This is a genomic window from Pseudomonas sp. GM_Psu_1, assembly GCF_026544185.1.
GTDB lineage: Bacteria > Pseudomonadota > Gammaproteobacteria > Pseudomonadales > Pseudomonadaceae > Chryseomonas > Chryseomonas oryzihabitans.
Genome location: NZ_JALNUX010000010.1, coordinates 112,552 through 167,404 on the forward strand (window position 1 = coordinate 112,552; position 54,853 = coordinate 167,404).

The window sequence follows — 54,853 nt, forward strand, 5'->3', positions numbered from 1 at the left end:
TGCTGGTGATAGGTGCGCTCTGTGTCGTCGCTGGGTTGATCGGCTACGGTCAGGGCGGTGGCGACAAGCAGGGCAGTGCCCAGGAAGGCTTCGTCAACAAGGTCTGGCAGATCAAGACCAGCAACAGCATCGAGCCGGGAATGCTCTACGTCTTTCTCAGCGATGGCACCCTGGTGATGGCCTCGCCGAGCAGCCAGCCCTCCCTGGGCCGCTGGACGCGCACCGAGAAGGGCCTGAACCTGATCGAGGAAGGCATCACCTATCCCACGGAAATCCTCAGCCTCTCGCGCGACGAATTCCGTATCCGCAGCCTCAATCCCGGCGATCCGGTGGAGCTGCAGCTGGCTCCGGCGGCGCGTTGAGACGCCCTCAGGCGTCGTCGGCGTAGCGCTGTTCCTGCCAGGGGTCGCCGCGGTCGTGATAGCCGCGCATTTCCCAGAAGCCCGGCGTGTCGCCGACCCGGAAGTCGATGCGCCTGAGCCATTTGGCGCTCTTCCACAGATAGAGGTGCGGGATCATTGCCCGTACCGGCCCGCCGTGCTCGGCGGTCAGCGGCTGACCCTCCCAGCTGTGGACCAGCATGGCACCCGGTACGGCGAAATCCGTAAGAGGCAGGTTGGTGATGTAGCCGTCGTAGCTGTGCAGGAGCACATGGGTCGCCTCGTCCCGCGGCTGCACCTCGTCGAGCAATTCGCTTACCGGCAGGCCGATCCAGTGATTGTCATAGCGTGACCAGGTGGTGACGCAGTGCATGTCGCTGACGGCCTGGCTGGTCGCCCGCGCCGCGAAGGTCTCCCAGTTCCAGCGCAGCGTCCTGCGCACTGCGCCGGTCACCGCCAGTTGCCAGCGCTCCCGGCTGACCTCCGGCCGCACCCCCAGATCCAGGACCGGCCAGTTGCTGACGCGATGCTGGCCGGGCGGCAGCCGCTCGCTTTCCGGACGGGCACTCTGGCCGGTGAGGAAACGGCCCTCCTGGGCCCAGCGTTCCTTGGAACGGGTCAGCTTGCTTGGCTCATCGCTCATCGAGGGATCCTCTTCACGGGTCGTGGGTTTTTGACCGCCATGATGGCCTTTCGTCGGCACAGGCCGAACCCAGACGGCTTCTTGCGCCTCCTATCCTGCAGGCACTCAGAGAGGCGCCTCCTTTTTCTTAACCTGCCGGAGAACGACCATGGTAGATGCAACCCAGATCAAAGAGCATGCGGAAGTCGTCGGTTCGGACGGCCAGCACGTAGGCACCGTCGACCATATGGAAGGCGCCGATCGCATCAAGCTGACCAAGCGCGATCAGGATGCCCAGGGCAAGCACCACTACATCCCGCTGAGCTGGGTCCAGTCCGTGGAAGGCAGCCAGGTGCGCCTGGTCAAGACCCGTGACGAAGCCGAGCGCGAGTGGCAGGCCGCCTGAGGCACCTGGCACAGCAACAAAAAGCCCCGCACTGGCGGGGCTTTTTGTTGGCCGGCGAATAGCGATCAGTTGATGTATTCGAACAGCTTGACGATGCGCTGCACGCCCGAGACGCTCTGGATCAGCTGCACGGCGTGGGCGGCTTCCTGCTGGGTCACCAGGCCCAGGAGGTAGACGATGCCGTTTTCGGTGACCACCTTGATGCGCGAACCGGGGATGTCCTCGTCGGCGAACATCTGGGTCTTGATGCGGGTGGTCAGCCAGGAATCGTTGCTGCGCGCCAGCAGCGAGGAGTTGCCGGTCACCTGCAGTTCGTTGTGCACGGTCTTGACCCGCTGCACGCTGCGCACGGCCTGTTCGGCCTGCGCCTTGAGATCGGCCCGCGGCGTCTGGCCAGCGATCAGCACCACGCCGTTGTAGCTCACCACCACGATGTGCGAGCTGGCGAGATCGGCATTGGCCTTGGAGATGTTGACCGACGCCTTGGTCTCGATCAGGGCATCGTCCACGGTGCTGCCCAGGGTACGGGTGCCGCGGTTGTCGTCGATGGGCTTGTCGCGGCTGGCGGTGACCACGTTGCTGCAGCCGGCGACCGCAAAGGACAGCGCCAGGATGGCGAGCAGAGGAGCCTTCTTCATTCTTCGCTTCCAAACAGTTGCTGATCGATCTGATCGCACAGGCAGTGGATCACCAGCAGGTGCACTTCCTGGATGCGGGCGGTGACCTTGGCCGGCACGCGGATCTCGACGTCTTCGGGCAGCAGCAGGGAGGCCATGCCACCGCCGTCGCGGCCGGTGAGGGCGACCACGGTCATCTCGCGGTCGTGGGCGGCCTGGATCGCCTGGATCACGTTGGCCGAGTTGCCGCTGGTGGAGATGGCCAGGAGGATGTCGCCCGGCTGACCCAGAGCCCGGATCTGCTTGGAGAACACCTCGTTGTAGCTGTAGTCGTTGGCGATGGAGGTCAGCGTCGAGGTGTCGGTGGTCAGGGCCAGGGCCGGCAGGCTGGGACGCTCGCGCTCGAAGCGATTCAGCAGCTCCGAGGAGAAGTGCTGGGCATCGCCGGCGGAACCGCCGTTGCCACAGGTGAGAATCTTGCCTTCGTTGAGCAGGGCCGCAACCATGACCTGGCTGGCCAGATCGATATGCGGAATCAGGACTTCCATGGCCTGACGCTTGGTTTCGATGCTGTCCCGGAAGAGTTTCTGGATGCGGGCGTGGGTGTCCATCGCGATATCTTTGACCTGTGCTGTAGAGGGCCTCAGGCGTCGAAGGCCTGTTTGATCCATTCGAGTGCCTGAGGGGATGCGTCGGCCCCGGGGCCGATCGCGATCACGTCGAAACGACAGGGCCGCTTGGCCCAGCGCGCTTCGGATTGCAGAAAGAGGGCGGCGCTGTTGACCAGTCGCTGCCGCTTGCGGGCATCTATGCTTTCCGCGGCGCCGCCCCAGGCGGTATGCCTGCGGGCGCGTACCTCGACGAATACTACTGTATCGCCGTCGAGCATGACCAGATCGAGCTCGCCACCCTGCCAGCGCCAGTTGCGGTCTAGCAGGCGCAGACCGCGCGTCTGCAGGAACTGCAGCGCGCGATCCTCGGCCTGCCGGCCGCGCTGGAGGTGCGGCGCCTGCTTCACGGGGTGCTGAGCGAGGCCGGCACGCTGGTGGTGGGCAGCGGCGCATTGCTGGCCGGCAGCGGCTGGGCCACGCCGTTGCGGAATTCCGCCCAGGGCAGGTGACGCACCACGCGCTGATCGGGCGCCACGCTCAGGTTGCCGGACAGGCCGGGCAGCTCGGAGTTGGGCAGGGCCTTGAGCTGCTGCAGATGCAGCGCCAGCAGGTAGGCGTCGGCGCCCATGGCGTAGAGGCGACCGATGCTGGTGCCGGCCTGCGGCCACTGGGCGGTGATCTTGGCGCGCAGCGGATTGCTCGGGTCGAGCAGCCAGGGGGTTTCGCAGAACAGGATGCCGTTGAGGTCCTGGTTCACGCCGGGTTCATTGACCCCGCTGTTGAGGTTGGAGGTGGCGTACACCGGCAGATCGCGGGCGTTCTGGTAGACCAGGATCGGCTTGATCTGGCGGGCCTGGGCCGGGGTCGAGGCGAGGAAGATGAAGTCCATGCCCTGGCGCATCTGCAGCAGGCTGCTGATGCGATTGGCGATCTCGACCGGCTGGCCGATGCGCTCGGCGGCGACCAGGCGACCGCCCAGTTGCTGCCACTCGTTCTGGAAGGCAGCCAGCACGCGGGCACCCCAGTCCCCCTGGGGCACCATGGCGCCGGCACTGCGCTTGCCGTCGGCCCAGGCGCGGCGCGCGGCTTCGCGGGCCTCGTCCTCGGCGGCCAGGCCGAACTGGAAGAGTTGCGGCGGCTGAGCGCCCTGGCTGTCGCCATAGTTCAGCGCCAGGGTGTTGATCGGCAGTTGCGGGCGATCGCCGAGCTGCTTGACGAAGTTCTTCTCCAGCGGACCCACCACCAGCTGGATACCGGCGGCCTGGGCCTGGCGGTAGAAGGCGTCCAGCGAGCCCATCTGGGTGCTGTCGTAGACGGTCACGGCCGGCGCACTCTGGCCGGCGGCCAGGGCTTCGTAGCGGGCGGCCATGAAGCCGTCCTGCAGCGCGCGGGAGACGCCGGCGAGCTGACCCTGCAGGGGCAGCAGCAGGGCGACGCGATTGAGCGGTTCCCGCGCCAGGGTCTTCAGGCGCTCCAGATCATCGGGCAGGTTGCGCGCGGCGGGATGGCCGGGGTGCTGCTTCTGCCAGTCCTCGATGGCGGCCAGCTGCTGATCCAGCGCCAGGTTGCCGCGGGTGATGGCGGCCAGCGCCAGCCAGCCATTGAGATCGGCGTCCTTCACGCTCTGGCGCAGTTGCGCATCCGGCAGGCTGGTGATCAGTTGCCAGATCTGCTCGCGATTGTCGTGGGCGGCATCGCCGTCCAGCAGCGGACCGAGAAAGATCCGCTCCTGGGCGGCGGCGAGCGGCTGGCCGTTGGCGGCCTGGGCATCGGCCTTGGTCAGGCCGCTGCGGATCTGCTGCTGGGCCGGCAATTCGCCCAGCTGGGCGAAACTCGGATGGTCGAAGCGCTTGACGGCTTGCGCCGGCTGCTTGTCGAGCAGGTCGAGCTGGGCCAGCAGGGTCTGGGCGAACATCTGCTGGGCCGGCTTGAGGCCTTCGAGATTGATGGAGCCCAGGATCTGCCGCGCTTCGCGGGCGTTCTGCTGGGCATAGGCCTTGTCGGCGGCGGTCAGGCGCAGCAGATTGGCCTGCTCGGACTGACTGGAGCCGGCCTGGTTCAGCAGTTGCTCGATGCTGGCCTGGCTGGGCTGGGGCAGGTCGCCGAGGGAGTTGTTGACGGGCGAGCTGCTGCAGGCGGCGAGCAGGGCGAAGGCGGTGGCGCAGAGCAGCGGACGCAGGCGGAACTTCATGCTGTGGTTCCTGAGCAAATGTCTGGAAAGGGGGCGATTGTCTCACAGCACCCAAGCGCTGCGAACGCCGAGGGCGAGAGCGGCGTACACTGTTGGGCTATTTCCAGTCCGTCAGGTTTCATCATGATTTCGCCGGGTACTCTTTATGTGGTTGCCACGCCCATCGGCAACCTGGACGACATCACCGCCCGCGCGCTCAAGGTGCTGCGCGACGTGGCCCTGATCGCCGCCGAAGACACCCGTCATTCGGCGCGCCTGCTGCGCCATTTCGGCATCGAGACGCCCCTCGCGGCCTGCCACGACCACAACGAGCGCGATGCCGGTGGCCGCTTCATCACCCGGCTGCTGGCGGGGGACGATGTCGCCCTGATCTCCGATGCGGGCACGCCGCTGATTTCCGATCCGGGTTTCCATCTGGTGCGGGCAGCGCGCGCCCAGGCCATCAAGGTCTCGCCGATACCGGGCGCCTGCGCGCTGATCGCGGCGCTGTCGGCAGCCGGGCTGCCCTCGGATCGCTTCAGCTTCGAAGGCTTCCTGCCCGCCAAGGCGGTGGGCCGGCAGGGGCGACTGGCGGCCCTGCGCGAAGACCCGCGCACCCTGATCTTCTACGAGGCGCCTCATCGGCTCGACGATTGCGTGGCCGACATGGTGAGCACCTTCGGGCCTGAACGGCACATCGTGCTGGGTCGCGAATTGACCAAGACCTTCGAGACCCTGCGCGGCCTGCCCGCCGGCGAGCTGCTGGCCTGGATCCGCGCGGATCTGGATCAGCAGCGCGGCGAGTGCGTGCTGCTGGTGGCCGGTTGGGCGGCGCCCGAGGACGCCGAGGTCGATGCCGAGACCCTGCGCATCCTCGATCTGCTGCTGGCCGAGCTGCCGATCAAGCGCGCCGCCGCCCTGGCCGCCCAGATCACCGGCGCGCGCAAGAATCTGCTCTATCAGCTGGCGCTGGAGCGCAAGGGCGAGTAGGGCGAATTAGTGGGCATCTTTCCTTGTTATCCGCCCCCAGTCTCTATACCCTTGCGCCGCGAGAGCCGACCGGGCAGTCGCTGTCGTGATCCGCAAGGGTTGCGAGGGAGGAAAGTCCGGGCTCCATAGGGCGAGGTGCCAGGTAACGCCTGGGAGGCGTGAGCCTACGGAAAGTGCCACAGAAAATAACCGCCTAAGCGCGCAAGCGCCGGTAAGGGTGAAAAGGTGCGGTAAGAGCGCACCGCACGGCTGGCAACAGTTCGTGGCTAGGTAAACCCCACCTGGAGCAAGACCAAATAGGAATCCATAGGCGTGGCCCGCGCTGGATTCGGGTAGGTCGCTAGAGGCAATCAGCGATGGTTGTCCCAGAGGAATGACTGTCCTCGACAGAACCCGGCTTACAGGTCGGCTCTCGCACCCCCTCCCTCCTGGGCCCCTGCGCCCGGGCTTGTGACCTCTTCTTGAGACATCACTTTAATCAATTGAGCCAATCAATTGACTTCATTTCCGTTTGTCGGAAATCGATGTCGTTCGTCCTGGTCGTGAACTCGTGCAATTTGCTCGAAATCCCCGTCCCACGCGGCCTGGGAACCCCCTCGCTTACCTTGACTGAAAGCGGCCCTCCTCAATATAGTGGCGGCCGGTGGTACGAAGTGGGGCGAAGTGGGATTTAATGGCAAGGACAGCCTATTAGAGGACGCGAAATTGTTCCGGGGAGCGAACGCCATCAGTCTCGACGCCAAGGGGCGCGCCGCGATGCCGAGCCGGTATCGTGACGAGCTGCTGGAGCGTTGTGCCGGCCAGCTCATCGTGACGATCGATGCCGTCGACCCCTGCCTTTGCGTCTATCCACTCCCGGAATGGGAAATCATCGAAAGCAAGCTGCGGCAGTTGCCCTCGCTACGCGAGGAGACTCGCCGCTTGCAGCGCTTGCTGATCGGCAATGCGGTGGATCTGGAGCTCGACGGCAGTGGCCGCTTCCTGGTTCCGCCGCGCCTGCGTGAATACGCCAAGCTGGACCGGCGCGTGATGCTGGTCGGGCAGCTCAACAAGTTCCAGTTATGGGATGAGGATGCCTGGAGTGCCGTGTGCGACGCGGATCTCCTGGCGATTAAGGAACCCGGCGGTATGCCGGATGAAATGCGCGATTTGATCCTGTGACCATGAACCCAGTCTTCCACCACGTCTCCGTTCTCCTGGACGAGGCCGTACAGGCATTGGCGATCCAGCCTGCCGGCCGTTATCTGGACGGCACCTTCGGCCGCGGCGGACACAGCCGGGCAGTGCTGCGCCTGCTGGGTGGAGAAGGGCGGCTGCTGGGTTTCGACAAGGATCCCCAGGCGATCGCCGCCGGCCAGGCCCTGGCCACGGAAGACCCGCGATTCGAGATCGTCCAGCGCAGCTTCGCCGAGCTGGGCGATGAACTCGTCGGCCGGGGCTGGTCCGGTCAGGTCGATGGCGTGCTGCTGGATCTGGGCGTGTCCTCGCCCCAGCTCGACGATCCCGAGCGCGGTTTCAGCTTCATGCAGGACGGTCCCCTGGACATGCGCATGGATCCGAGTCGGGGGCAGAGCGCCGCCGCCTGGATCGCCACCGCGCCCGAGGCCGACATCGCCCAGGTATTCAAGGAATTCGGCGAAGAGCGTTTCGCCAAGCGCATGGCGCGTGCCGTGGTGCAGCGCCGTGAGGTCCAGCCCTTCGAGCGCACCGGCGACCTGGCCAAGGTGCTCACCGAGGCCAATCCGGCCTGGGAAAAGGGCAAGCATCCCGCGACGCGCGCCTTCCAGGGTCTGCGCATCTACATCAACCGCGAGCTGAGCGATCTGGAGCAGGGCCTGCAGGCCGCTTACGAGCAGCTGGCCGTGGGTGGCCGGCTGGTGGTGATCAGCTTCCACTCGCTGGAAGATCGCATCGTCAAACAGTTCATGCGCCGCCTGGCCAAGGGCGAGGCCGACCAGCTGCCGCGCGACCTGCCGATCCGCGCCACGGTCTTCGAGCCCTCGCTGCGCCTGTTGGGCAAGCCGGTTTATGCCAGCGACGCCGAACTGGCTGCCAATCCCCGCGCGCGCAGCGCCGTGATGCGCGTTGCCGAGAAGCTGAAATGAGCCGGCTCTTCGTCAAGAAACTGCCCCTGGGCAGCAGCGTCATGCTGGTGCTGTTCGCCGGTGTGCTGCTGTCGGCGGTGGCCGTGGCCTATAGCGCCCACTGGAATCGCCAGCTGCTCAACACCCTCTATGGCGAGATGGCCATCCGCGACAAGGCCCAGGCCGAATACGGCCGGCTGCTGCTGGAACAGAGCACCTGGACCGCCCACAGTCGCGTCGAGGCCCTGGCCAGCGGCCAGCTGCAGATGCGCATCCCCGATCCGGCCGAAATTCGGATGGTCAATCCGTGAAAGGCCTGATCGCGCGCCTGCCATGGCGCTTCAGCCTCATCATCGGGCTGTTGCTGGTCATGGTCGGCACCATCATCTGGCGCATCGTCGATCTGCACGTGATCGACCGGGCCTTTCTGAAGGGGCAGGGCGATGCGCGCAGCGTGCGCACCATCCCCATTCCCGCGCACCGCGGCCTGATCACCGACCGCAACGGCGAACCCCTGGCCGTGAGTACGCCGGTCACCACCCTGTGGATCAATCCCAAGGAACTGCTGGGTGCCGAGGATCGCTGGGCGACCCTGGCCGATGCCGTCGGCCAGCCACGGGCGGAACTGGCCAAGCGCATCGAGCAGAACGCCAGCAAGGAATTTCTTTACCTGGCCCGCGGCCTGACGCCCGAGCAGGGCGATGCGGTGATGACCCAGGTCAAGGCGCACAAGATTCCCGGTGTCTACGACATCGAGGAATTTCGACGTTTCTATCCGGCGGGTGAGGTGGCGGCCCATGTGGTCGGCTTCACCGACATCGACGACCACGGGCGCGAAGGCATCGAACTGGCGTTCAACGAGTGGCTGTCCGGCGTGCCGGGTCGTCGCCAGGTGGTCAAGGACCGCCGCGGCCGGTTGATCCGCGATGTCCAGGTCGCCAAGAACGCCAAGCCGGGCAATACCCTGGCGCTGTCCATCGACCTGCGTCTGCAGTATCTCGCCGCGCGCGAACTGCGCAACGCCCTGACCCAGTTCGAAGCCGAGGCCGGCAGCCTGACCATCGTCGACGTCAAGACCGGCGAGGTCCTGGCGATGGTCAACATGCCCACCTACAACCCCAACAATCGCCGCAGTCTGGAACCGGCCGCCATGCGCAACCGGGCGATGATCGACGTCATGGAGCCCGGTTCGGTGATGAAGCCGATCTCCATGACCGCCGCGCTCGCCAGCGGCCGCTGGAAGCCCACCGACAAGGTCAACGTCTATCCCGGTTCGCTGCAGATCGGTCGCTACACCATCAAGGACGTCTCCCACAGCGACGGCGCCCTGGACCTGACCGGCATCCTCATCAAGTCCAGCAACGTCGGCATGAGCAAGATCGCCTTCGACGTCGGTGGCGAGAACATCTACAACGCCATGCGCGCCGTCGGCCTCGGCCAGGACACCGGTCTGGGCTTTCCCGGCGAGCGGGTCGGCAATCTGCCCAACCATCGCAACTGGCGTCCGGCCGAGACCGCGACCCTGTCCTATGGCTATGGCCTGGCGGTGACCGCCGTGCAACTGGCCCACGCCTATTCGGTGCTGGCCAACGACGGTCGCTCGGTGCCGCTGTCCATGGTGCGCCTGGACAAGGCCCCGCCCAGCGATCAGGCAGTGGAAGAACGCGTTGCCAAGACTCTGCAGGGCATGTTGCAACAGGTCGTGGAAGCCCCCGGCGGCGCCTTCCGCGCCCAGGTGCCGGGCTACCACGTCGCCGGCAAGAGTGGTACCGCGCGCAAGACCAGCACCGGTACCCGTGGCTATGCCGAGAATTCCTATCGCTCGCTGTTCGCCGGCTTCGGCCCCACCAGCAATCCGCGCCTGGCCGCGGTGGTGGTGATCGATCGTCCCAGCAAGGGCGGCTACTACGGCGGCGTGGTCTCGGCGCCGGTGTTCAGCCGCGTGATGTCCGGTGCCCTGCGCCTGATGAACATCCAGCCGGACAACCTGCAGCCGCTGCCCGTGCAGCAGGCCCAGGCCCAGGCTGCCGCCAAACCGCTGCTGGTCGGGGAGCGTGATCGATGAGCCGTCTGCTGACCGACCTCCTACCTGAAGCCACCGCCGCCGTCGATATCGGCGGTCTGGCGCTGGACAGCCGCGAAGTTCAGCCGGGTTTCCTGTTCCTCGCCATTCCCGGTCTGCACAGCGACGGCCGCGCCCATATCGCCGCTGCCGCCGAGCGCGGAGCCGCGGCCATCGCCTACGAAGCGAAGGACGCCCCCGCGCTGCCGACCCTGGACATTCCCCTGATTGCCGTCGAGGGTCTGGCCACCCAGCTTTCCGCCATCGCCGGGCGTTTTCACAACGAGCCCAGCCGACGCCTGGCGTTGGTCGGCGTCACCGGTACCAATGGCAAGACCAGTGTCAGCCAGCTGATCGCCCAGGCCTGCGACCTGCTCGGTCAGCGTTGCGGCATCGTCGGCACCCTGGGTAGCGGCTTCTATGGCGCCCTGGCCGAAGGTCGCCATACCACGCCGGATGCCCTCAAGCTGCAGGCGACCCTGGCCGAACTGGCCGAGGGTGGCGCCGCCACCGTGGCCATGGAAGTCTCTTCCCATGGCCTGGCCCAGGGCCGGGTGGCGGCGCTGGCCTTCAAGGTCGCGGTCTTCACCAATCTCTCCCGCGACCACCTCGATTATCACGGGACCATGGCCGCCTATGGCGAAGCCAAGGCCCAGCTGTTCGCCTGGCCCGGGCTCGGCACCCGCGTCCTCAATCTGGATGACGCCTTTGGCCGCGAGCTGGCGGCTCGCCCCAGCCCGGCCGCGACCCTGACCTACAGCCTGAGCGATCCGGCCGCCAGCCTCCATTGCCAGGCCGTCCAGTTCGACGACCACGGCGTGCGCGCCCAGCTGGTCACCGCCCAGGGCACCGGCGAGCTGCGCAGCCAGCTGATCGGGCGCTTCAACCTGAGCAATCTGCTGGCCGCCATCGGGGCCCTGCTGGGTCTCGGTCATGCACTGGCCGACATCCTCGCCATCCTCCCGCAGCTGCAGGGCCCGGCCGGGCGCATGCAGCGCCTGGGTGGCGCTGGGCGACCGCTGGTGGTGGTGGACTACGCCCACACCCCCGATGCCCTGGACAAGGTGCTCACCGCCCTGCGGCCCCATGTGGGTGTCGAGGGGCGTCTGGTCTGCGTATTCGGCTGTGGCGGCGATCGCGATCGCGGCAAGCGACCGGAGATGGCCGCGGTGGCCGAGCGCCTGGCCGATCAGGTGGTGGTGACCGACGACAACCCCCGTACCGAGGATCCGGCCGCCATCGTCGCCGACATCCGCGCCGGCTTCGCACAGCCCGAGCAGGTGAGCTTCGCCGGCCGGCGTGAGGTGGCCATTGCCCAGGCCGTGGCCGCGGCGACCGCCCAGGACATCGTGGTGCTGGCTGGCAAGGGCCATGAGCCCTACCAGGAGATCGCCGGTGTCCGCCATCCCTTTTCCGATCTCGACCAGGCCGAGCGGGCCCTGACCGCCTGGGAGCGACAGCATGCTTAGATCCTTCACCCTCACCGAAGTGGCCGAGGCCCTGACCGGCAACCTGCTGGGCGCCGATGCCCTGTTCGACGGCGTCGGCACCGACAGCCGCAAGGCCGTGGCCGGACAGCTCTTCGTCGCCCTGACCGGGCCGCGCTTCGATGGTCATGCCTATCTGGCCGACGTGGCTGCCCAGGGCGCCGCAGCGGCCCTGGTCGAGCGTGCCGTCCCCGAGGTGCACCTGCCCCAGCTGGTGGTGGCCGATACCCGCCTGGCGCTGGGTCGCCTGGGCGCCTTCAATCGTGACCTGTTCCAGGGCCGGCTCGCCGCCGTGACCGGCTCCAGTGGCAAGACCACGGTCAAGGAGCTGCTCGCCGCCATCCTGCGTCAGCAGGGCGCCACTCTGGCTACCCAGGGCAATCTGAACAACGACCTGGGCGCGCCCCTGACCCTGCTGCAACTGGCCGCCGAGCATGCCTATGGTGTCATCGAGCTGGGTGCTTCCCATGTCGGTGACATTGCCTACACCGTGAGCCTGACACGCCCGGATGTCGTTATCATTACCAACGCCGGCCAGGCCCATGTGGGCGAATTCGGCGGCGTCGATCGTATCGTCGAGGCCAAGGGCGAGATCATCGAAGGCGTGGGCGAGGGTGGCACCGTGGTCCTCAATCGCGACGACGTGGCCTTCGAGACCTGGCAGCGCCGCGCGGCCGGTCGCAAGGTCGTCGCCTTCGGCCTGGATGCCCGCGCCGACGTCCGCGCCAGCGCGGTCACCCTGGACGCCCAGGGCCGCCCGAGCTTCCTCTTGCACACCGCCCAGGGCGAGGCGCCGGTCACCCTGCAACTGCTGGGTGCCCACAACGTCGGCAACGCCCTGGCCGCGGCCGCCGCCGCCCTCAGCCTGGGCCTGGAGCTGGCCACCGTCGCCCGTGGCCTCGCCACCGCGGCACCGGTCCAGGGCCGCACCCTGACCCGCACCAGCCAGCGCGGTGCCCAGGTCATCGACGACAGCTACAACGCCAACCCTGCGTCGGTGAAAGCCGGGATCGACCTGCTGGCGGCCCTGCCGGGCCGTCGGGTGGTGGTACTGGGCGACATCGCCGAGCTGGGCGAGTGGACCGAAGAGGGCCATCGCGACGTGGGCGAGCATGCCCGCGGCAAGGTGGACGCCTTCTACAGCGTCGGTCCCGCCATGGCCCATGCGGCCCGCGCCTACGGCGCCGAGGCGCGGCATTTCACCGATCGCGAACAGCTGATCGAGGCCCTGGCGGACGAGGACCGGGCCGGAACCACCCTGCTGATCAAGGGATCCCGCAGCGCCGCGATGGACAAGGTCGTCGCCGCGCTCTGCGCCATTAATACCGAGGAGAAACACTGATGCTGCTGCTGTTGGCGGAGTTCCTGCAACAGTTCTACAAGGGCTTCGCCGTCTTCCAATACCTCAGCCTGCGCGGCATTCTGGGCGTCCTGACCGCCCTGTTGCTGTCGTTGTGGCTCGGCCCCTGGATGATCCGCACCCTGCAGATCCGCCAGATCGGCCAGGCCGTGCGCAACGATGGCCCCCAGTCGCACCTGTCCAAGTCCGGCACCCCCACCATGGGCGGCGCCCTGATCCTGACCACCATCGGCATCAGCACCCTGCTGTGGGCCGATCTGCACAATCGTTACGTCTGGACCGTGCTGGCGGTGACCTTCCTGTTCGGCGCCATCGGCTGGGTCGACGACTATCGCAAGGTGATCGAGAAGAACTCCCGGGGCCTGCCCAGTCGCTGGAAGTACTTCTGGCAATCGGTATTCGGCCTGGGGGCGGCGATCTTCCTCTATGTCACGGCCAAGGCGCCCATCGAAACCACGCTGATCCTGCCGCTGCTGAAGAACATCGAAATCCCGCTGGGGATTTTCTTCGTTGTGCTGACCTACTTCGTCATCGTCGGCTCCAGCAACGCGGTCAACCTCACCGACGGCCTCGACGGCCTGGCGATCATGCCCACCGTGATGGTCGGTGGCGCCCTAGGCATCTTCTGCTACCTGTCGGGCAATGTGAAATTCGCCGACTACCTGCTGATTCCCTATGTGGAGGGTTCCGGCGAGCTGATCGTCTTCTGCGGCGCCCTGATCGGCGCGGGCCTGGGTTTCCTCTGGTTCAATACCTATCCAGCCATGGTCTTCATGGGTGATGTCGGCGCCCTGGCGCTGGGCGCCGCCCTGGGCACCATCGCCGTGATCGTCCGTCAGGAAGTGGTGCTGTTCATCATGGGTGGCGTCTTCGTCATGGAGACCCTCTCGGTGGTCATCCAGGTCGCCTCCTTCAAGCTGACCGGCAAGCGCGTCTTCCGCATGGCGCCGATCCACCACCATTTCGAATTGAAGGGCTGGCCCGAACCGCGGGTCATCGTGCGCTTCTGGATCATCACCGTGATCCTGGTGCTGTTCGGTCTCGCCACCCTGAAGCTGAGGTAATCGCAGTGCTCATCGCTTCCGACCAGTTCCGTATCGTCGTCGGCCTCGGCAAGAGTGGCATGTCGCTGGTGCGCTTTCTCGCGCGCCGGGGCGTGCCCTTTGCCGTGGCCGACACGCGGGAACAGCCGCCGGAACTCGCGACCCTGAGAACCCAGTATCCCCAGGTCGAGGTGCGCTGCGGCGAGCTGGATGCCGACTTCCTGGCCCGCGCCGCCGAACTCTACGTGAGTCCCGGCCTGGCCCTGGAAACACCGGCGCTGCAGGAGGCCGCCGCCCGCGGCGTGCGGCTGTCCGGCGACATCGACCTGTTCGCGCGCCATGCCCAGGCACCCATCGTCGCCATCACCGGTTCCAACGCCAAGAGCACCGTCACCACCCTGGTGGGCGACATGGCGCGGCGCGCCGGCAAGCGCGTGGCCGTGGGGGGCAACCTGGGCACTCCGGCGCTGGATCTGCTGGCCGATGACGTCGAGCTCTATGTGCTGGAGCTGTCGAGCTTCCAGCTGGAAACCTGCGAGCGGCTCAACGCCGAGGTCGCCACGGTGCTCAACCTCAGCGAAGACCACATGGATCGCTACACCGGCATGCCGGCCTATCACCAGGCCAAGCACCGTATCTTCCGCGGCGCCCGCCAGGTGGTGGTCAATCGCGACGATGCGTTGTCGCGGCCGCTGATCGGCGAGGGCGTGCCCTGCCTGACCTTTGGCCTGGGACGTCCGGATTTCCGTGCCTTTGGCATTCGCGAGGAGGAGGGCCGCCGCTATCTGGCGCTGGCCTTCGACAACCTGCTGGATGTCGAGGAACTCAAGATCCGCGGTACCCACAACCACAGCAATGCCCTGGCTGCGCTGGCACTCGGCCAGGCCGCCGGTCTGCCCATGGCGCCCATGCTGGAGGCCCTGCGCGCCTTCCCGGGGCTGGAGCACCGCTGCCAGTGGGTGGGCGAGGTAGTGGGCGTCAACTACTACAACGATTCCAAGGCGACCAATGTCGGTGCGGCGCTGGCCGCCGTGGAAGGCCTGGGCGACGACATCGCCGGCCAACTGGTGCTGATCGCCGGCGGCGACGGCAAGGGTGCCGATTTCAGCGCCCTGCGCGAACCCGTCGCCCGTCACTGCCGCGCCGTGGTGCTGCTGGGGCGTGATGCCGCGCGGATCGCCGAGATCCTGCCGGCCACCGTGCAGCAGCTGCGCGTCGCCACCCTGGAAGAGGCCGTGGCCGAGAGCCGTCGGCTGGCCCAGCCGGGCGACGCCGTGCTGCTGTCTCCGGCTTGCGCCAGTCTCGACATGTTCCGCAATTTCGAAGAACGCGGACGGCTGTTCGCCCAGGCCGTGGAGGCATTGGCATGATCCTCAGCCTGCTGCGTCCCTATCCCTCGCCGCTGGCGAGCCGCCATGGCATCGACCTGGACTTCCCGCTGCTGGCCGGCTGCCTGTTGCTGCTCGGCCTCGGTCTGGTGATGGTGACCTCGGCGTCTTCCGAGGTGGCCGCCGCCCAGTCCGGCAATCCGCTGTACTTCATGTACCGCCACCTGATCTATCTGGCGATCGGCTTCGTCTCCTGCGGCGTGGTGATGCTGATCCCCATGGCCACCTGGCAGCGCTTCGGCTTTCCGCTGCTGATCATCGCCTTCCTGCTGCTGGTAGCGGTGCTGGTGCCCGGCATCGGTCGCGAGGTGAACGGCTCTCTGCGCTGGATCGGCTTCGGCATCTTCAACGTGCAGCCCTCGGAGATCGCCAAGGTCTTCGTGGTGCTCTATCTGGCCGGCTACCTGGTCCGTCGCCAGCATGAGGTGCGCCACACCTGGGCCGGCTTCTTCAAGCCCTTCATCGTGCTCCTGCCGATGGCCATGCTGCTGCTGCGCGAACCCGACTTCGGCGCCACCGTGGTGATGATGGGCGCTGCCGGCGCCATGCTGTTCCTCGGCGGCGTCGGTCTGTTCCGCTTCCTGCTGATGGTCGCCCTGGCGGTGCTGGCGGTGTTCGTGCTGGTGCAGACCCAGTCCTACCGGATGCAGCGTCTGATCACCTTCACCGATCCCTGGGCCGACCAGTTCGGTTCCGGCTACCAGCTGACCCAGGCGCTGATCGCCTTCGGTCGCGGCGGCTGGACCGGCCTCGGACTGGGCAACAGCATCCAGAAGCAGTTCTATCTGCCCGAAGCCCATACCGACTTCCTCTTTGCCGTACTGGCCGAAGAGCTGGGGCTGATCGGCGCCATGGCCACCGTCGGCCTGTTCCTCTTCGTCTGCGTGCGCGGCCTGTTCATCGGTCACTGGGCCGAGCAGTCCAAGCAGTTCTTCTCGGCCTACGTGGCCTATGGCCTGTCGATGCTGTGGATCGGCCAGTTCCTGATCAACATCGGCGTGAACGTCGGCCTGCTGCCGACCAAGGGCCTGACCCTGCCGTTCCTCAGCTATGGCGGCAGCTCCCTGGTGATCTGCTGCGTGAGCATGGGCCTGCTGCTGCGCATCGAATGGGAGAGACGCACCCTGGTGGATACCGAGGATGTGGAATTCACCGAAGAGGATTTCGCCGATGTCCGCTAACGTCCTCATCATGGCCGGCGGTACCGGCGGGCACGTCTTCCCGGCCCTGGCCTGCGCCCGTGAATTCGAAGCCCGCGGCTATACCGTGCACTGGCTGGGTACCCCTCGCGGCATCGAGAACGACGTGGTGCCCAAGGCCGGCATCACCCTGCACCACATTCCGGTCACCGGGTTGCGGGGCAAGGGTGTGCGCTCCCTGGTGAAGGCGCCGTTGCAGCTCAGTGGCGCGCTCATGCAGGCCATCGGCCTCATGCGCCGGCTCAAGCCGGTCTGCGTGCTGGGTCTGGGTGGCTTCGTCACCGGTCCGGGTGGCCTGGCCGCCAAGCTGTGCAACATCCCGCTGGTGATCCACGAACAGAACGCCCACGCCGGCACCGCCAATCGCCTGCTGGTGCCCATGGCCGCGCGCGTCTGCGAAGGCTTCGCCGATACCTTCCCGGCGTCCGCAAAGCGCCTGTCCACCGGCAATCCGGTACGCGCCGAACTCTTCGCCCCGGTGACCCGGGCACCGCTGGAAGAGCGCGCCGCCAACCTGCTGGTGCTGGGCGGCAGCCTGGGCGCCGAGCCGCTCAACAAGCTCTTGCCCGAGGCCCTGGCGCAACTGCCGGCCGGACTTCGCCCGCTGGTCCGCCACCAGGCCGGTCGCCAGCACGCCGAGGTCACCGCCGAGCGCTATGCCAACGTCGCCGTGGAGGCCGATGTCCAGCCCTTCATCGCCGACATGGCCGCCGCCTATGCCTGGGCCGACCTGGTGATCTGCCGGGCCGGTGCCCTGACCGTCGCCGAGCTGACCGCCACCGGTCTGCCGGCGCTGCTGATTCCCCTGCCGCACGCCATCGACGACCACCAGACCAGCAATGCGCGCTTCCTGGAGCGCGCCGGTGCCGGTGTGGTGCTGCCGCAACATTCCACCCGCCCGGCGGATCTCGCCGCGCAGCTTACCGAGGTCCTGATGCATCCCGAACGTCTTGCCGGCATGGCCGCTCGCAGCCGAGCCCTGGCCAAACCCGATGCCACCCGTGCAGTCGTCGACGCCTGTCTGGAGGTTGCCCGTGGTTAAGTCGCAAAGTGCCATTCAGGCCGAAGTTCGGCGCATGCGCAGCATTCGACGCATCCACTTCGTCGGGATCGGCGGCGTCGGCATGTGCGGCATCGCCGAGGTGCTGCTGAACCTGGGTTACGAAGTCTCGGGTTCGGACCTCAAGGAGTCCGCGGTGACCGCGCGCCTGCAGCAATTCGGCGCGCGCATCTACATCGGCCATCGCGCCGAGAACCTGGATCAGGTCGATGTGCTGGTGGTGTCCAGCGCCATCAACAGATCCAACCCGGAGGTCTCCGCCGCCCTCGAGCAGCGCATTCCCGTGGTGCCCCGCGCCGAGATGCTCTCCGAGCTGATGCGCTATCGCCACGGCATCGCCGTCGCCGGTACCCATGGCAAGACCACCACCACCAGCCTGATCGCCTCGGTGTTCGCGGCCGAAGGCCTGGACCCGACCTTCGTCATCGGTGGCCGCCTCAATGCCGCCGGCACCAATGCCCAGCTCGGCACCAGCCGCTACCTGATCGCCGAGGCCGACGAGAGCGACGCCAGCTTCCTGCACCTGCAGCCCATGGTCGCCGTGGTCACCAACATCGACGCCGACCACATGAGCACCTACGAGGGTGACTTCAACCGGCTCAAGCGCACCTTCGTCGACTTCCTGCACAACCTGCCGTTCTATGGCCTGGCCGTGCTCTGCGTCGACGATCCGGTGGTGCGCGAGATCATTCCCCAGGTCGCCCGGCCCACCGTCACCTACGGCACCGCCGAAGACGCCGACGTGCGCGCCGTGGACATCCGCCAGGAAGGCATGCGTACCCATTTCACCGTGCTGCGCGAGGGCCGCGCGCCCCTGGCGGTCTCGGTCAACATGCCGGGCGTGCACAACGTGCTCAACGCCCTGGCCACCATCGCCATCGCTACCGACGAAGGCGTCAGCGACGAGGCCATCCTCAATGGCCTGTCCGGCTTCCAGGGGGTAGGGCGGCGCTTCCAGGTGTACGGCGAACTGCCGGTCGCCGGTGGCAGCGTCATGCTGGTGGACGACTACGGCCATCATCCGCGCGAGGTCGCCGCGGTGATCAAGGCCGTGCGCGGCGGCTGGCCCGAGCGCCGACTGGTGATGGTCTATCAGCCGCACCGTTTCAGCCGTACCCGCGATCTCTACGAAGACTTCGTCCAGGTGCTGGCCGATGCCAACGTCCTGCTGCTGATGGAAGTCTATCCGGCCGGCGAAGAGCCCATTCCCGGAGCCGACAGCCGTCAGCTCTGCCACAGCATCCGCCAGCGCGGCCAGCTCGATCCCATCTACGTGGAGCGCGGCAGCAACATCGCCCCGCTGGTCAAGCCGCTGCTGCGCCCGGGCGACATCCTGCTCTGCCAGGGCGCGGGCGACATCGGCGCCCTGGCGCCGCAACTGCTCAAGCACCCGCTGTTCGCCGCTGCCGCGACCGCCGAGAGTTCGGCATGAGCCTTCATCCGTACAACCCCTTGCCGGCAACCGCTGTTGCCAGCGCGCACGTGGAGGGCTGAACCTTGGTCGCCACCCTACGTCACAACCAGCCCGGCTTCGGCCGGTCGCGCAACGCCGAGCAGCGGGGCGCCAGTCGCCTGGTCGCCGAAGAGCCGCTGTCGACACGCCTGCCACGCCCGAGCCTGGGGCTGCTCAAGCGCATCCTCTGGCCGTTCCTGCTGCTGGGGCTGGGCTTCGGTACCTACGAAGGTGCCCAGCGCCTGCTGCCCTATGCCGACCGGCCGATCGCCAAGGTCAGCGTCAAGGGCGACCTGTCCTACATCAGCCAGGGGGCGGTGCAGCAGCGCATCGCGCCCTTCGTCGGCACCACCTTCTTCCAGGTCGACCTGGCCGACATGCGCCACGAACTGGAAACCATGCCGTGGATCGCCCACGCCGAAGTGCGCCGCGTCTGGCCGGACGAGATCAGCATCCGCCTGGAAGAGCAGATGCCCATCGCCCGCTGGGGCGACGAGGCGCTGCTGAATAACCAGGGTGAGGCTTTTGCCCCGCAGGATCTGGCCAACTATGACAATCTACCGCGGCTGTACGGCCCCAAGCGGGCCCAGCAGCAGGTAATGCAGCAGTACCAGATGTTCAGCCAGATGCTTCGGCCGCTCGGTTACACCGTGTCGCGCCTGGAAATGCACGAGCGCGGCAGCTGGTACCTCACCACCGGTCAGGGGCTGGAACTGGTGTTCGGCCGCGACCAGCTGGTGGAAAAGATGCGGCGCTTCATGCGCCTGTACGATCAGGTGCTCAAGGCACAGATGGACAATATCGCGCGGATCGATCTGCGTTATCCGAACGGTCTGGCCGTGGCCTGGCGTGATCCCGCTGTCGCCGCCACCCCCGTGACCGAACCGGCCAAGCATTGAGGAGAAGTTTTTTACTATGGCAAGCGTGCAAAGCGGCAAGATGATCGTCGGCCTCGACATCGGCACTTCCAAGGTCGTGGCTCTGGTCGGCGAGGTGTCTTCCGATGGTCAGATCGAGATCGTCGGGATCGGCACCCATCCGTCGCGCGGGCTCAAGAAGGGCGTGGTGGTCAACATCGAATCCACCGTCGCCTCCATCCAGCGGGCCATCGAAGAAGCCCAGCTGATGGCCGGTTGCCGGATCCATTCGGCCTTCGTCGGCATTGCCGGCAATCACATTCGCAGCCTGAATTCCCACGGCATCGTGGCGATCCGCGATCGTGAAGTGAGCCCTGCGGACATCGAGCGGGTGCTCGATGCCGCCCAGGCGGTGGCCATCCCCGCCGACCAGCGCGTGCTGCACACCCTGGCCCAGGACTATGTGATCGATAACCAGGAAGGGGTGCGCGAACCCCTGGGCATGTCCGGCGTCCGCCTGGAAGCCAAGGTTCACGTCGTGACCTGCGCCGTCAACGCCGCGCAGAACATCGAGAAATGTGTTCGTCGTTGCGGCCTGGAAGTCGACGACATCATCCTTGAACAACTGGCGTCGGCCTATTCGGTGCTGACCGACGATGAAAAGGAACTGGGCGTCTGCCTGGTCGACATCGGCGGCGGCACCACCGATATAGCCATCTTTACCGAAGGCGCCATCCGCCATACGGCGGTGATACCTATTGCTGGCGACCAAGTCACAAATGACATTGCCATGGCCTTGAGAACCCCAACGCAATATGCCGAAGAAATCAAGATTCGGTATGCTTGTGCCTTGGCGAAACTGGCTGGACCGGGCGAAACCATCAAGGTGCCCAGCGTGGGTGACCGTCCGCCGCGAGAATTGTCGCGTCAGGCCCTCGCGGAAGTGGTCGAGCCCCGTTACGATGAGCTATTCACACTGGTGCAAGCGGAACTGCGCCGCAGTGGTTACGAGGATCTGATCCCCGCTGGGATCGTACTCACCGGTGGTACCGCGAAGATGGAAGGCGCGGTCGAGCTGGCGGAAGAGATTTTCCATATGCCGGTACGCCTGGGGGTGCCCCAGACGGTCAAGGGTCTGACTGACGTGATCAGCAACCCGATCTATTCCACAGGCGTCGGCCTGTTGCTCTATGGCCTGCAAAAGCAGACCGATCCCTTGCCGGTTGTTTCTGGCGGATATAGCAGCGAAACCAAATCCACAGTCCTGGAACGCATGAAGCGTTGGGTCCAGGGCAACTTGTAATTCACAATTAAACCGCGGCAGTAGGCGAAGATCCGAAAGGAAGAGAGGGGACCATGTTCGAACTCGTAGACAACATTCCACAAAGCGCCGTGATCAAAGTCATCGGCGTGGGCGGTGGCGGTGGCAACGCCGTCAACCACATGGTCAAAAGCGGTGTTGAAGGCGTCGAATTCATCTGTGCAAATACCGACGCCCAGGCCCTGAAGAACGTCACATCCCGTACCGTGCTGCAACTCGGCCCGGGCGTCACCAAGGGTCTTGGTGCCGGCACCAACCCGGAAATCGGCCGCCAGGCGGCCATGGAAGATCGTGAGCGCATCGCCGAAGTCCTCGAAGGCGCCGACATGGTCTTCATCACCACCGGCATGGGCGGTGGCACCGGTACCGGTGCGGCGCCGATCATCGCTGAAGTGGCCAAGGAAATGGGTATCCTGACCGTTGCCGTGGTCACCCGTCCGTTCCCCTTCGAAGGCCGCAAGCGCATGCAGGTCGCCGACGAAGGCATTCGCTCCCTGTCCGAATGCGTCGACTCGCTGATCACCATCCCCAACGAGAAGCTGCTGACCATTCTGGGCAAGGACGCCAGCCTGCTGGCCGCCTTCGCCAAGGCTGACGACGTCCTCGCCGGCGCCGTCCGTGGTATCTCCGACATCATGCAGCGTCCCGGCCTGATGAACGTCGACTTCGCCGACGTCAAGACCGTGATGGGCGAGATGGGCATGGCCATGATGGGTACCGGCCACGCCAGCGGTCCGAACCGTGCGCGCGAAGCCACCGAAGCCGCCATCCGCAACCCGCTGCTGGAAGACGTCAACCTGCACGGCGCCCGCGGCATCCTGGTCAACATCACCGCCGGCCTGGATCTGTCCCTGGGCGAATACGCCGCCGTCGGCGAGATCATCGAGGACTTCGCGTCCGAGCACGCCACCGTCAAGGTCGGCGCCGTGATCGATCCGGAAATGCGCGACGAGCTGCACGTCACCGTGGTCGCCACCGGCCTGGGTGCGCGCATCGAGAAGCCGGTCAAGGTGGTGGACAACACTGCCCAGACCCTGGCCGCAGCCCGTCAGGAAACCGCTCCGGTCAACTACGACGACCTCAAGTACCCGACCTCGATGCGCTCCGGTCGTGGCAGCCAGAATCATGGCGGCTCGGCAGCGGCGACCAAGGTCAATCCCAACGACGACCTGGATTACCTGGACATCCCGGCCTTCCTGCGTCGTCAGGCTGATTGATCGGGTATATCACAAGCCAGGGTGTGATTAGTGGGCATCGATTTTCGCTTCTGCTATCATCGCGACTTCGTTGAACACCATTCGCACCCTGCGACCGAGCGGCCCTGGCATGATTAGACAACGCACCCTCAAGAACACCATTCGCGCCACTGGCGTTGGCCTGCATTCCGGGGAAAAGGTTTACCTGACCCTGAAGCCGGCGCCGGTCGACACGGGGATCGTGTTCCGTCGCACCGATCTCGATCCGGTCGTGGAAATCCCGGCCTGGGCCGAGAACGTGGGTGAAACCACCATGTCGACCAACCTGTTCAGCGACACCGGCGTCAAGGTCGGTACCGTTGAGCATCTGCTGTCTGCCATGGCCGGTCTGGGTATCGACAATGCCTACGTCGAGCTGTCCGCGGTCGAAGTGCCGATCATGGACGGCAGTGCCGGTCCCTTCGTGTTCCTGATCCAGTCCGCCGGTCTGCAGGAACAGGAAGCGGCCAAGCAGTTCATCCGTATCAAGCGTGAAGTGACTGTCGTCGACGGTGACAAGCGCGCCACCTTCGTGCCCTTCGACGGCTTCAAGGTGACCTTCGAAATAGATTTCGATCACCCGGTGGTCAACAACCGTACCCAGAAGGCCTCGGTGGACTTCTCGAGCACCTCCTTCCTCAAGGAAGTCAGCCGTGCCCGTACCTTCGGCTTCATGCGCGACCTGGAATTCCTGCGTTCGCACAACCTGGCCCTGGGCGGCAGCGTCGACAACGCCATCGTGGTGGACGAGAAGGGTGTGATCAACGAAGACGGTCTTCGTTACGAAGACGAATTCGTCAAGCACAAGATCCTCGACGCCATCGGCGACCTGTACCTGCTCGGCAAGAGCCTCATCGGCGAATTCCGTGGCTACAAGTCCGGTCATGCCATGAACAATCGCCTGCTGCGTGCGCTGCTGGCCGATCGTGATGCCTGGGAAGTGGTGACCTTCGAAGATTCCGGTCTGGCGCCGATTTCCTACATGAGACCTGCGGCTGCCGTCTGAGTCCGGTCCAAGAAAAAGCCCTGCATCCGCAGGGCTTTTTTTATGGCCGCTGAAAAGGCCTAGCGACGCGCCAGGGGCTCACCCTGGAAGCTCACTCCGGCCAGGCCGTGGGCGATAAGGGCGCGGATGTTGGCGTGGTCGCTGCCCTCGGGGGTCTGCAGCACGCTGCGATAGTGCTCGCCAAAGGCCAGCAGGGCTTCCTGATCGCTCAAACCTTCGAGCTTGGCCAGGCCCAGGGTCTTGCAGGAGCCTTCGTTCTGGCCCGCCGCATTGTCCACCGCGCCATTGCGAAAGGCTGTGGGCTGGTAGTGGTAGTGCTCGGCGACAAAGGCCAGGGTGTCGGCGAAGGCATGGTCGCCCTGGGCCAGGCGGGCGCGGAAGCTGGCGAGATCGCTCATTTGTTCTGCTGCTCCTGGAAGGCCGCGGCCTGGGCCGGCGAGGCCTCGGTCTGGTACTGGGCTTTCCAGTCGGCATAGGGCATGCCGTAGACGGCCTCGCGGGCATCGTCCAGGCTCAGCGCCAGGCCCTTGTCGTCGGCCGCGGCCTTGTACCACTTGGACAGGCAGTTGCGGCAGAAGCCGGACAGGTTCATCAGGTCGATGTTCTGCACGTCGGTGCGCTTGCGCAGGTGCTCGACCAGGGTGCGGAAGGCGGCGGCCTCCAGTTCCAGGCGGTCTTGTTCGGTCATGGCTGATTCCTCTTGCTAGCGGCGGCCGTGGCGCAGGTGGCGCCCGCCGTTGACGGTAAAGGTGCTGCCAGTGGCGTACTGGGTCGACAGCAGATAGAGCACGGTATCGACGATGGGATCGGCGCCGGGTTCGAAATCCAGCAGCGCCTTGTCCAGGGTCGCCTGGCGATAGGCCTCGTCGGCGCCTTCCTTGAAGATCAGCAGGCCCGGCGCGATGGTGTTGACCCGGACGGTGGGCGCCAGGGCCTCGGCAAAGGACAGGGTCAGGTTGTGCAGGGCGGCCTTGGTGGCGGCGTAGCCGATGTGGTTGCGGCTGCCGCGGGTGGCGCTGTCGTCGCCGATATGGATGATGTCGGCCCGGTGCGCGGCCAGCAGCAGGTCCTGCAGGCCCAGGTTGAGGTGGTAGGGCGCTTCCAGGTGCAGGCGATAGAGCAGCCGCAGATTGTCCAGGCCGTCTTCGGCCCAGACCGAGGCGTTGTGCACGATGCCGCGTAGCGCCGGATGGCGTTCATGCAGCTGCCGCAGCAGGATGTCGCGCTGCGCCTCTTCCGCCAGATCGACCTGATAGGCCTCGATTTCCAGCTCACGCAAGGGACCGGGATCGTCGCGATAGACGGCGATGACGGGTTGGCCCTCCGCCAGCAGCCGGCGGGTCAAGGCGAGACCGACACGGCGATTGGCGCCGGTGACCAGAAGGGGAAGGGTTGCGGACATGAGGGTACCCGATCCTGATGAACGAGGCGGCCAGAGGGCTGGCCGCCGCTATTGTACGCATTCGACGCGTCAGGATGCAGGCCGATCCGTGCGGGCCTAGCGGGCGCTGCCTCGCCAGTCGTTGGCCCGCGAGGCGTTGTGCAGCCAGCCCTTCAGCACCCGGGTGATCAGTGGGATGAAGACGCAGACCATCACCGGGGTAAGGATCAGGGTGCTCAGCAGGATGCGCGGCAGCAACGGCAGATGGGCCAGGTAATCGCCGAAGGCGGCATTGAACAGCAGCGAGATGGGAAAGAACGCCAGCCAGACCGCGATGCTCTGCTTCCAGCGCGGTGGCGGCTGCAGGCCGGCGCCGAACCAGTCGTCCATGCCTTGGGCGCGCCGTGCCAGGGGCGCTTCGAACAGGCCCTGGCCACGCTCCAGCCAGAGGCGCCGGGTGTCCGAGTGTTCCCAGGCGTCGAGGGTCTGGGGGCAGGCGAAGCGAAAGACGATCTGCACCAGGTTGTCGCCTGGAGGCGGGGTCAGAACCCCCGAACCGAGATAGCCGGGATGCCCGGTGGCCAGGGCTTCGCCTTCGCGCAGCCAGACCAGAAAGGCGTCGTATTGGCCGGCCGCGACGCGCCGCGCGACCATGAGGGTAACAGGCTGATTCATGCTCTAACTCCGGGCGATCGGGCCGGATAGGCCGGATGCCGTCACGCCGCCGGGTAGGCGGACAGGTGGCGAAGACGCCTGGGGTAGCAGGCGGCGCTAGCATAACAAGCCTTGAGACCCTTGGCTGCAGCCGGGGTTGCCAGCGGAGTCGTCTTGCTGACGGAGCGCCAAGCCGGGCCGCGCCAGGCATACTGGGCGGGATTCCACGCAAGAGGTCCGTATGAAAGTCGCACTGTTGAATGGCTCGGTCTATGGCACTGCCGAAGATATCGCCCGTCAGGTGAAGGCGCGCCTGAGCGCGGCAGGCCATGAGGTCTGGCACCAGCCCAATGCCGATCTCGCCAGCCTGGAGGCCTTCGCGCCCGAGGCCCTGCTGGCTATCACCTCCACCACCGGCATGGGCGAATTGCCGGCCAGCCTGGAATCCCTGTATTTCCAGCTGCGCGATCGGCTGCCGCCCTGGTCCGGACGACCCGGCGCCGTGCTGGCCCTGGGTGATTCCAGCTATGGCGACACCTATTGCGGCGGCGGCGAGCTGATGCAGGAATTGTTCGCCGAACTGGGGCTGCGCGAAGTGCTGCCCATGCTGCGCATCGATGCCAGTGAAACGGTCACGCCGGACGAAGACGCCGAGCGCTGGGTCGCCGAGGTCATCGCCGCCCTGGGCTGATCTTGCCCCGGCAGCAAAGCTGCTTTACCCGCGCGGAGCGCGCCGCCGGGCCCGGTTCGCTGTCCTCGCCCCCTCGGCCTCGGTATCCTTGGCGCCTGTCGAGGATTTGAGAAGGAGCCCTGGGTGAATAGATATCTGCGCCTGGCTCTGGAGCTGTGCGGATTGGGCGCGCTGTGGGGTGTGGGTACCTGGCTGGCCACCTATTTCGCCTTGCCGGTACCAGGCGGGGTGGTGGGGCTGGCCATGCTGCTGGTGCTGCTGGCCGCGCGCATCGTCGAGCCCGAGTGGTTGCAGGGCGGCGTGCGCCTGCTGCTGGGGGAAATGCTGCTGTTCTTCATTCCCGCGCTGCTGAGTCTGCTCGACTACGGTCCGTTGCTGCGGCAAGAGGGTGTGCGCATCCTGCTGGCCATCCTGCTCAGCACCGTGCTGACCATGGTCGCGACCGCCCTTACCGTGGACTGGATGTTTCGCCGGCGAGGGCGTCGCGATGCTTGATCTGCCCGGACTCTTCTGGCTGCTGCTGACGGTGGCGGGCTATGGGGTGAGTCGGCTGCTCTATGCCCGGCTGCGCTGGTATGTGGTCAGTCCGATCATCTTCGTCACGGTGCTGCTCTATGCCGCCACCCTCTGGCAGCAGGTGAGCTATGCCGAGTACGCCCACTACAGCCACTGGCTGATCACCCTGCTGGGGCCGGCGACGGTGGCCTTCGCCGTGCCGATCTGGCAGCAGAGACGCCTGCTGGCGCGCTACTGGCAGGCGTTGCTGGCCGGCCTCTGCGTCGGCAGTGGCGTGGCCATTGGCAGTTCCTGGTTGCTGGCCCGGCTGCTGCTGCTCGATGACCGGGTGCTGCTGTCCATGCTGCCGCGCTCCATCAGTACTCCCTTTGCCATGCCGATGTCCGCCACCGTGGGGGGCGTCCCCGAGCTGACCGCGGCTTTCGTGATGATCACCGGCCTGGGGGGCGCCATCCTCGGCAGTCTGCTGATCAAGCTGCTGCCGCTCAAGTCTGCCCTGGCCCGCGGTGCCCTGTTCGGCATGGGCGCCCACGGCGTAGGGACCAGCAAGGCCTACGAGGTCGGCCTGGAGGAGGGCACCGTGGCCGGCCTGGTCATGGTGCTGGCCGGCCTGAGCAATCTGCTCGGCGCCCAGCTGGTGCTCTGGCTGCTGCACCGCTAGTGCAGGGTGGCGGACGGCGCGCCCAGTTGCGCCAGCCGCCGCCGCACCTGCTCGCGTTCGGCATCGTCTTCGCTGATCAGCAGGGCGTGCTGCAGGTCGTAGCGCTCGGCCTGGGGGCAGTCGAGCTGGCGGTACAGATCGGCGCGCGCCAGGTGATCGATGACCCCGACCGTGCCCAGCTCGATGACCCGCTGGGCATCCTTGAGCGCGGCCAGCGGCTGGTCGCCCTGGCGATGCAGTTCCCGCAGATTGCGCGAGAGTCGCTGCATCATCTGCCGCGGACCGAGGGGCGCCAGATAGCTGGCCTGCAGTTGCGCGTTGGGCCCGAACTGATCCACCAGCAGTTGGCGGCAGTCGTTCATGTACAGGCGACGACCGCCGAAGGGTTCGAGCAGATGATCCGCGCCTGGCACGCGCAAGAGGAAATGTCCGGGAAAGCCGATACCCTGCAGGTCGATCTCCAGGCGCCGGGCCAGTTCCAGAGCCACCAGGGCGATCGACAGCGGCTGGCCGCGTCGCCGCGCCAGGACCTCGTCGAGCAGGGCAGCCGTAGGGTTCAGGGGCCACTCGGCCGCGCGAAAACCGGCATCGCACAGCTGCCGCAACAAGGCCTGGGCCCGCTCGGCGTGACTGGCATCGCCATCCAGGCTGGCGACCAGGCGCAGTGCCAGGTCGTCCAGCGAGTGCAACAGGGCCGGGGGATCGATCTGTTCGTGGTGTTCGGCCGCGATCCACAGGGCGGCTTCCAGCAGCCGGGGATCGGGCCGGTCCAGGCAGGCGAGGCAGGAAAGACGCGCGTCCACGGTAGACTCCAGAGCCCTCGCGGGCTTTTCCTCAGGTTTTAGCCTGCCAGCGCCGGGCCGTCCAGTCTGCGACAGTTGCGCACTGGCCGACGGTCCGGCTTCTCGCTATAAGAGCGACTGACGCCAGGGCAACCTCGAGAACGGGATTCCGGCATGGATCTATCTTCGAGTGGAGGTCTTCACTCTTGCGGAGGGAGCAGCACGCCATGAAATGGGCAGACAACGGTCGCAAACGCATGCACGACGGGGCGAACTCCCTCGGCAACCTGCTGGTGGAAGGCTTCCACTATTTCGGCCTGTTCGCCATAGGCGCGGCCACGGCCTGGGCCTCGGTGATGGCTTTCATCGGCATGCTCGACAAGGGCCAGGCGAGCATCGATGACATCCTGCTGCTCTTCATCTACCTGGAGCTGGGTGCCATGGTCGGCATCTACTTCAAGACCAACCACCTGCCGATCCGCTTCCTGCTCTATATCGCCATCACCGCCCTGACCCGCTACCTGATCGGTGACGTCTCTCATCATCGGCCGCCGGATGTCGGGCTGCTGTATCTCTGCGGCGGGATCTTCCTGCTGTCGCTTGCGGTGCTGGCGGTCCGCGTCGCCTCGAACAGGTTTCCTTCCAGCAGGGCGCTGGATGCGGCGGGTGATGTGGTGGGCGAGGGCGCGGGCGACAAGTAGCCCGCGGCACCGCTATCCGCTGCGTTCCCGGCAGTGCAACTGGCCAGGCCAGGCGCTGCCGGGATGACCCGCTGGCGGGTGCCTAGCGGTCCAGCGGCGCCAGCAACTGGGCCAGGTCGCTTTCGGTCAGGCGCCAGTCGCCGCTGTTCTCGCTGAGAATGCCGGCGCTCAGGCGCGCCTTTTCCTGCTGCAGCTGCTGGATGCGTTCTTCCAGGGTGCCGCGGGCGATCAGCTTGTAGACGAACACCGGACGATCCTGGCCGATGCGGTAGGCGCGGTCGCTGGCCTGCTGCTCGGCGGCCGGATTCCACCAGGGATCGAAGTGGATCACGGTGTCGGCCGCCGTCAGGTTGAGACCGCTGCCGCCGGCCTTGAGGCTGAGCAGGAATACCGGCACTTCGCCGTTCTGGAAGCGCTGCACCGGGGTGCGCCGATCCCGGGTTTCGCCGGTCAGGGTGACGTACGGGATGCCGCGCTGGTCGAGGTCGGCGGCGATGAGGTCGAGCATGCTGGTGAACTGGGAGAACACCAGGACCCGGCTGCCACCGGGGAGCAGGGCGTCGAGGCGCTCGTTCAGCGCCGCCAGTTTCGCCGAGGGCTTGGCCACGCTGGCGTCTTCGTTGGGCACCAGGCGCAGGTCGCAGCAGACCTGGCGCAGGCGCAGCAGGGCATCGAGGATCAGCAGCTGGCTGCGACCGATGCCCTGACGGGCGATCTCGGCGCGGACGCGCTCGTCCAGCAATAGGCGCAGGTCTTCGTAGCGTTCGCGTTGCGCCGCGCTGAGTTCGACCAGCTGGACGATCTCGGTCTTGGGCGGCAATTCGCTGGCGACCCGCTGCTTGGTGCGGCGCAGCATGAAGGGGCGGACCCTTGCCTTGAGCGCCGCCAGGCGCTGCACATCGCCTTCGCGCTCCACGGGGATGCGATAGGCCTGCTTGAAGCCTTTCTCGTCGCCCAGCCAGCCGGGCATCAGGAAGTGGAATTGCGACCAGAGTTCGCCCAGGTGATTTTCCAGCGGCGTGCCGGTCAGGCAGAGGCGATGGCGGGCGCGCAGGTGGCGCGCCGCCTGGGCGGCCTTGGTGGCGGCATTCTTGATCGACTGGGCTTCGTCGAGCACCTGCAGGTGGAAGTCGTAGCCGGCCAGGCGCTCGGCGTCACGAGGTAGCAGGGCATAGGTGGTGAGCACCACGTCGTGCTCCGGAATCCGCTCGAAGCGACTGCTGCGGGCGCTGCCCTGCAGGGTCAGCACGCGCAGGCCGGGGGCGAAGCGGGCGATCTCGTCCTGCCAGTTGGGGATCAGGCTGGTGGGCATGACGATCAGCGCCGGCGCGGTCAGGCGACCGGCCGCCTGCTCGACGAGGATGTGCGCCAGGGTCTGCAGCGTCTTGCCCAGGCCCATGTCGTCGGCCAGGATGCCGCCCACGTCCAGTTCCCGCAGCGCCTGCAGCCAGGCCACGCCGTCGCGCTGATAGGGCCGCAATTCGGCGTGCAGGGTGTCCGGCAGGACCACCGGCTCGGCGGCATAGCTGCGCAGGCGTTCGGCAAAGTTGCGTAGGCGCTCGCCGCCTTCCCACTCTAGCGGCAGGCGTTCGTCCAGCTCGGCCAGGCGCGCGGCGTCCAAGCGCGGCAGGCGCAGGGCACGGTCCTGGGTGAGGCGATCGGTGGCATAGAGTTCACCGAGGATCTGCAGGATCGGCTTGAGCCGCCCCAGGGGCACGGCGACCCGTTGCACCCGGCCCTGCTGGCCGGCCAGGCGCGGCGGCTCGATACGCAAGAGCACGGGTTCGTCGTCGGCGCGCTTGGCCAGCATCGCCGGTTCGTACTGGGAGGGCTCGCGCCGTATGGCATCGATCAGCAGCGGGATCAGGCTGACGCGGCGCTGGCCCAGGCGGATGCCCAGTTCGACGTCGAACTGGCCGCTCGCGGCGGTCGCGTCCTGCACCTCTTCGAGGTGACCGTACCAGCCTTCCACCGGTGTCAGGTCGAAGGTGAATTCGGGATGGGCCTCGATCTGCCAGCCGGCTTCGCGCAGACCTGGGATGACCTGCTGCACGAATCTGAGCCAGGCGGGGTCGTCCGGCAGTTCGAACATCTCGCCACTGTCGTCGGGCAGCGCGGCGCTGCGCCGGGTCGCCAGGCGCAGGCCGTGGTCGAGCAGCGTCTGCCGCCAGCGTTGTTCGGCCGGCAGCTGGCGCGCGGGATAGTCGGCTTCCGGGGTGCGCGGCGGCGCCCCGAACAGGCGCCGCGAGCCATAGGCGAAGGCCAGGGCGGCGCGATGGCGTACCGTGGGTCTCATCTTGCCGATGTGGCGGTCGTAATCGATCTGGGTATGGCTGCCAAGGGTCAGGACCGGGCGAGGCAGCTCCGGATGGGCGACCGGCGTGGCCGGCAGGGCGGCCTCGCTGCGTTGTAGCCGCTCGAGTTCGATGAGGGCGGCGGCGGCATGCTTGCAGTTGCGGCCGACCGGGCAGGTGCAGCGGGCGTCGACCCGCCAGGCGGTCTCGCCCGCGCGCAGGCTGATCGCCTGCCGATAGGCCGGTCCGGCCGGGCTGTGGCACTCGGCATAGAGCTGACCCTTGGCGGCCGAGCGCAGCTGCACCAGGCCGTCGAGCGCCAGCCGCCGGCCGCGCTCGTAGTTGCGCTCCGTGAAGGCGCCTTTCCAGTCCTGCCACTTGAGCCGTTCGAAACGTAACGCCATCGTTCACCCAGGCTGTTCGTACCAAACCGGCTATTCTGCCACAGTCCGCCAGGCGCCCGCCGGACTCCCTTGACCTATGTGAGAATGAGAATATAGTGCATTTAAATGGGTGGGGAGCGAGACGATGCGTGAACAGCCGTTGACCAGCGTAGCCCTGATCGATGCCAGTCGCCTGGAAGCACGGCGAGAAGGGCGCTTGCGCGCGCTGCAGCGCGGCATCCTCATCAGTTGCAGCCTGGGTGTCCTGGGCGCTGCGGCCCTGCACCTGGCCTACTTGGCCGCCGGCGGTCGCTAGGGCTGCCTGGCCCCGATCCGTCCAGAAAAAAGCCCCGCACAGGGACCTGTGCGGGGCTTTGTCTTCAGCACCGGTCGGAGACCGGCGGCGGGGTCAGACCAGCAGGTCGCCCACGCGGTACATCTTCATGGTGTTGGTGCCGTCACGCTTGGTGTAGCTGTCGCCCTTGGTCAGGATGACCCAGTCGCCGTGCTCGACGATACCGCGCTTGAGCAGTTCGTCCACCGCGGCCTGGCTCACCTTGTTCGCCGGCATGGTGGTCGGGTCGAAGGGGATGGTGTGCACGTTGCGGAACAGCGCGGTGCGGGCCTGGGTGGCGCGGCTGGACGCGAAGGAGAAGATCGGCACCGAGGAACGCAGGCGCGACATGATCAGCGGGGTGTAGCCGGTGTCGGTCAGGCTGATGATGGCCTTCACGCCGGGGAAGTGGTTGGCCACGTAGATGGAGGCCAGGGCGATGCTCTCGTCCCAACGGGTGAAGGTATGACCCAGGCGGTGGCTGGACAGCTTGCTGGTGGGCTGCTTCTCGGCACCGACGCAGACGCGCGCCATGGCCTTGACCGCTTCCACTGGATACTGGCCGGCGGCGCTCTCGGCGGAGAGCATCACGGCGTCGGTGTTGTCCAGCACGGCGTTGGCCACGTCGGAGACTTCCGCGCGGGTCGGCATGGGGCTGCTGATCATCGACTCCATCATCTGGGTCGCGGTGATCACCGCCTTGTTGAGGCGCCGGGCGTGGGAAATGATGCGCTTCTGGATGCCCACCAGCTCGGCGTCGCCGATTTCCACGCCCAGGTCGCCCCGGGCCACCATCACGGCGTCACTGGCATGGATCAGGCCGTCCAGGGCTTCGTCGTCCGCCACGGCTTCGGCGCGCTCGATCTTGGCCACCAGCCAGGACTTGCCACCGGCGGCTTCCATCAGGCGACGGGCTTCGTGCATGTCTTCGGCATCACGCGGGAAGGACACGGCCAGATAGTCGACCTCCATGGAGGCGGCCAGCTTGATGTCTTCGCGGTCCTTGTCGGTCAGCGCCGGAGCGGTGAGGCCACCGCCGCGACGGTTGATGCCCTTGTGGTCCGACAGCGGGCCGCCGATCAGGGTGGTGCAATGCAGTTCGGTGGCGGTCATGCCTTCCACGCGCAGGACCACGCGGCCATCGTCCAGCAGCAGTTCGTCACCCACGCGGCAGTCGGTGACCAGGCCCGGGTAGTCGATGCCGACCACTTCTTCGGTGCCTTCGGTGCGCGGATGAGCGATGGACAGGCGGAAGGGATCGCCGACCTTGAGTTCGATGCGCTTGTTGACGAACTTGGCGATGCGGATCTTCGGACCCTGGAGATCGCCGAGCAGGGCGACATGGCGACCGTGCTTGGCGGCGAGATCCCGTACCAGCTGACCACGAGCCCGGTGCTCGTCGGGCGTTCCATGCGAGAAGTTCAGGCGTGCGACGTCGATGCCGGCGATGATGAGCTGCTCGAGGACTTCCGGAGAATTGCTGGCCGGGCCCAGGGTGGCGACGATCTTGGTACGGCGATAAATCATGCAGTCTTTCCTTTAGCGGATTGCAACCATGAGTCGGCGCCTTAGCGCCGAGTCGACGTAGAACACGGAGCGCAGCTCATTGTAGCGCTGTCGCGTGGCCAGCACATGACGGCTTTTCGCAGCTTGGTCACACCAATGGTCGTTTGCCCTCAAGAAGCGGGCTCCGGCGCCGATCTAGCGAGCAGGAGGACTTTCCATGCGCCCTTATCTCTGCCTGTTCCTGCTGCTCGGCCTCACCGGCTGTACCAGCGTCTCGATGAATTCCTATCTGGATGCCGCCTATAAATCCTATAGCGAAGGCGACTGCAACAATGCCTTGCTGCAGATCTCCCAGGCTGAACGCAAGGGTCGGGCACGGCCCTGGCTGCAACCGGAATTTTCCATGCTGCGCGGCCAGTGTCTGGAGCAGCAGCAACTGTACGCCGACGCGGTCCAGACCTATCGTTTCATCCAGGTCCGGTTTCCGGCCAGCGAATACGCCTATCGGGCCCAGGCCCGACTGGACACCCTGCGCCAATTGGGGCTAGATGGCGGAACGGCCGTTGCGACGCCCCAACCGGTGCGGAAACTACCGCAGCGCTGAGCTTTCCAGGACGTTGTCGGTAAAGTGGCTTTACCGTGTGCAGGATGAATCGCACCATGACTCAGAATCGTCGTATCGAGCGCCACCAGCTGCCCTACTATCTGAAGGTGTTCAACCGCTTTACCGACAAGCCCATGGGCTACATCGGCAACATTTCCCGCGAGGGGCTGCTGATGATCAGCCAGCTGCCCATGCTGGTGAACGCGCGCTTCGAACTTCGGCTGAAGATTCCGGGGCAGGACGGTCAGCTGCATTTCGTCGATTTCGACGCCCGCTGCCAGTGGAGTCATGAAGACGTGACCCCGGGCAACTACGATTCGGGCTTCAGCGTCGCCGAGCCGCCGGCCGAATTCGCCGAATTGATCGACGTGCTGCAGCACTACTTCACCTTCGGCCGCCTCTCTCAGTCGGCGGCCTGATCCGGGTCACCGGCATTCCATAGCTGCAGCAGGCGGGTCTGCAGATCCGCCGTGGCGCCGGCCGCCAGCCAGCGGACGTGCCTTCGCTCCAGCCGCGCGGCCAGCCGCTCGCCCGGGATCCGGGCCTGCCAGGCGTCGGCATAGCGGCGCGCATCGCGCCAGCTGCGGATGTCGTCGGGTTCCGCCACCTGCCGCCGTGCGGTGTCGACCAGCCAGAGCTGCAGGCCGCGTCGGACCAGGTCCAGACGGCCGAGCCAGACCGCCAGCTCTTCATCCAGCGGTGCCGCCACCACCAGCACACTGCCCGGGCGCGCCTGACGGCAGAGCCGTGCCAGCGCTGCCCTGAGATCACTCGTCGCACCTGGCAGCCGCACCGGCAGTTCGGCTGGCGTCAGGCGGCAAGCAGCCGTGCCTGCCGCCAGCAGGCGCAGCTCGGGATCGAGACCATAGAGCCACAGCTCATTGCCGCTGGCCGCCAGGGCCTGCCCGAAACCCAGCATCTGCTGGTGGTCGCCTGACCGCTCGGCCTGTCCTCGTCCCTGCTCGGTCGGGCTGGCGATCAGCAGGTGCAGGGGGGTATCCGCGCGCAGGCATGCCCTGGAGGCCGGCGCGGCGAGCGGCGGATGCTCACCACTCGCTCGCCGGCGCCGGCGGGCGTTCAGCCGCCCCATAACGCTCAGTCCCAGCAGCAGCAGGGCACCCGCCGCCGGCAGGCCCTGCCAGCGCAGGGGCGCCAGTCCGCCCAGGATCAGGCTGAGCAGCGCCAGGGCGACCAGCGCCAGGGGCAGGCAGCGCTGGATCATGGGCGCGGTGCCGGACACTGTCCCAGCAGCTTGAGGATCTGGCCGTCCAGGCTGTCACCCTCGAATTCGCGTTCTGGCGTCAGCCGCAGCCGCGGCCGCAGCACGGCGGGCAGCAGGGTGCGCACATCCTCGGGCGTCACGCTGTCGCCACCCCGCAGAAAGGCCTGTGCCTGGGCCAGGCGCAGCAGGGCCTGACCGGCGCGCGGTCCGGCGCCCTGTTCGAAGGCCGGCCATTCCCGGGTGAGACGGATCAGGCGCACGGCATGCTCCAGGACCGGCTCCGCAACCGGCAGGCCGGCCACCAGTCGCTGCAGCGCCGGCAGATCCCGCGCCTGCAGCAGGGGGCGCAGCGCCGCCGCTTCCAGGGGGTCGCCCTGACCCTGCTGCACGGCCAGGCGCAGGGCGGCCAGTTCCTGGCCTTCTGCCGGCCACTCCAGACGCAGTTGCACCAGGAAGCGATCCCGCAGCGCCAGTGGCAGCTCGCTGCCCGGGGTGCGGGTGGCGATCACCATGAAGGGCGCCGGCAGGGGCAGCTGGCGACCGCCCAGGCTCAGCTGGCGGCCCTGCAGGGCGTCGTCCAGCAGCTGGAGGACCACCGGCGGCGCCCGATGCAGGTCTTCGAGCAGGACCAGGGAATTGAACAGCGGACCCCGGCGCAGACGGGCACTGTCGCTGCCGACGTCCGTGACGATTTCGCCGGCCACCTCGGCGGGGGTCAGGGCCGGATGGCAGTGCAGCCGGGCGAAACCGGCATCCAGGCTGGCCGCCAGGGCGCGTGTCAGCAGCGTCTTGCCGGAGCCGGTGGGACCTTCCAGCAGCAGGTGACCGCCGGCCAGCAGGGTGGCGAGCAGTCCGTCCACGGCGGCGTCCTGCTGTGGCAGCACCTTGAGCAGGGCCTGTCGCAGGGCCTGCAGGCGGGTCAGGGCGCGGGCCTTGACGCCGGTATCGCCAGCGTCCAGCGGGGTGGCGTCAGGAGGGGAACTGTCGGTCATCGGAAGTCCTCGGGAGCGGGGGACGCACGGCCAGGTGCAACAGGCGCAGCTGGACGATGCGGCGGGTGAAGTCGCGAGCGGAGAGGCGCGCCGGGCTTGGGCGCATCGCCTCGCCCACCGCGCGGGTGCTCAAGCCGCTCAGACGCGCAAGATATTGCCAGCGCTCGGCCACGCCTTGGTCGGCGAGTTCGGGGCGGCGGCGGTGCACCTCGCGCTGGATATCGCGCTGCAGCGTGGCGATCAATTCGGGCCAGCGTTGGGCATCACGCCGTGGCGCCGGATTCTGCCGACGACGTCTCAGCCAGATCCCTGCCGCCAGCGTCAGCAGCCCAAGGGCCAGGCCATAGCGTTGCAAGGCGTCCAGCCACAGGGGGAGCGGTGGCGCCGGGGCGATCAGGGTCACCGGCGCGCCCTGGGTGAGGTACCACAGCAGCCAGGCATTGTCGTACTGGGCGAGATGGGCGTTGCTCCAGAGATCGCTGTCCGACAGCAGGGTCACGCTGCCATCGCCCCAGGGCAGCATCAGCATATGGGTGGCGCTGGCGCTGCTGGCCCAGGCCACCGCCTGATCGCCGACATCGAACAGATGGCGACTGTCGTCGAAGCCGAGATAGGCGGGAGCATCGTCCTCGGCGAGATAGAGTTGGGTCAGGTTGGGCCACAGGGGCAGCGCCATGATCGGCGGGGCGGCGCCGCCCAGTTCGCGGGTTGCCATGGGACGCACGCCCAAGGTCGCGCTGAGCGCCAGGGTGCTGTCATCGGCGACGGCCACCAGCCGGCCGCCCGCCTCGACCCAGTCCAGCAGCGCCTGGGCCTGAGCCTCCGCCAGGGGCGGGTTGCCGGCCAGCCAGAACCTGACGTCCTGGGGCGGTAATTCGGCGAGCTGCTCAGGCTGGCCGCGTTGCACCCGGCTGCCGAAGTGCTGCAGGTAAGCCGCTGCCAGCGCCTGGGGATCGGTGCTGCGGGTGGTCGCGGCGAGTTGGGTGGCGAGTTGGCGCGCGGTCCGGCTGTCGAGTCCCTGATGGGTCAGGCGCAGGCTGGCCGGGCCGCTGTCGGTCTGCGGCGGCAGGGGGCAGGACAGCGGCTCCTGCTGCGCGAGGCACGCCAGCGACAGGGTCAGCGCCCAGACGGCGGCGCCCAGGCGTACGCCGATACCTCGGCACCTGGAACGAACGGAGAGCCGATCGACTGAACGCATGGTAAGGGAGGGTACGCGGTAGACGGACGCCAGAGCCTAGCGGGTGCGGGCGCCCGGGAGCAAGGCGCGCGACGATGCTAGACTGCGCCGATTCTAGGGGAGGGCGGTGTGACGCAAAGTATCTTCTGGTACGACTTCGAGACCACGGGCATCGATCCACGGCGGGATCGTCCGCTACAGGTGGCCGGGGTGCGTACCGATCTGGACCTCAACGAAATCGAAGCACCGCTCAATCTGCATTGCCAGCTGAGCGAGGACGTCCTGCCCCATCCGGCAGCCTGCCTGGTCACCGGTATCCTGCCCGCCACCCTGCAGCGCCTGGGGCTGCGCGAGCGGGACTTCGTCCAGCGTCTGCATGAGGAGCTGCGGCGTCCTAACACCTGCAGCGTCGGCTACAACAACCTCAGATTCGACGACGAAATGGTACGGCACAGCCTGTACCGCAACTTTCACGACCCCTATGCCCGCGAGTGGCAGCAGGGCAACAGTCGCTGGGATGTGCTTGGCCTGGTCCGGGCGCTCTATGCCTTTCGCCCGGAAAGCCTGGACTGGCCGCAGGACGAGCAGCGCGTTTCCCTGCGCCTGGATCGCCTGACCGTCGCCAATGGCATCGAACACGCCCAGGCCCATGACGCCCTGGCCGATGTCCGCGCGACCCTGGCCCTGGCGCGCCTGGTCAGGCAGCGGCAGCCAAGGCTCTATGACTATCTCTGGACGCAGCGCCAGAAGAAGGCGGCGCTGGCGCGCATTCGTCTGCTCGAACCCCTGCTGCATGTCTCGGGACGCTTCAGCGCCGAGCGGCACTTTCTCGCCCCTGTCCTGCCGCTGGCCTGGCATCCGGTCAATCGCAATGCGTTGATCGTCTGCGACCTCGGCCTGGCGCCGGAGCCGCTGCTGGACCTGGACGTCGAGACCCTGCGCGAACGCCTCTATACCCGGCGGGATGCGCTGGCCGAGGGTGACCTGCCGGTGCCGCTCAAGCTGGTACAGGTCAACAAATGTCCGATTCTGGCGCCCTTCAGCGTCTTGCGTCCGGCGGATACGGAACGGCTTAACTTCGATCTGGCCGCCGTCTGGCGCTGCGTCCGCCAATTGCTCGACCAGCGTGCGACCTGGCAACCCAAGGTGCAGGCCCTCTATGCCGAGGCATCCGGATTGGCCGCCCAGGAACAGGAGGCCGAAGCAAGACTGTACGACGGCTTCATTGCCGCCGAAGAACGGCAACTCTGCGACCAAGTTCATCAATGTCCGGCAGAGCAACTTGGCAGCCGCGCCTGGCCCTTTCGGGATGAGCGACATCCAGAGCTGTTCTTTCGCTATCGAGCGCGCAACTTTCCCGAGTTGCTGACGGCGGAAGAAGAGGCTCGTTGGCGACAATTCTGTCGGCAGCGTCTGCTGGGTGAAGAGCAACAAGGTCATATGACCTGCACGCAGTTCCTCACCCTGACCGAACAATTGCGGCGAGAAGTCCCGGTTGATCAGGTGCCGATTCTCGAGGCGTGGTCCGCTCATGTTCGAGCGGTGATGCAGCGATTGGATCGGGCGGTTGCCTGAAGTCGCAAAAGCCGGATACCGATCCGAGGCGTTTGTTAACCAAAAAAGAGTGGCAAGCAGCAAATTCGGACGGACGCTATCCGACCGCGGTTGAAGCAAGGGAAAAGTGAAAGGGAAGTACCGCGTCGGAGATGAAAGCGCTTCGGGCGCTGTGGTGCGGGATATCGATAACGGCGAGCGGTCACCAGGCCTAACCTGGGTCCGCGCCCGGCAGGCTGCGGTAAACGCCTGCCAGGCGGGCAAAAAGAACGCCGGCTGGCCGGCGTTCTTCTGATCAATCCAGCAGCGTTGCCCAGGATTCGACGTCGTCCGAACCCCATTTGGCTTTCCACTCTTTCAGCGTCTTGTGATTGCCACCCTTGGTTTCGATCACTTCGCCATTGTGCGGATTCTTGTATTGCTTAACTTTGCGCGCGCGCTTGGGCGTACTGCCACTGCTGGCCTTGGGAGTGCGCGCCTGGCGGGCAGGCTTGGCTTCGGTATCGAGAATGCCGATGATGTCGCGCAGGGACTTCTGATACTCACCCATCAACGCGCGGAGTTTCTTTTCGAATTCCAGTTCGCGCTGCAGTTTGTCGTCCTCTTGCAGCGACTTCAGGCGCTCCTGCAATTCCTTGATGGCTTCTTCGGTCTGGCGGTATTCATTGATGAGCGACATAAACGGCCTTTGTTCTGAGTGATGCAGAGATGAAAGTCTGCATTGATCATAGATTGGCTATCGGGATAAGTAAACTGTCCGCATGACAGGCCGATAATTGCAGCCCGTTTCGTCGCAACAGCGAAGTTGTCGAATACGCGTAACTTTCGACAGGGCATTGGCGGAACTTATCGGTTCTTACTTGTCCTTTGCAAAGTCTTTACCCTGGCCCTACAGTCGCGCGCTATGGTGCCCTGCGCCGCTCGACGCTGCCGGCGACTGCGCCTAGAATGCAGCCCCTTTTCGTTCGAGGTTGTGCTATGCAAACGTTTCGTCTGGTGATCGCCTGTCCGGACGGGGTAGGTATCGTGGCCAAGGTCAGCAACTTCCTGGCGACCTATAACGGCTGGATTACCGAAGCGAGTCACCATTCGGATACGGAGAGTGGCTGGTTCTTCATGCGCCATGAGATCCGCGCCGATTCACTGCCCTTCGATCTGGCCGGCTTCAGTCAGGCCTTCGCACCCATCGCACGGGAATTCTCCATGCAATGGCGGATCACCGATTCGGCCCAGCGCAAGCGCGTGGTGCTCATGGCCAGTCGCGAATCCCACTGCCTGGCCGACCTGTTGCACCGCTGGCACAGCGGCGAGCTGGATTGCGAGATCCCCTGCGTCATCTCCAACCACGACACCCTGCGCAGCATGGTCGAATGGCACGGCATTCCCTTCTTCCATGTGCCGGTCGATCCCGCCAACAAGCAGCCGGCCTTCGACGAGGTGTCGCGGCTGATCGATCTGCACCAGGCCGATACCGTGGTCCTGGCGCGCTACATGCAAATCCTGCCGCCGGATCTCTGCGCGCGCTATGCCCACCAGGTGATCAACATCCACCACAGTTTCCTGCCGTCCTTTGTCGGGGCCAAGCCCTATCACCAGGCGGCGCAGCGCGGCGTCAAGCTGATCGGCGCCACCTGCCACTACGTGACCGAAGAGCTGGATGCCGGGCCGATCATCGAGCAGGACGTGGAACGCGTCAGCCACCGGGACAACGTCGAAGACATGGTGCGCCTGGGCAAGGACGTCGAGAAGATGGTGCTGTCGCGCGGCCTGAGATACCACCTGCAAGAGCGGGTCATGGTTCATGGCAACAAGACCGTCATCTTCGACTGACCACGAACGGCCAGCGGCGGCGCCCGGTACCGCGGCGCCGCCACCGCGCCTGGGCGAGGGCTGCCTGGCGCGCTATGACCTGCAGGCCATGACTGAAGAGGGCGGCGCCGACTTCAGTGCCGCCGCCGCGCTCTGGCAGCAACTGCAGGCACGGCAAGAGCACGAGGACGCCCCGGACAGCAGGGATACGGACTCGACTCAGGCGTCCTGAGCGGTGGCCTCGGCGCTGGTCTTGGCCTTGAGATCGGCGATCTTGCGTACTTCGGAGGCGAACACCTCGTCCTGCACGGTCGGCCGTTTTTTCCAGGGCTTGCGGTCGGGCTTGGGTTGAGCGGCGTAGGTGACGATTTCGCCACCGTAGACATCCTGATAGCGCTGGGCCTGGCGTTCCAGTTCAGCGCGAAGTTGATCTTTGGTCACGGGTTCGATCTTGTTCGAGTGTCGCGAGAGGCGAGCGGTCGTCAGGACCGCTCGAAGCCGTTGCGCAAAGGGCGCGGCTGCGGAGTCTAGCCGCCGCGAGGTCCTTTGCCTATCCCACTCGATCCAGGACGCGCATGGACAGGTCGATGGCCTTGACGTCCTTGGTCAGGGTGCCGATGGAGATGTAGTCGACACCGGTCTGGGCGATGCCGAGCAGGGTGTCCTGATTGACGCCACCCGAGGCTTCCAGCTTGGCCCGGCCGGCGGTCAGGGCCACCGCCGTACGCATGTCGGCCAGGCTCAGCTCGTCCAGCATGACGATGTCCGCGCCGGCGCTCAGGGCCTGTTCCAGCTCCTGCAGATTTTCCACCTCGACCTCCACCGGACGCCCCGGCGCCAGTTGCCGGGCGGTGGCCACGGCCTGGGCGATACCGCCACAGGCGGCAATGTGGTTTTCCTTGATCAGGAAGGCGTCGAACAGGCCGATGCGGTGGTTGTAGCAGCCGCCGCAGGTGACCGCGTATTTCTGGGCGCGGCGCAGGCCGGGCAGGGTCTTGCGGGTGTCCAGCAAGCGGACGGCGGTGTCCTGCACCAGATCGGCATAGTGGCGGCAGCGGGTGGCGGTGCCGGACAGCAACTGCAGGAAATTCAGGGCGCTGCGCTCGCCGGTGAGCAGGGCGCGCGCGGGACCCTGGAGTTCGAACAGCACCTGGTCGGGCGCGACCCGCTCGCCGTCGGCGACCTGCCAGCGGACCTCGACTGCGGGATCCAGCACCCGGAACACCTCGTCGACCCAGGCCGTGCCCGCCACTACCGCGGCCTCGCGGGTGATGATCCGCGCCCGGGCCTGCTGGTGAGCGGGGATCAGACCCGCCGTGAGATCACCACTGCCGACGTCTTCGCGCAGTGCGGCGGCGACGTTTTCGGTGATGACCTGGGCGAGATCGGCAGAGGTGGCGCTGGACATGAACGGACTCCGGTAGGGATAGCGGCGGACGCGCGGGCAACTTTAGGGGAGGTTGACGATCTGAGATAGACAACGTTGAGTTATTCTAAGGGCAGGCGCTGACAGACAGGTGCCTTGTGAACCCTGTCATGTACTGTGCAGATGCCGATTGGTCGATGCCTTAGCAGAGCAAATAATGGCACATCGACAACGTTTCACCTCGCGGCCAGGGCGGCCAACGTTGTTCAATGCTCCTGTAGTGGAACGCGATTCAGCCGAACGCAAGAACGGTTGTGGGAGGCGGTGGTGCAGAACGACGTAAACGTAGTTCATTTCAAGGCGCTCGGGGAGTCCTCTTCCCGATTGCCTGCAGTGCTTTTACCGGTCAGGGATCGCGCCGCTCAGCGACTCAACGCCTCCTTGCAGCAGCTGTTCGACAACGCCGACGATGCGCTGTTTGAAATGGCCGATCGCGCCGGCAGCAACCAGGAACAGAGCCTCTATTTCGAAGCGATGCGCGACCTGCGTCTGCGCCGCAAGAGTATCGAGCGCAGCTTTCTCCAGCAGTATTTCGAGCGTTTCGCCGCGCTGAACAACCTGGTCGGTAGCAAGCCGGAGATGCGCCTGGACAGCGTCTCCTACGAAGACCTCAGCCTGGTGCAGAACGATGCGCTGGAAGAGAGCGTCGCCGTGGACACCATGGTGGCCAAGGCGCTCAGCAACAACGCCATGGCCATCAGCCACCTGACCATCAGATTCAATACCCAGCTGTCGAGCAAGCTGGACGACTCGACCCATCCGCTGGGCCCGCGCCGTCTGTGCGAGGCCTTCGTCGAAGCCTGTCGCGATCTCGACACCGACATCAAGGTCAAGCTGATCATCTACAAGCTGTTCGAGCGTTTCGTGCTCAATGGTCTGGGTCAGCTGTACGCGGAATCCAATCGGCAACTGGTCGACGCCGGCGTACTGCCCCAACTCAAGGCCATCCCCCAGCAGGTGCCGAGCCGCTCGGCCAAGGGCTACAGCGGGCGCACCCCGGCCCACGTCAACAGCGAAGACGACGGTCAGGAGCTCTTTGGTACCCTGCAGGGCCTCCTGGCCCAGCTGCGCACGCCCGGCAGCGCCACCCTGGGTGGCGGCATGGCGGTCGATGAGGGTGCCGCGAACGGTGATGGCCAGGCCATCACCAGCTACGACCTCATGCGGCTGCTGTCGCACCTGCAGCAGCAGATTTCCGGCCAGTCCCTGGAGGGCTATGACCTCAAGGCGCAACTGGGGGTGGCCCTGGGCCGCATCAGCGAGCGCTCGGGTCGAAAGCGCGTGGTGGGGCAGGTCGACGAAGACGTCATCAACCTGGTGGCGATGCTGTTCGAATTCATCCTCGACGACCTTACCCTGCCGGATTCGCTCAAGGCGCTGATCGCTCGCCTGCAGATTCCCATGCTCAAGGTCGCGGTCCTCGACAAGACCTTTTTCAGCCGTGGCAGCCATCCGGCCCGGCGGCTGCTCAACGAGATCGCCGCCGCCTCCCTGGGCTGGGGCGAGCAGAGCGATCTGCAGCGCGACGGCCTGTACCAGAAGATCGAGCAGATCGTGCAGCGCCTGCTGTCCGACTTCGTCGACGATCCGGAGATCTTCGCCGAGCTGCTGGCCGACTTCATGGCCTATGTCAGCGACGAACAGCGGCGCAGCGAATTGCTCGAGCAGCGCACCCGCGATGCCGAGGAAGGCCGGGCGCGCGCCGAGATCGCCCGCTTGCAGGTCGAGCACGTCCTGAGTCAGCGCCTGCAGGAGCACCAGTTGCCAGCCGCCGTGCAGCGGGTTCTGCGCGAGGCCTGGAGCCAGGTGCTGCTGCTGACCTGCCTGAAGCAGGGCTACGACTCCAGCGAATGGCGCGCAGCCCTCAAGACCATGGACGATCTGATCTGGAGCATCCAGCCGCACCACGACGTGGCGTCGCGCCAGCGTCTGCTGGAGATGGTGCCCGGCTTGCTCAAGGCGTTGCGGGAAGGCCTGGCCAGCGCGGCCTTCGATCCCTTTTCCACCTCCGAATTCTTCACCGAACTGGAATCCCTGCACGTCCAGACCTTTCAGCAGACCCGTCCCGAGCTGGCGGATGCGGCAGCGGACAACGCGAGCGTGGCACCTGCCTCGCCTCCCGCCGAGGAACCCTTCGAGCTGCCACGCGCAGGCGAACGGATCACCGGGCTGACCAGCGACTCCCTGGAGTGGGTGGATGCCCTTTCGGTAGGCGCCTGGCTGGAGATCCAGGACGTCGAGCAAAAGCTGCGCTGCAAGCTGGCCGCGGTCATCCGGCCCATGGGCCGCCTGGTGTTCGTCAATCGGACCGGCATGAAGGTGCTGGATCGCACCCGTGAGGAGCTGGCGCTGGATTACCAGGAAGACCGGGTACGGCTGCTGGACGATGCCTTGCTGTTCGACCGGGCCATGACCTCGGTGATCGGCAACCTGCGGGGCCAGTCGCCTTCCTGAGATCGCTGCGACACAAAAAAGCCGTCCCTCGGGACGGCTTTTTTCATGCCTGGGCCAGGGGCCTAGTGCAGTTTGAGGCGCGGCTCGGTCTTGCGTCTCAGGTGATCGCCGGCAAACAGCGCCAGGGCGCGCAGCGGGCCATAGAGGGCCACCTGGTGCATCCGGTAGAGCGAGACATAGAAGGTCCGCGCCAGCCAGCCTTCCAGGGTCAGACTGCCCAGGGCGCCGCCCATGAGATTACCGACCGCGCTGAAGCGCGACAGCGAGATCAGCGAGCCGTAGTCCTTGTAGACGTAGTCGGGTAGCGGCTTGCCTTCCAGGCGTGCCTTGAAGGTCTTGACCAGCAGGGAGGCCTGCTGGTGGGCGGACTGGGCGCGCGGCGGCACGGTACGGGTATCGCCGGGGGTCAGCGGGCAGGCCGCGCAGTCGCCCAGGGCGAAGACATTCGGGTCGCGGGTGGTCTGCAGCGTCGAGTTGACCACCAGCTGGTTGATGCGGTTGGTCTCGAGACCCGCCAGGTCCTTGAGAAAGGCCGGGGCGCGGATGCCGGCGGCCCAGACCTTGAGGCTGGCCGGGACGAATTCACCCGCGGTCTGCAGGCCGTCGGCGCGGACTTCCTTGACCGCCGAACCGGTCAGCACCCGCACGCCGAGTTTTTCCAGGGTGCGATGCGCCTGGCCGGCGATCCGCTCGGGCAGGGCCGGGAGGATGCGCGGACCGGCTTCGACCAGGGTGATGCGCAGGTCTTCGGGGCGGATGCGATCCATGCCGTAGGCCTGCAGCTCTTCGGCGGCGTTGCGCAATTCGGCCGCCAATTCCACGCCGGTGGCGCCGGCACCGACGATGGCCACTTCGATGAATTCACCCGGCTGCTCGCTGACATGGGCACGCAGGTAGTGGGTCAGCAGCTTGCGGTGGAAGCGCTCGGCCTGGGCCCGGGTGTCGAGGAAGATGCAGTTTTCCGCGGCGCCCGGCGTGCCGAAATCGTTGGTGGTGCTGCCGATGGCCAGTACCAGGGAGTCATAGCCGATCTCCCGTTCCGGGACCAGGACGGCGCCGTCGTCCTCGATGGCGGCCAGTTGCACCTTGCGGCGCTCGCGATCCAGGCCGGTCATGCGTCCGAGCTGGAATTCGAAGTGATTCCACTTGGCCTGGGCGACATAGCTCAGTTCGTCTTCGGTGGAGTTGAGCGAGCCGGCGGCCACCTCGTGCAGCAGCGGTTTCCACAGGTGGGTGGCATTGGCGTCGATCAGCACGATCTGCGCCTGGTCGCGCTTGCCCAGGCTACGGCCCAGGCGGGTAGCCAGTTCCAGGCCGCCGGCGCCGCCGCCGACGATAACGATGCGATGGGTCATGGAGAGCACTCATAGAGAAGGAAAGCGTGAGCCGGACCGGGCGCGTCGCCGCGTGCGGGCGCAGTCCCGGGCTGGTGAAAATCTGGGGTCGTCGAAGCGCGCGAATCGAGACATCTAGCAAGGAAGATGGGCGAAAAGTCGTGAAATTCAAGGGAAGCGGCCTGCATCTGCTCTGGCAGGGACGTCTGCGGCGACGAGAGGTAGCGCTAGTTTAACCGGGCTGGCCCGGCCGTTCGACCCTAGGGAAACTGGGGTCAATCCAGGACCTCCAGCCGATCGCCCAGGCGGATGATGCCGCTTTCCAGGACCCGGGCCGTGAGGCCGCCGTGGCCGCGCATGGCCTGGAAGGTCCCTGGCCCGAGACGTTCTTCCAGGCGCGCGCAGGGCTGGCACCAGCCGGTGGTCTCCAGCACCGCCTGGCCGATGCGAAAGCGCCGATTCTTCAGGCTGAACAGATTGATCCCGGCGATGGCCAGATTGCGGCGCAGGTCGGCGGGTGCGACCGCCTTGCCGATCAGCGCGGCCACCACCGGCAGGTGTTCCCACTGGATCAGGGTGACCTGGCGCTGGTTGCGCGGGGTGGGCCGGGCGTGATCGCCGGTCAGGCCGGCGTCACGCCGGGCCTCCACCGCGTCGATTTCGACCATGGGTGCGCGCGCGCTGGGTCGCACGCCGATCCAGCGCACCTCGCCGGACTGGGGAACCTGGGCCAGCAGTTCTTTGAGAGGGATCATGGGGCTCCTCGACGCGATGGTGGTGCCAATCCGAGCGGTAGGGCAGGATAGCGGCCTCGATAGACCGTTCAAGAGAGGATGCCATGCGCGCTGGAGTTCTGGCGTTGTTGCTGTCGTGTCTGCTGCTGCCCCTGACCGCTCTGGCGCTCGAACCGGGTGAGCGAGTGGCGCCCTTCACCCTGCTCGATCAGCGTGACCAGCCCTATACCTTCGACGACCAGCTGCAGGTCCTGCTGCTGGCGCGCAGCATGAGCGGCTCGGGGCTGGTCAAGGAAGCCATGCGCGATCAGCCGGCAAGCTATATCGACGGCACCCGGGTGGCCTACATCGCCGACATCAGCAGCATGCCGGCGGCCATCACCCGGATGTTCGCCGTGCCGGCCATGCGCAAGTACGGCTACCGGGTCCTGCTCGACCGCGAATCGCGCATCGTGCCGCGCTTTCCCGGCGCGGCCGACAAGGTGCTCTGGGTGACCCTCGACCATGGCCGTTTCGTCGGTCAGCGGGAATTCAGCGACGCCAGCGCGCTGCGCGACGCGCTCAAGGCCAAGGCCCGCTGATGGACGGGGTGTTCGTCGATGGCTGGTATCGCGAGGCGCGGCTGTGTCCTTCGCCCAACCACAACGAACGCCCGGCAGGGACCGAGGTGTCCCTGCTGGTGATCCACAACATCAGCTTGCCGCCCGGGCAATTCGGCACCGGCTGCGTCCAGGCCTTCTTCCAGAATTGCCTGGATCATTCGGCCCATCCCTTCTTCGCGGAGATCGCCGAGCTGAAGGTGGCGGCGCACTTTCTCATCGAGCGCGACGGGACGGTGACCCAGTTCGTCTCCTGCGCCCAGCGCGCCTGGCATGCCGGCGTCTCGTCCTTCGACGGACGCGAGAACTGCAACGACTTCTCGCTGGGCATCGAACTGGAAGGCACGGACGACCTGGCCTACACCGACGCCCAGTACCGTGCCCTGGGGCGGCTGACGCGGGCGCTGCAGCGCGCCTATCCGGCGATCACCGCGGAACGTATCCAGGGCCACAGCGACATCGCCCCGGGGCGCAAGACCGATCCCGGTCCGGCCTTCGACTGGGCGCGGCTGCAAGGCGAATTGGCGGTCGAGGAGAACTAGGCGAGGCCGGCGGCGTCCCAGCCGAACACTGCGCAGGCATTGCGGGTGGTGACGGTGGCCAGGGTCTCGGGCGAGACCTGCCAGAGCGGCGCCAGGGCGGCGCAGATGGCCGGCAGATGGGTGGGGCTGTTGCGCACGTCCGGATGCATGGCGGGCGGCATGTCGGGCGCATCGGTCTCCAGCACGATGCCCTCCAGCGGCAACTGTGGCAGTACCCGCTGCAGTCTCTTCGCCTGCGGCCAGGTGGGTGCGCCGCCCAGGCCGATCTTGAAACCCAGGCGCAGGTATTCGCGGGCTTCCTCGAAGCTGCCGGAAAAGGCATGGGCGATGCCGGCCCGGGGTGGCTTGAGACGCTTCAGGATCCTGACCACATCGGCATGGGCGCGGCGCACGTGCAGCAGCACCGGCAACTCCAGCTCCATGGCCAGGCGCACCTGCTGTTCGAAGAACCAGGCCTGGCGCGCCTTGTCCGGCGCCTCGATGAAATAGTCCAGACCGATCTCGCCCAGGGCGCAGAGGGGGGGATCGCTCCGGCGCTCCAGGCAGAAGGCCCGGAGCGCTTCGATATCGGCTTCCTGATGACGCTGCAGGTACAGGGGATGCAGGCCGGGCGCCGCATGGAGGCCGGCATTGGCCGTGGCGACCCGCCAGAGTTGCGGCCATTGGCTGCGCTCGACGCCGATCAGCACCTGGCGGACCACTCCGAGGCGCGCGCACTCGGCCAGTAGCGCCGGTCGCGCGGCGTCGAAGTCCGGATAGTCCAGGTGATTGTGGGTGTCGATCAGCAGGCTCATGACAGGCGGCGTTTGAGGACCCTCGGGATGGCTTGGACACCGGGCAGATAGTGGTCGTTTTCCAGGGCGTCCAGCATCAGTTCCAGGGCGCGCTCGGTGATGACCTCGTGCTGCTGGGAGATGGCGTTGACCTTGAACGGCAGATAGTCCAGCAACTGGGTATCGCCAAAGGTGGCCAGGCGCAGGGTATCGCCCTCGGCCAGCGGATGATCGCGCAGCACGTCCAGCACGCCCTGCAACAGGACGTAGGAGGTGGTCAGCAGCGCCTCGGGCCAGTGGCCGAGTTCCTCGATCATGGCCAGTGCCTGGGCGCGACCGCCTTCCCGGCTGTAGTGGGGCGCATGCCGCTCCCAGTGGCGCGCCGGGTGATCGGCGAGGGCGGCGGCGAAGCCGGCGGCGCGGGCGCGGCTGATGGCGAGGTCGGGGCGGGCGCCGATCAGGGCGATGCTGTGGGTGTCCGGCGTCAGCAGCGTGGCGGCCAGTTGCCGGCCGGCGGTGTGGTCGTCGCTGACCACCGAGCAGAATTGGGCCGGATCGAGCTGGCGATCGATGGCGATGATCGGGATGTTGTGTTCCTGCAGCTGGCGGTAGGGGGCGTCGTCCTCGGCCAGGCTGCTGGCGGTGAACAGGCCGTCGCAGCGGCGGGCGCGAAACAGCGCGATGAGCTGGCGTTCGCTGTCGGGATTGTCGTCAGTGCAGGCGATCAGCAACTGATAGCCACGCGCCCGTGCCCGGCGTTCCAGCTGCTTGGCCAGACGTGCGTAGCTGGGGTTTTCCAGATCCGGCAGCAGGAAGCCCAGGGTGTGGGTGGCCCCGCGGCGCAGGCCGGCGGCGCGCTGGTCGGGCTGGTAGCCGTGGGCTTCGACCACGGCCATGACCCGCGCCACGGTGGCCGCGCTGATGCGCCTTTGCGCCGCCTTGCCGTTGATGACGTAGCTGGCGGTGGTGAGGGATACGCCGGCCAATTGGGCGATGTCGCTGAGTTTCACGCCTGTTCCTCGTGGGACCTGAATGGCCTGGCGCTGTACGGCGCTGGCGAGACGGTCTTTATTGTGTGTTGTGCTTCAAGGATCGGCGATTATCGAGTAACGTTCCAGTCCCATTGGGTGAAACGTTTCAGCTTTCTGTTGTCCGAGGGCTGGCACGAATCTGCCAAGGGCCCTGTCACGCCTCTCCCGACGCGGTTGCAGGGCTGAGCGAGCCGGCAAGCATCTATTACAAGAAAGGCACGGCGCCAGGATCAGGCGCGCGGCGCCGGAGGTATCCTTCCATGTTCGAACTCAATGCCCAGCATATCCGCATGGCCCAGCAGGCGCCGGACAAGGCGACCGCCCTGGCCATGCTCGCCGAGTCCCTGGTGACCGATGGCCTGGTCGCCCCGGGTTATCTCGACGGGCTCAAGGCCCGCGAGGCCCAGGGCTCCACCTACCTCGGCCAGGGTATCGCCATTCCCCATGGTACGCCGCAGACCCGCGACCAGGTGTTCGTCACCGGCGTGCGGATGATGCAATTCCCGCATGGCGTGGACTGGGGCGACGGTCAGCTGACCTACCTGGCCATCGCCATCGCCGCCAAATCCGACGAACACCTGCGCATCCTGCAGCTGCTGACCCGCGCCCTGGGCGAGAGCGATCTGCAACAGGCGCTGCGCGACGCCCGCGAACCCCAGCAGATCCTCGACCTGCTGCAGGGGGCGCCCCAGGCCCTGGCGCTGGACGAAGAACTGGTGCAGCTGGCCATCGATGCCGAGGACCTGGAAGACCTGGCCTGGCAGGGTGCGCGTATGCTCAAGCACATGGAATGCGTGGGGGCCGGTTTCGCCGGTGCCCTGCAGGCCAGCCAGCCGCTGCCCCTGGGCGACGGCCTCTGGTGGCTGAACAGCGAGACCGCGGTGAAACGTCCCGGCCTGGCCTTCGTCACCCCACTGCAGACCCTGCAGGTGCAGGAGCAGCCGGTACGTGGCCTGTTCTGCCTGGCCAGCCTGGGCGAGGGCCATCGCGCCCTGCTCGAACGCCTCTGCGATCTGCTCGTCGCCGGCCGTGGCCAGGAGCTGGCCCAGGCTACCTCCCGCCGCGCCGTGCTCGAGGCCCTGGGCGGCGAAGTCGCCCCGGACTGGCCCAGTGCCCAGGTGGTGCTGGCCAACGCCCATGGCTTGCACGCGCGTCCGGCCAAGGAGCTGGCGCGGCTGGCCAAGGCCTATGACGGCGAGATCCGCGTGCGCGTCGACCACGGCGCCCCGGTCTCGGCCAAGAGTCTGTCGCGGCTGCTGGCGCTGGGCGCCCGGCGCGGCCAGACCCTGGAATTCCTGGTCGAGCCCGGCACCCCGGCCGAGGCGGCCTTGAACGATCTGATCGGCGCCGTACAGGCCGGTCTCGGCGAAGAGGTGGAGCCGGTCACCGCCAGCGCCCCGGCTCCGGCCGGTGCCGCGCGGGTCACCGCCATCAGCCTGGTGGACCCGTCCGAGCAACTGCCGCTGGCGCCGGGCGATCGCGCCCAGGCCGTGGCCGCCGCCCCCGGCCTGGCCGTGGGCCCGGCCCATGTGGTGGCGCTCCAGCACTTCGACTATCCCGCCACCGGTGAAGGCGCCGCCGCCGAGCGCCAGCGCCTGGACGCGGCCCTGGCCGCGGTACGCGCCGATATCGAGGCGCTCATCGCGCGCAGCGAGGCCAGCGCCCTGCGCGAGATCTTCCTGACTCACCTGGAGATGCTGGAAGACCCGGATCTGCAGCAGGGCATCGCCGCCCGGCTCAAGGCCAACGCCAGTGCCGCCGCGGCCTGGGCCGCCCAGATCGAGGAGGCGGCCAGCCAGCAGGAGGCCCTGCACGACCGGCTGCTCGCCGAGCGCGCCGCCGACCTACGCGACGTCGGTCGTCGGGTACTGGCCCAGCTGTGCGGCGTCGAATCCGCCCGCGAACCCGAAGAACCCTATGTGCTGGTGATGGACGAGGTCGGCCCGGGCGATGTGGCGCGGCTGGACCGCGAGCGCGTCTGCGGCATCCTGACCGCCCGTGGTGGCGCCAGCTCCCACAGCGCCATCGTCGCCCGCGCCCTGGGCATCCCGGCCATCGTCGGCGCCGGCCGCCGGGTGCTGGACCTGGCGCCGCGCAGCGTGCTGCTGCTGGATGGCGACAAGGGCACCCTGGAAATAGCCCCGGACGCCAGCCGTATCGAGGCCGTGCAGCGCGAGCGCGAGGTCCAGGCCGAGCGCCGCCGCGCTGCCGAGGCCCGGCGTTTCGAAAGCGCCACCACCCGCGATGGCCACCATGTCGAGATCGCCGTGAACCTGGGTGATACCGCCCAGGCCGCCGCCGCGGTGGAGCAGGGCGCCGAAGCCGTCGGCCTGCTGCGCACCGAACTGGTGTTCATGAGCCATGACAGCGCGCCCGACGAGGCCGCCCAGGAGCAGGAATACCGCCGTGCCCTCGATGGCCTGGCCGGCAAGCCGCTGGTGGTGCGGACCCTGGACGTCGGCGGCGACAAGCCGCTGCCCTATCTGCCGCTGCCACCGGAAGAGAATCCCTTCCTCGGCATCCGTGGCATCCGCCTGACCCTGCGCCGTCCGGAGCTGCTGGAAACCCAGCTGCGCGCCCTGCTCAAGGCCGCCGATGGGCGGCCGCTGCGGATCATGTTCCCCATGATCGGCCGGGTCGAGGAGTGGCGTCAGGCCCGTGACATCCTCGCGCGCCTGCGCCAGGAGATCCCCACCACCGATCTGCAGGTCGGCATCATGATCGAGGTCCCCTCGGCCGCGCTGCTGGCCCCGGTGCTGGCGTCGGAAGTGGACTTCTTCAGCGTCGGTACCAATGACCTGACGCAATACACCCTGGCCATCGACCGCGGGCATCCGCTGCTGTCGGGCGAGGCCGACGGCCTGCACCCCAGCGTGCTGCGCCTGATCGACATGACGGTGCGCGCCGCCCATGCCCACGGCAAGTGGGTCGGCGTCTGCGGCGAGCTGGCCGCCGATCCCCTGGCGGTGCCGGTGCTGGTCGGCCTGGGCGTGGACGAGCTGTCGGTTTCGGCGCGCAGCGTGCCCCTGGTCAAGGCCCGGGTCCGCGAGCTGGAGTTGCGCCAGGTGCAGTCCTGCGCCGCGCGCGCCCTGGAGCTGGGTACCGCTGCCGAGGTGCGGCAGAGCGTGGAGGCCCTGCGATGAGCCGAATCCTCACCCTGACCCTCAACCCGGCGCTGGACCTCACCGTCCAGTTGCCGGAGCTCAAGCCCGGCGCGGTGAATCGCAGCGAGGCGGTGATCGTCCATGCCGCCGGCAAGGGCATCAACGTCGCCCAGGTGCTGGCCGATCTCGGCCATGAACTGACGGTGAGCGGCTTTCTCGGGGCCGACAACGCGGCCGCCTTCGAAGCCCTGTTCGCCCGCCGCGGCTTTACCGACGCCTTCGTCCGGGTCGCCGGCGAGACCCGCAGCAACCTCAAGCTGGCCGAGGCCGCGGGCCGCATCACCGACATCAACGGGCCTGGCCCGGAGGTGTCCGCCGCCGCCCAGCAGGAATTGCTCGAGACCCTGGATCGCCTCGCGCCCGGCCATGACGCCGTGGTGGTGGCCGGCAGCCTGCCGCGAGGGGTAAGCCCCGAGTGGCTGGCCGCGCTGGTCGGCCGCCTCAAGTCGCTGGGCCTGCCGGTGGCGCTGGACACCAGTGGCGCCGCCCTGCGCGCCGCCCTGGCCGCCGGTCCGTGGCTGATCAAGCCCAATACCGAAGAACTTGCCGAAGCCTGCGGCGCACCGGCCGAGACTGCGACCGAGCAGGCGCTGCTGGTCGAACAGCTGCGGGCCCTGGGCATCGAGCACCTGGTGATCTCCCAGGGCGCCGATGGGGTGCGCTGGTATGGCGCCCAGACCCTGGAGGCGCAGCCGCCCAAGGTCACCGTGGCCAGCACCGTCGGCGCGGGGGATTCCCTGCTGGCCGGCATGCTGCACGGCTTGCTCACCGGCCAGGCGCCGGAGCGCACCCTGACCACGGCCACCGCCATCGCGGCCCTGGCCGTGACCCAGATCGGCTTCGGCATCAATGATCCCGCGCAACTCGCCGTCTTCGAAGACCAGGTGCAGGTGCGTGTCCTTCCCGACTTTCCGCTAGAACAAGAATCAGGGGTAAACCCATGAACATCGCCATCGTCACGACCTGCCCGACCGGCATGGTCACCAGCGTGCTCAGTGCGCGCCTGCTGGACGCCGCCGCCCAGCGCCGCGGCTGGACCACCAGCGTCGAGATCCACGACGGCCCCGAGGCCACCCTGCTGACCGACGACCAGGTGGCGCGTGCCGAACTGGTCGTGGTGGTCCACACCGGCGCGGTCGACCTGTCGCGCTTCGTCGGCAAGCGCGTCTACCGCGCCGCCCCGGCCGAAGCCCTGCGTGATGTCGATGCCTTCCTGCAGCGCGCTTCCAGCGAAGCCAAGGTGCTGGAACAGGCCCCGGCGGCGGGTGGCGCTGCCCCCAGCGCTCCCGCCAGTGCCAGCGAAACCCCGCGGCTGGTGGCCATCACCGCCTGCCCGACCGGGGTCGCCCACACCTTCATGGCCGCCGAGGCGCTGCAGAACGCGGCCAAGAAGCTCGGCTATCGCCTGCACTTGGAGACCCAGGGCTCGGTAGGGGCACGCAATCCGCTGCCGGCCGAGGCCATCCGCGATGCCGACGTGGTGCTGCTGGCCACCGACATCGAGGTCAATGTCGAGCGCTTCGCCGGCAAGCGCGTCTATCGCTGCGGCACCGGGGTCGCCCTCAAGCAACCCGAGGCGACGATCAAGAAGGCCCTGGCCGAGGGCGAGACCCTGGCCGGCAGCGCCGCGCCAGCGGCGGGCGAGGGCGCCAAGCCAGCCAAGAAGGAAGGCGCGGGCGTCTACAAGCACCTGCTCACCGGGGTGTCATACATGCTGCCGATGGTGGTGGCGGGCGGTCTGCTGATCGCCCTGTCCTTCGTCTTCGGCATCGAGGCCTTCAAGGAGCAGGGCACCCTGGCCGCGGCGCTGATGCAGATCGGTGGTGAATCTGCCTTCAAGCTGATGGTCCCGGTGCTGGCCGGCTACATCGCCTACTCCATCGCCGACCGTCCGGGTCTCGCCCCCGGCATGATCGGCGGCTGGCTGGCGGCCAGTCTGGGCAGCGGCTTCATCGGCGGCATCATCGCCGGCTTCCTGGCCGGCTACTTGGCCAAGGCCATCGCCCAGCACGTCAAGCTGCCGGCCAGCGTCGAGGCGCTCAAGCCGATCCTGATCATTCCGCTGTTCGCCAGCCTCATCGTCGGCCTGGTGATGATCTATCTGGTCGGCACCCCGGTGGCCGGCGCCCTGAGTCGACTCACCGACTTCCTCAACAACCTGGGCACCAGCAACGCCGTGCTGCT

At 66.9% G+C, this 54,853-nt stretch carries 56 protein-coding genes and 1 other RNA gene (2 of these 57 running past the window's edge); 35 read left to right on the top strand and 22 right to left on the bottom strand.

Annotated elements, in window-relative coordinates:
• Positions 1-362, top strand: the 3' portion of a protein-coding gene (locus OXS31_RS17265) for a hypothetical protein (RefSeq protein WP_007162071.1). It extends 43 nt beyond the left edge of the window; 362 of the gene's 405 nt are visible here — the last part of the coding sequence; the start codon falls outside the window, past its left edge; it ends in the stop codon at positions 360-362.
• A gap of 7 nt (positions 363-369) precedes the next feature.
• Here the strand turns inward: OXS31_RS17265 and OXS31_RS17270 are convergent, their stop codons facing one another.
• Complete coding sequence (locus tag OXS31_RS17270) at positions 370-1,023, bottom strand: sulfite oxidase-like oxidoreductase (RefSeq protein WP_074583912.1); 654 nt, start codon at positions 1,021-1,023, stop codon at positions 370-372.
• Positions 1,024-1,171: 148 nt separating this feature from the next.
• Here OXS31_RS17270 and OXS31_RS17275 point away from each other — a divergent pair, with 148 nt between their 5' ends.
• Positions 1,172-1,408: a DUF2171 domain-containing protein gene (locus OXS31_RS17275; protein WP_027600263.1), complete on the top strand. Its 237-nt coding sequence runs from the start codon at positions 1,172-1,174 to the stop codon at positions 1,406-1,408.
• A 65-nt stretch (positions 1,409-1,473) separates the two neighbouring features.
• Here OXS31_RS17275 and OXS31_RS17280 read toward each other — a convergent pair whose 3' ends face one another.
• From OXS31_RS17280 to OXS31_RS17295, 4 genes are read right to left on the bottom strand one after another with little or no spacing between them, the layout of a single operon-like run.
• Entirely contained in the window at positions 1,474-2,046 is a 573-nt protein-coding gene (locus OXS31_RS17280) for a BON domain-containing protein (protein ID WP_007162068.1), read from the bottom strand.
• Positions 2,043-2,636 (bottom strand): phosphoheptose isomerase, encoded by a 594-nt coding sequence (locus OXS31_RS17285; protein ID WP_007162067.1) that lies wholly within the window; start codon positions 2,634-2,636, stop codon positions 2,043-2,045. Before OXS31_RS17285 ends, OXS31_RS17280 begins: the two co-directional genes overlap by 4 nt.
• Before the next feature lie 32 nt (positions 2,637-2,668).
• The gene (locus OXS31_RS17290; protein ID WP_007162066.1) at positions 2,669-3,043 is read right to left on the bottom strand and encodes a YraN family protein; all 375 of its coding nucleotides are present in this window, start codon (positions 3,041-3,043) and stop codon (positions 2,669-2,671) included.
• A complete protein-coding gene (locus OXS31_RS17295; RefSeq protein ID WP_074583911.1) occupies positions 3,040-4,827 on the bottom strand; it encodes a penicillin-binding protein activator in 1,788 nt (595 codons plus the stop codon). The genes OXS31_RS17290 and OXS31_RS17295 overlap by 4 nt, the downstream gene beginning before the upstream one ends.
• Positions 4,828-4,950: 123 nt before the next feature.
• Between OXS31_RS17295 and rsmI the strand changes: the two genes are divergently transcribed.
• From rsmI to lpxC, 17 genes are all read left to right on the top strand, one after another.
• Positions 4,951-5,796: a 16S rRNA (cytidine(1402)-2'-O)-methyltransferase gene (gene rsmI / locus OXS31_RS17300; RefSeq protein ID WP_181125916.1), complete on the top strand. Its 846-nt coding sequence runs from the start codon at positions 4,951-4,953 to the stop codon at positions 5,794-5,796.
• 61 nt (positions 5,797-5,857) lie between these two features.
• Positions 5,858-6,213: RNase P RNA component class A (gene rnpB, locus OXS31_RS17305), an RNA gene on the top strand.
• 288 nt (positions 6,214-6,501) lie between these two features.
• Positions 6,502-6,957 carry a division/cell wall cluster transcriptional repressor MraZ gene (gene mraZ, locus OXS31_RS17310; RefSeq protein WP_007162063.1) on the top strand — a complete coding sequence of 152 codons (456 nt, stop codon included), beginning with the start codon at positions 6,502-6,504 and terminating at the stop codon, positions 6,955-6,957.
• 2 nt (positions 6,958-6,959) lie between these two features.
• The gene (gene rsmH / locus OXS31_RS17315; RefSeq protein WP_077171622.1) at positions 6,960-7,901 is read left to right on the top strand and encodes a 16S rRNA (cytosine(1402)-N(4))-methyltransferase RsmH; all 942 of its coding nucleotides are present in this window, start codon (positions 6,960-6,962) and stop codon (positions 7,899-7,901) included.
• Entirely contained in the window at positions 7,898-8,191 is a 294-nt protein-coding gene (gene ftsL, locus OXS31_RS17320; protein WP_007162061.1) for a cell division protein FtsL, read from the top strand. Before rsmH ends, ftsL begins: the two co-directional genes overlap by 4 nt.
• The gene (locus OXS31_RS17325; RefSeq protein ID WP_027600786.1) at positions 8,188-9,945 is read left to right on the top strand and encodes a penicillin-binding transpeptidase domain-containing protein; all 1,758 of its coding nucleotides are present in this window, start codon (positions 8,188-8,190) and stop codon (positions 9,943-9,945) included. Before ftsL ends, OXS31_RS17325 begins: the two co-directional genes overlap by 4 nt.
• Positions 9,942-11,411 (top strand): UDP-N-acetylmuramoyl-L-alanyl-D-glutamate--2,6-diaminopimelate ligase, encoded by a 1,470-nt coding sequence (locus OXS31_RS17330; protein WP_267400903.1) that lies wholly within the window; start codon positions 9,942-9,944, stop codon positions 11,409-11,411. Before OXS31_RS17325 ends, OXS31_RS17330 begins: the two co-directional genes overlap by 4 nt.
• Positions 11,404-12,771: a UDP-N-acetylmuramoyl-tripeptide--D-alanyl-D-alanine ligase gene (gene murF, locus OXS31_RS17335; protein WP_267400904.1), complete on the top strand. Its 1,368-nt coding sequence runs from the start codon at positions 11,404-11,406 to the stop codon at positions 12,769-12,771. Before OXS31_RS17330 ends, murF begins: the two co-directional genes overlap by 8 nt.
• Positions 12,771-13,853 carry a phospho-N-acetylmuramoyl-pentapeptide-transferase gene (gene mraY, locus OXS31_RS17340; protein ID WP_007162057.1) on the top strand — a complete coding sequence of 361 codons (1,083 nt, stop codon included), beginning with the start codon at positions 12,771-12,773 and terminating at the stop codon, positions 13,851-13,853. The genes murF and mraY overlap by 1 nt, the downstream gene beginning before the upstream one ends.
• A gap of 5 nt (positions 13,854-13,858) precedes the next feature.
• Complete coding sequence (gene murD, locus OXS31_RS17345; RefSeq protein WP_267400906.1) at positions 13,859-15,202, top strand: UDP-N-acetylmuramoyl-L-alanine--D-glutamate ligase; 1,344 nt, start codon at positions 13,859-13,861, stop codon at positions 15,200-15,202.
• On the top strand, positions 15,202-16,401 hold the full coding sequence (ftsW, locus tag OXS31_RS17350; RefSeq protein WP_027600273.1) for a putative lipid II flippase FtsW: 1,200 nt from the start codon (positions 15,202-15,204) through the stop codon (positions 16,399-16,401). Before murD ends, ftsW begins: the two co-directional genes overlap by 1 nt.
• Positions 16,391-17,461 carry an undecaprenyldiphospho-muramoylpentapeptide beta-N-acetylglucosaminyltransferase gene (murG, locus tag OXS31_RS17355; protein WP_267400909.1) on the top strand — a complete coding sequence of 357 codons (1,071 nt, stop codon included), beginning with the start codon at positions 16,391-16,393 and terminating at the stop codon, positions 17,459-17,461. The genes ftsW and murG overlap by 11 nt, the downstream gene beginning before the upstream one ends.
• A 34-nt stretch (positions 17,462-17,495) precedes the next feature.
• A complete protein-coding gene (gene murC, locus OXS31_RS17360; protein ID WP_267400994.1) occupies positions 17,496-18,911 on the top strand; it encodes a UDP-N-acetylmuramate--L-alanine ligase in 1,416 nt (471 codons plus the stop codon).
• Positions 18,912-18,976: 65 nt separating this feature from the next.
• On the top strand, positions 18,977-19,831 hold the full coding sequence (locus tag OXS31_RS17365; RefSeq protein ID WP_007162052.1) for a cell division protein FtsQ/DivIB: 855 nt from the start codon (positions 18,977-18,979) through the stop codon (positions 19,829-19,831).
• A gap of 16 nt (positions 19,832-19,847) precedes the next feature.
• The gene (gene ftsA, locus OXS31_RS17370; RefSeq protein ID WP_007162051.1) at positions 19,848-21,092 is read left to right on the top strand and encodes a cell division protein FtsA; all 1,245 of its coding nucleotides are present in this window, start codon (positions 19,848-19,850) and stop codon (positions 21,090-21,092) included.
• Positions 21,093-21,145: 53 nt separating this feature from the next.
• A complete protein-coding gene (ftsZ, locus tag OXS31_RS17375) occupies positions 21,146-22,327 on the top strand; it encodes a cell division protein FtsZ (RefSeq protein WP_007162050.1) in 1,182 nt (393 codons plus the stop codon).
• 109 nt (positions 22,328-22,436) lie between these two features.
• Complete coding sequence (gene lpxC / locus OXS31_RS17380) at positions 22,437-23,351, top strand: UDP-3-O-acyl-N-acetylglucosamine deacetylase (protein ID WP_007162049.1); 915 nt, start codon at positions 22,437-22,439, stop codon at positions 23,349-23,351.
• Positions 23,352-23,410: 59 nt separating this feature from the next.
• Here lpxC and OXS31_RS17385 read toward each other — a convergent pair whose 3' ends face one another.
• From OXS31_RS17385 to OXS31_RS17400, 4 genes are all read right to left on the bottom strand, one after another.
• Entirely contained in the window at positions 23,411-23,749 is a 339-nt protein-coding gene (locus OXS31_RS17385) for a HopJ type III effector protein (RefSeq protein WP_027600275.1), read from the bottom strand.
• Complete coding sequence (locus tag OXS31_RS17390) at positions 23,746-24,039, bottom strand: DUF1244 domain-containing protein (RefSeq protein WP_007162047.1); 294 nt, start codon at positions 24,037-24,039, stop codon at positions 23,746-23,748. The genes OXS31_RS17385 and OXS31_RS17390 overlap by 4 nt, the downstream gene beginning before the upstream one ends.
• Before the next feature lie 15 nt (positions 24,040-24,054).
• Positions 24,055-24,753, bottom strand: coding sequence for a dihydromonapterin reductase (folM, locus tag OXS31_RS17395; protein WP_267400922.1), 699 nt, complete (start codon positions 24,751-24,753; stop codon positions 24,055-24,057).
• A 96-nt stretch (positions 24,754-24,849) separates the two neighbouring features.
• A complete protein-coding gene (locus OXS31_RS17400; protein WP_007162045.1) occupies positions 24,850-25,407 on the bottom strand; it encodes an antibiotic biosynthesis monooxygenase in 558 nt (185 codons plus the stop codon).
• Between the two features lie 220 nt (positions 25,408-25,627).
• Here OXS31_RS17400 and OXS31_RS17405 point away from each other — a divergent pair, with 220 nt between their 5' ends.
• The 3 genes from OXS31_RS17405 (at position 25,628) to OXS31_RS17415 (ending at position 27,254) form a co-directional block, all read left to right on the top strand.
• Positions 25,628-26,077, top strand: a complete 450-nt coding sequence (locus OXS31_RS17405) for a flavodoxin (RefSeq protein ID WP_267400923.1) — start codon at positions 25,628-25,630, stop codon at positions 26,075-26,077.
• Positions 26,078-26,200: 123 nt separating this feature from the next.
• Positions 26,201-26,572: a CidA/LrgA family protein gene (locus tag OXS31_RS17410; protein ID WP_007162043.1), complete on the top strand. Its 372-nt coding sequence runs from the start codon at positions 26,201-26,203 to the stop codon at positions 26,570-26,572.
• Positions 26,565-27,254: an LrgB family protein gene (locus OXS31_RS17415; protein ID WP_042137211.1), complete on the top strand. Its 690-nt coding sequence runs from the start codon at positions 26,565-26,567 to the stop codon at positions 27,252-27,254. Before OXS31_RS17410 ends, OXS31_RS17415 begins: the two co-directional genes overlap by 8 nt.
• Here the strand turns inward: OXS31_RS17415 and OXS31_RS17420 are convergent.
• Complete coding sequence (locus OXS31_RS17420) at positions 27,251-28,057, bottom strand: transglutaminase family protein (RefSeq protein WP_027600280.1); 807 nt, start codon at positions 28,055-28,057, stop codon at positions 27,251-27,253. The genes OXS31_RS17415 and OXS31_RS17420 overlap by 4 nt on opposite strands.
• Before the next feature lie 206 nt (positions 28,058-28,263).
• Between OXS31_RS17420 and OXS31_RS17425 the strand changes: the two genes are divergently transcribed.
• The gene (locus OXS31_RS17425; RefSeq protein ID WP_044342462.1) at positions 28,264-28,737 is read left to right on the top strand and encodes a phosphate-starvation-inducible PsiE family protein; all 474 of its coding nucleotides are present in this window, start codon (positions 28,264-28,266) and stop codon (positions 28,735-28,737) included.
• An 82-nt stretch (positions 28,738-28,819) separates the two neighbouring features.
• Here OXS31_RS17425 and OXS31_RS17430 read toward each other — a convergent pair whose 3' ends face one another.
• Positions 28,820-31,435, bottom strand: coding sequence for a DEAD/DEAH box helicase (locus OXS31_RS17430; protein WP_042137215.1), 2,616 nt, complete (start codon positions 31,433-31,435; stop codon positions 28,820-28,822).
• A gap of 124 nt (positions 31,436-31,559) precedes the next feature.
• Between OXS31_RS17430 and OXS31_RS17435 the strand changes: the two genes are divergently transcribed.
• Positions 31,560-31,730 carry a hypothetical protein gene (locus OXS31_RS17435; RefSeq protein WP_007162038.1) on the top strand — a complete coding sequence of 57 codons (171 nt, stop codon included), beginning with the start codon at positions 31,560-31,562 and terminating at the stop codon, positions 31,728-31,730.
• 93 nt (positions 31,731-31,823) lie between these two features.
• Here the strand turns inward: OXS31_RS17435 and pyk are convergent, their stop codons facing one another.
• Entirely contained in the window at positions 31,824-33,275 is a 1,452-nt protein-coding gene (gene pyk / locus OXS31_RS17440; RefSeq protein WP_007162037.1) for a pyruvate kinase, read from the bottom strand.
• A gap of 196 nt (positions 33,276-33,471) precedes the next feature.
• Between pyk and OXS31_RS17445 the strand changes: the two genes are divergently transcribed.
• Positions 33,472-33,858: a hypothetical protein gene (locus OXS31_RS17445; RefSeq protein ID WP_007162036.1), complete on the top strand. Its 387-nt coding sequence runs from the start codon at positions 33,472-33,474 to the stop codon at positions 33,856-33,858.
• Positions 33,859-33,914: 56 nt separating this feature from the next.
• A complete protein-coding gene (locus OXS31_RS17450; RefSeq protein ID WP_007162035.1) occupies positions 33,915-34,277 on the top strand; it encodes a PilZ domain-containing protein in 363 nt (120 codons plus the stop codon).
• Here OXS31_RS17450 and OXS31_RS17455 read toward each other — a convergent pair.
• Genes OXS31_RS17455 through OXS31_RS17465 form a run of 3 tightly spaced genes read right to left on the bottom strand, consistent with a single transcriptional unit; the run spans position 34,262 to position 37,270 of the window.
• The gene (locus OXS31_RS17455; RefSeq protein WP_181085085.1) at positions 34,262-35,080 is read right to left on the bottom strand and encodes a hypothetical protein; all 819 of its coding nucleotides are present in this window, start codon (positions 35,078-35,080) and stop codon (positions 34,262-34,264) included. The two genes, OXS31_RS17450 and OXS31_RS17455, sit on opposite strands and share 16 nt — an antisense overlap.
• Entirely contained in the window at positions 35,077-36,072 is a 996-nt protein-coding gene (locus tag OXS31_RS17460; protein WP_181085087.1) for a MoxR family ATPase, read from the bottom strand. Before OXS31_RS17460 ends, OXS31_RS17455 begins: the two co-directional genes overlap by 4 nt.
• A complete protein-coding gene (locus tag OXS31_RS17465; protein ID WP_042137221.1) occupies positions 36,050-37,270 on the bottom strand; it encodes a DUF4350 domain-containing protein in 1,221 nt (406 codons plus the stop codon). Before OXS31_RS17465 ends, OXS31_RS17460 begins: the two co-directional genes overlap by 23 nt.
• Positions 37,271-37,378: 108 nt before the next feature.
• On the opposite strand from OXS31_RS17465, the gene sbcB reads away from it, so the two are divergent.
• The gene (gene sbcB / locus OXS31_RS17470; RefSeq protein ID WP_169854857.1) at positions 37,379-38,824 is read left to right on the top strand and encodes an exodeoxyribonuclease I; all 1,446 of its coding nucleotides are present in this window, start codon (positions 37,379-37,381) and stop codon (positions 38,822-38,824) included.
• Positions 38,825-39,098: 274 nt separating this feature from the next.
• Here the strand turns inward: sbcB and mvaT are convergent, their stop codons facing one another.
• Positions 39,099-39,482 carry a histone-like nucleoid-structuring protein MvaT gene (gene mvaT, locus OXS31_RS17475; RefSeq protein WP_042137226.1) on the bottom strand — a complete coding sequence of 128 codons (384 nt, stop codon included), beginning with the start codon at positions 39,480-39,482 and terminating at the stop codon, positions 39,099-39,101.
• A gap of 299 nt (positions 39,483-39,781) precedes the next feature.
• Here mvaT and purU point away from each other — a divergent pair, with 299 nt between their 5' ends.
• Together purU and OXS31_RS17485 are read left to right on the top strand one after the other, a co-directional pair.
• Positions 39,782-40,633: a formyltetrahydrofolate deformylase gene (gene purU, locus OXS31_RS17480; protein WP_007162029.1), complete on the top strand. Its 852-nt coding sequence runs from the start codon at positions 39,782-39,784 to the stop codon at positions 40,631-40,633.
• Positions 40,605-40,844 carry a hypothetical protein gene (locus tag OXS31_RS17485; RefSeq protein ID WP_108582579.1) on the top strand — a complete coding sequence of 80 codons (240 nt, stop codon included), beginning with the start codon at positions 40,605-40,607 and terminating at the stop codon, positions 40,842-40,844. Before purU ends, OXS31_RS17485 begins: the two co-directional genes overlap by 29 nt.
• Here OXS31_RS17485 and OXS31_RS17490 read toward each other — a convergent pair.
• Entirely contained in the window at positions 40,832-41,053 is a 222-nt protein-coding gene (locus OXS31_RS17490) for a hypothetical protein (RefSeq protein ID WP_027600287.1), read from the bottom strand. The two genes, OXS31_RS17485 and OXS31_RS17490, sit on opposite strands and share 13 nt — an antisense overlap.
• Positions 41,054-41,162: 109 nt before the next feature.
• A complete protein-coding gene (gene nadC / locus OXS31_RS17495; RefSeq protein ID WP_027600288.1) occupies positions 41,163-42,020 on the bottom strand; it encodes a carboxylating nicotinate-nucleotide diphosphorylase in 858 nt (285 codons plus the stop codon).
• 285 nt (positions 42,021-42,305) lie between these two features.
• Between nadC and OXS31_RS17500 the strand changes: the two genes are divergently transcribed.
• Positions 42,306-44,492: a DUF1631 domain-containing protein gene (locus tag OXS31_RS17500; RefSeq protein WP_181085091.1), complete on the top strand. Its 2,187-nt coding sequence runs from the start codon at positions 42,306-42,308 to the stop codon at positions 44,490-44,492.
• A gap of 62 nt (positions 44,493-44,554) precedes the next feature.
• Here OXS31_RS17500 and OXS31_RS17505 read toward each other — a convergent pair whose 3' ends face one another.
• Positions 44,555-45,847: an NAD(P)/FAD-dependent oxidoreductase gene (locus OXS31_RS17505; protein WP_027600290.1), complete on the bottom strand. Its 1,293-nt coding sequence runs from the start codon at positions 45,845-45,847 to the stop codon at positions 44,555-44,557.
• Positions 45,848-46,101: 254 nt separating this feature from the next.
• Positions 46,102-46,581 carry an MOSC domain-containing protein gene (locus OXS31_RS17510; RefSeq protein WP_027600291.1) on the bottom strand — a complete coding sequence of 160 codons (480 nt, stop codon included), beginning with the start codon at positions 46,579-46,581 and terminating at the stop codon, positions 46,102-46,104.
• Between the two features lie 83 nt (positions 46,582-46,664).
• Between OXS31_RS17510 and OXS31_RS17515 the strand changes: the two genes are divergently transcribed.
• Together OXS31_RS17515 and ampD are read left to right on the top strand one after the other, a co-directional pair.
• Positions 46,665-47,141 carry a hypothetical protein gene (locus tag OXS31_RS17515; RefSeq protein ID WP_027600292.1) on the top strand — a complete coding sequence of 159 codons (477 nt, stop codon included), beginning with the start codon at positions 46,665-46,667 and terminating at the stop codon, positions 47,139-47,141.
• Complete coding sequence (ampD, locus tag OXS31_RS17520; RefSeq protein WP_007162021.1) at positions 47,141-47,701, top strand: 1,6-anhydro-N-acetylmuramyl-L-alanine amidase AmpD; 561 nt, start codon at positions 47,141-47,143, stop codon at positions 47,699-47,701. Before OXS31_RS17515 ends, ampD begins: the two co-directional genes overlap by 1 nt.
• On the opposite strand, the gene OXS31_RS17525 is transcribed toward ampD, so the two are convergent.
• Together OXS31_RS17525 and cra are read right to left on the bottom strand one after the other, a co-directional pair.
• The gene (locus OXS31_RS17525; RefSeq protein WP_181085095.1) at positions 47,698-48,495 is read right to left on the bottom strand and encodes a TatD family hydrolase; all 798 of its coding nucleotides are present in this window, start codon (positions 48,493-48,495) and stop codon (positions 47,698-47,700) included. The genes ampD and OXS31_RS17525 overlap by 4 nt on opposite strands.
• Positions 48,492-49,484, bottom strand: a complete 993-nt coding sequence (cra, locus tag OXS31_RS17530; protein WP_007162019.1) for a catabolite repressor/activator — start codon at positions 49,482-49,484, stop codon at positions 48,492-48,494. The genes OXS31_RS17525 and cra overlap by 4 nt, the downstream gene beginning before the upstream one ends.
• Positions 49,485-49,765: 281 nt before the next feature.
• Here cra and ptsP point away from each other — a divergent pair, with 281 nt between their 5' ends.
• The 3 genes in view from ptsP to OXS31_RS17545 are tightly spaced (each overlapping or abutting the next) and all read left to right on the top strand, a layout consistent with a single transcriptional unit that may run on beyond the window.
• Positions 49,766-52,648 carry a phosphoenolpyruvate--protein phosphotransferase gene (gene ptsP / locus OXS31_RS17535; protein WP_181085097.1) on the top strand — a complete coding sequence of 961 codons (2,883 nt, stop codon included), beginning with the start codon at positions 49,766-49,768 and terminating at the stop codon, positions 52,646-52,648.
• Complete coding sequence (pfkB, locus tag OXS31_RS17540) at positions 52,645-53,613, top strand: 1-phosphofructokinase (RefSeq protein ID WP_027600297.1); 969 nt, start codon at positions 52,645-52,647, stop codon at positions 53,611-53,613. The genes ptsP and pfkB overlap by 4 nt, the downstream gene beginning before the upstream one ends.
• Positions 53,610-54,853: the 5' portion of a PTS fructose-like transporter subunit IIB gene (locus OXS31_RS17545; RefSeq protein WP_267400962.1), read on the top strand. The gene runs 514 nt beyond the window's last position; 1,244 of the gene's 1,758 nt are visible here — the first part of the coding sequence; its start codon is at positions 53,610-53,612; the stop codon falls past the right edge of the window. Before pfkB ends, OXS31_RS17545 begins: the two co-directional genes overlap by 4 nt.

Excerpts from the sequence above, each read along its gene's own strand:
- OXS31_RS17485 (WP_108582579.1), top strand. The coding sequence starts at position 40,605 with ATGGCAACAAGACCGTCATCTTCGACTGACCACGAACGGCCAGCGGCG.
- OXS31_RS17400 (WP_007162045.1), bottom strand. The coding sequence starts at position 25,407 with ATGAATCAGCCTGTTACCCTCATGGTCGCGCGGCGCGTCGCGGCCGGC.
- OXS31_RS17330 (WP_267400903.1), top strand. The coding sequence starts at position 9,942 with ATGAGCCGTCTGCTGACCGACCTCCTACCTGAAGCCACCGCCGCCGTC.
- murG (WP_267400909.1), top strand. The coding sequence starts at position 16,391 with ATGTCCGCTAACGTCCTCATCATGGCCGGCGGTACCGGCGGGCACGTC.
- mraY (WP_007162057.1), top strand. The coding sequence starts at position 12,771 with ATGCTGCTGCTGTTGGCGGAGTTCCTGCAACAGTTCTACAAGGGCTTC.
- pyk (WP_007162037.1), bottom strand. The coding sequence starts at position 33,275 with ATGATTTATCGCCGTACCAAGATCGTCGCCACCCTGGGCCCGGCCAGC.
- OXS31_RS17450 (WP_007162035.1), top strand. The coding sequence starts at position 33,915 with ATGACTCAGAATCGTCGTATCGAGCGCCACCAGCTGCCCTACTATCTG.
- ftsZ (WP_007162050.1), top strand. The coding sequence starts at position 21,146 with ATGTTCGAACTCGTAGACAACATTCCACAAAGCGCCGTGATCAAAGTC.
- OXS31_RS17285 (WP_007162067.1), bottom strand. The coding sequence starts at position 2,636 with ATGGACACCCACGCCCGCATCCAGAAACTCTTCCGGGACAGCATCGAA.
- ptsP (WP_181085097.1), top strand. The coding sequence starts at position 49,766 with ATGTTCGAACTCAATGCCCAGCATATCCGCATGGCCCAGCAGGCGCCG.
- OXS31_RS17275 (WP_027600263.1), top strand. The coding sequence starts at position 1,172 with ATGGTAGATGCAACCCAGATCAAAGAGCATGCGGAAGTCGTCGGTTCG.
- OXS31_RS17415 (WP_042137211.1), top strand. The coding sequence starts at position 26,565 with ATGCTTGATCTGCCCGGACTCTTCTGGCTGCTGCTGACGGTGGCGGGC.
- ftsL (WP_007162061.1), top strand. The coding sequence starts at position 7,898 with ATGAGCCGGCTCTTCGTCAAGAAACTGCCCCTGGGCAGCAGCGTCATG.
- pfkB (WP_027600297.1), top strand. The coding sequence starts at position 52,645 with ATGAGCCGAATCCTCACCCTGACCCTCAACCCGGCGCTGGACCTCACC.
- purU (WP_007162029.1), top strand. The coding sequence starts at position 39,782 with ATGCAAACGTTTCGTCTGGTGATCGCCTGTCCGGACGGGGTAGGTATC.
- ftsA (WP_007162051.1), top strand. The coding sequence starts at position 19,848 with ATGGCAAGCGTGCAAAGCGGCAAGATGATCGTCGGCCTCGACATCGGC.
- OXS31_RS17405 (WP_267400923.1), top strand. The coding sequence starts at position 25,628 with ATGAAAGTCGCACTGTTGAATGGCTCGGTCTATGGCACTGCCGAAGAT.
- OXS31_RS17505 (WP_027600290.1), bottom strand. The coding sequence starts at position 45,847 with ATGACCCATCGCATCGTTATCGTCGGCGGCGGCGCCGGCGGCCTGGAA.
- OXS31_RS17280 (WP_007162068.1), bottom strand. The coding sequence starts at position 2,046 with ATGAAGAAGGCTCCTCTGCTCGCCATCCTGGCGCTGTCCTTTGCGGTC.
- OXS31_RS17430 (WP_042137215.1), bottom strand. The coding sequence starts at position 31,435 with ATGGCGTTACGTTTCGAACGGCTCAAGTGGCAGGACTGGAAAGGCGCC.
- rsmH (WP_077171622.1), top strand. The coding sequence starts at position 6,960 with ATGAACCCAGTCTTCCACCACGTCTCCGTTCTCCTGGACGAGGCCGTA.
- OXS31_RS17510 (WP_027600291.1), bottom strand. The coding sequence starts at position 46,581 with ATGATCCCTCTCAAAGAACTGCTGGCCCAGGTTCCCCAGTCCGGCGAG.
- nadC (WP_027600288.1), bottom strand. The coding sequence starts at position 42,020 with ATGTCCAGCGCCACCTCTGCCGATCTCGCCCAGGTCATCACCGAAAAC.
- OXS31_RS17525 (WP_181085095.1), bottom strand. The coding sequence starts at position 48,495 with ATGAGCCTGCTGATCGACACCCACAATCACCTGGACTATCCGGACTTC.
- mvaT (WP_042137226.1), bottom strand. The coding sequence starts at position 39,482 with ATGTCGCTCATCAATGAATACCGCCAGACCGAAGAAGCCATCAAGGAA.
- OXS31_RS17425 (WP_044342462.1), top strand. The coding sequence starts at position 28,264 with ATGAAATGGGCAGACAACGGTCGCAAACGCATGCACGACGGGGCGAAC.
- murF (WP_267400904.1), top strand. The coding sequence starts at position 11,404 with ATGCTTAGATCCTTCACCCTCACCGAAGTGGCCGAGGCCCTGACCGGC.
- OXS31_RS17270 (WP_074583912.1), bottom strand. The coding sequence starts at position 1,023 with ATGAGCGATGAGCCAAGCAAGCTGACCCGTTCCAAGGAACGCTGGGCC.
- OXS31_RS17295 (WP_074583911.1), bottom strand. The coding sequence starts at position 4,827 with ATGAAGTTCCGCCTGCGTCCGCTGCTCTGCGCCACCGCCTTCGCCCTG.
- ampD (WP_007162021.1), top strand. The coding sequence starts at position 47,141 with ATGGACGGGGTGTTCGTCGATGGCTGGTATCGCGAGGCGCGGCTGTGT.
- OXS31_RS17455 (WP_181085085.1), bottom strand. The coding sequence starts at position 35,080 with ATGATCCAGCGCTGCCTGCCCCTGGCGCTGGTCGCCCTGGCGCTGCTC.
- OXS31_RS17465 (WP_042137221.1), bottom strand. The coding sequence starts at position 37,270 with ATGCGTTCAGTCGATCGGCTCTCCGTTCGTTCCAGGTGCCGAGGTATC.
- lpxC (WP_007162049.1), top strand. The coding sequence starts at position 22,437 with ATGATTAGACAACGCACCCTCAAGAACACCATTCGCGCCACTGGCGTT.
- OXS31_RS17385 (WP_027600275.1), bottom strand. The coding sequence starts at position 23,749 with ATGAGCGATCTCGCCAGCTTCCGCGCCCGCCTGGCCCAGGGCGACCAT.
- OXS31_RS17435 (WP_007162038.1), top strand. The coding sequence starts at position 31,560 with ATGCGTGAACAGCCGTTGACCAGCGTAGCCCTGATCGATGCCAGTCGC.
- OXS31_RS17390 (WP_007162047.1), bottom strand. The coding sequence starts at position 24,039 with ATGACCGAACAAGACCGCCTGGAACTGGAGGCCGCCGCCTTCCGCACC.
- OXS31_RS17445 (WP_007162036.1), top strand. The coding sequence starts at position 33,472 with ATGCGCCCTTATCTCTGCCTGTTCCTGCTGCTCGGCCTCACCGGCTGT.
- rsmI (WP_181125916.1), top strand. The coding sequence starts at position 4,951 with ATGATTTCGCCGGGTACTCTTTATGTGGTTGCCACGCCCATCGGCAAC.
- OXS31_RS17515 (WP_027600292.1), top strand. The coding sequence starts at position 46,665 with ATGCGCGCTGGAGTTCTGGCGTTGTTGCTGTCGTGTCTGCTGCTGCCC.
- folM (WP_267400922.1), bottom strand. The coding sequence starts at position 24,753 with ATGTCCGCAACCCTTCCCCTTCTGGTCACCGGCGCCAATCGCCGTGTC.
- OXS31_RS17460 (WP_181085087.1), bottom strand. The coding sequence starts at position 36,072 with ATGACCGACAGTTCCCCTCCTGACGCCACCCCGCTGGACGCTGGCGAT.
- murC (WP_267400994.1), top strand. The coding sequence starts at position 17,496 with ATGCGCAGCATTCGACGCATCCACTTCGTCGGGATCGGCGGCGTCGGC.